At 62.2% G+C, this 57217-nt stretch carries 57 protein-coding genes (2 of these 57 cut by a window edge); 23 read left to right on the top strand and 34 right to left on the bottom strand.

The window, feature by feature from the left end; genetic code table 11:
• The 3 genes from BJD99_RS19055 to BJD99_RS19045 form a co-directional block, all read right to left on the bottom strand.
• A protein-coding gene (locus tag BJD99_RS19055; RefSeq protein WP_256895917.1) for a sensor domain-containing protein crosses the window boundary here: on the bottom strand, nucleotides 1-249 show its 5' portion. 396 nt of this gene lie to the left of the window's left edge; the window shows 249 of its 645 coding nt (coding positions 1-249); its start codon is at nucleotides 247-249; its stop codon lies off the left edge, out of view.
• Nucleotides 250-495: 246 nt separating this feature from the next.
• Nucleotides 496-1128, bottom strand: coding sequence for an MBL fold metallo-hydrolase (locus BJD99_RS19050; RefSeq protein ID WP_084348721.1), 633 nt, complete (start codon nucleotides 1126-1128; stop codon nucleotides 496-498).
• The gene (locus BJD99_RS19045; RefSeq protein WP_084348720.1) at nucleotides 1125-2210 is read right to left on the bottom strand and encodes an S-(hydroxymethyl)mycothiol dehydrogenase; all 1086 of its coding nucleotides are present in this window, start codon (nucleotides 2208-2210) and stop codon (nucleotides 1125-1127) included. The genes BJD99_RS19050 and BJD99_RS19045 overlap by 4 nt, the downstream gene beginning before the upstream one ends.
• Nucleotides 2211-2447: 237 nt before the next feature.
• On the opposite strand from BJD99_RS19045, the gene BJD99_RS19040 reads away from it, so the two are divergent.
• From BJD99_RS19040 to BJD99_RS19030, 3 genes are all read left to right on the top strand, one after another.
• Nucleotides 2448-3428, top strand: coding sequence for a proteasome assembly chaperone family protein (locus BJD99_RS19040; protein ID WP_084348719.1), 981 nt, complete (start codon nucleotides 2448-2450; stop codon nucleotides 3426-3428).
• Between the two features lie 233 nt (nucleotides 3429-3661).
• Nucleotides 3662-4699 (top strand): alpha/beta fold hydrolase, encoded by a 1038-nt coding sequence (locus BJD99_RS19035; protein ID WP_084348718.1) that lies wholly within the window; start codon nucleotides 3662-3664, stop codon nucleotides 4697-4699.
• A 58-nt stretch (nucleotides 4700-4757) separates the two neighbouring features.
• A complete protein-coding gene (locus BJD99_RS19030; protein WP_084348717.1) occupies nucleotides 4758-7268 on the top strand; it encodes an RNA helicase in 2511 nt (836 codons plus the stop codon).
• A gap of 21 nt (nucleotides 7269-7289) precedes the next feature.
• Here BJD99_RS19030 and BJD99_RS19025 read toward each other — a convergent pair whose 3' ends face one another.
• On the bottom strand, nucleotides 7290-8222 hold the full coding sequence (locus BJD99_RS19025) for a hydrogen peroxide-inducible genes activator (protein ID WP_084348716.1): 933 nt from the start codon (nucleotides 8220-8222) through the stop codon (nucleotides 7290-7292).
• A 205-nt stretch (nucleotides 8223-8427) separates the two neighbouring features.
• On the opposite strand from BJD99_RS19025, the gene BJD99_RS19020 reads away from it, so the two are divergent.
• The gene (locus BJD99_RS19020) at nucleotides 8428-9015 is read left to right on the top strand and encodes a peroxiredoxin (protein WP_084348974.1); all 588 of its coding nucleotides are present in this window, start codon (nucleotides 8428-8430) and stop codon (nucleotides 9013-9015) included.
• 1 nt (nucleotide 9016) lies between these two features.
• Nucleotides 9017-9559, top strand: coding sequence for a carboxymuconolactone decarboxylase family protein (locus BJD99_RS19015; protein ID WP_084348715.1), 543 nt, complete (start codon nucleotides 9017-9019; stop codon nucleotides 9557-9559).
• A 59-nt stretch (nucleotides 9560-9618) separates the two neighbouring features.
• Here the strand turns inward: BJD99_RS19015 and BJD99_RS19010 are convergent, their stop codons facing one another.
• The gene (locus tag BJD99_RS19010; protein WP_084348714.1) at nucleotides 9619-10278 is read right to left on the bottom strand and encodes a hypothetical protein; all 660 of its coding nucleotides are present in this window, start codon (nucleotides 10276-10278) and stop codon (nucleotides 9619-9621) included.
• 97 nt (nucleotides 10279-10375) lie between these two features.
• On the opposite strand from BJD99_RS19010, the gene BJD99_RS19005 reads away from it, so the two are divergent.
• Genes BJD99_RS19005 through BJD99_RS18990 form a run of 4 tightly spaced genes read left to right on the top strand, consistent with a single transcriptional unit; the run spans nucleotide 10376 to nucleotide 12514 of the window.
• Nucleotides 10376-10765: a helix-turn-helix transcriptional regulator gene (locus BJD99_RS19005; protein WP_084348713.1), complete on the top strand. Its 390-nt coding sequence runs from the start codon at nucleotides 10376-10378 to the stop codon at nucleotides 10763-10765.
• A complete protein-coding gene (gene arsB / locus BJD99_RS19000; protein ID WP_084348712.1) occupies nucleotides 10762-11856 on the top strand; it encodes an ACR3 family arsenite efflux transporter in 1095 nt (364 codons plus the stop codon). The genes BJD99_RS19005 and arsB overlap by 4 nt, the downstream gene beginning before the upstream one ends.
• Nucleotides 11856-12293 (top strand): arsenate reductase ArsC, encoded by a 438-nt coding sequence (locus BJD99_RS18995; RefSeq protein WP_373270563.1) that lies wholly within the window; start codon nucleotides 11856-11858, stop codon nucleotides 12291-12293. The genes arsB and BJD99_RS18995 overlap by 1 nt, the downstream gene beginning before the upstream one ends.
• The gene (locus BJD99_RS18990) at nucleotides 12290-12514 is read left to right on the top strand and encodes a hypothetical protein (RefSeq protein WP_084348710.1); all 225 of its coding nucleotides are present in this window, start codon (nucleotides 12290-12292) and stop codon (nucleotides 12512-12514) included. Before BJD99_RS18995 ends, BJD99_RS18990 begins: the two co-directional genes overlap by 4 nt.
• On the opposite strand, the gene BJD99_RS18985 is transcribed toward BJD99_RS18990, so the two are convergent.
• Complete coding sequence (locus tag BJD99_RS18985; protein WP_084348709.1) at nucleotides 12498-13757, bottom strand: aspartate aminotransferase family protein; 1260 nt, start codon at nucleotides 13755-13757, stop codon at nucleotides 12498-12500. The genes BJD99_RS18990 and BJD99_RS18985 overlap by 17 nt on opposite strands.
• Before the next feature lie 14 nt (nucleotides 13758-13771).
• Nucleotides 13772-14434, bottom strand: coding sequence for a Pr6Pr family membrane protein (locus tag BJD99_RS18980; protein ID WP_084348708.1), 663 nt, complete (start codon nucleotides 14432-14434; stop codon nucleotides 13772-13774).
• 93 nt (nucleotides 14435-14527) lie between these two features.
• Between BJD99_RS18980 and hrpA the strand changes: the two genes are divergently transcribed.
• Nucleotides 14528-18433: an ATP-dependent RNA helicase HrpA gene (gene hrpA, locus BJD99_RS18975; protein WP_084348707.1), complete on the top strand. Its 3906-nt coding sequence runs from the start codon at nucleotides 14528-14530 to the stop codon at nucleotides 18431-18433.
• Between the two features lie 44 nt (nucleotides 18434-18477).
• Here hrpA and nrdR read toward each other — a convergent pair whose 3' ends face one another.
• Both nrdR and BJD99_RS18965 read right to left on the bottom strand, forming a co-directional pair.
• A complete protein-coding gene (gene nrdR, locus BJD99_RS18970) occupies nucleotides 18478-18945 on the bottom strand; it encodes a transcriptional regulator NrdR (protein WP_084348706.1) in 468 nt (155 codons plus the stop codon).
• A 139-nt stretch (nucleotides 18946-19084) separates the two neighbouring features.
• The gene (locus tag BJD99_RS18965) at nucleotides 19085-19531 is read right to left on the bottom strand and encodes a hypothetical protein (RefSeq protein ID WP_143542233.1); all 447 of its coding nucleotides are present in this window, start codon (nucleotides 19529-19531) and stop codon (nucleotides 19085-19087) included.
• Nucleotides 19532-19979: 448 nt separating this feature from the next.
• Between BJD99_RS18965 and lexA the strand changes: the two genes are divergently transcribed.
• The gene (gene lexA, locus BJD99_RS18960) at nucleotides 19980-20678 is read left to right on the top strand and encodes a transcriptional repressor LexA (protein ID WP_084348973.1); all 699 of its coding nucleotides are present in this window, start codon (nucleotides 19980-19982) and stop codon (nucleotides 20676-20678) included.
• Between the two features lie 81 nt (nucleotides 20679-20759).
• Here the strand turns inward: lexA and BJD99_RS18955 are convergent, their stop codons facing one another.
• The 3 genes from BJD99_RS18955 to ptsP all read right to left on the bottom strand — a co-directional run bounded on the left by BJD99_RS18955 (nucleotide 20760) and on the right by ptsP (nucleotide 25064).
• On the bottom strand, nucleotides 20760-21902 hold the full coding sequence (locus BJD99_RS18955) for an acyl-CoA dehydrogenase family protein (RefSeq protein WP_084348972.1): 1143 nt from the start codon (nucleotides 21900-21902) through the stop codon (nucleotides 20760-20762).
• A gap of 136 nt (nucleotides 21903-22038) precedes the next feature.
• Nucleotides 22039-23304 carry a uracil-xanthine permease family protein gene (locus tag BJD99_RS18950; protein ID WP_084348971.1) on the bottom strand — a complete coding sequence of 422 codons (1266 nt, stop codon included), beginning with the start codon at nucleotides 23302-23304 and terminating at the stop codon, nucleotides 22039-22041.
• A 29-nt stretch (nucleotides 23305-23333) separates the two neighbouring features.
• A complete protein-coding gene (gene ptsP, locus BJD99_RS18945; RefSeq protein ID WP_084348704.1) occupies nucleotides 23334-25064 on the bottom strand; it encodes a phosphoenolpyruvate--protein phosphotransferase in 1731 nt (576 codons plus the stop codon).
• 144 nt (nucleotides 25065-25208) lie between these two features.
• On the opposite strand from ptsP, the gene BJD99_RS18940 reads away from it, so the two are divergent.
• The 4 genes from BJD99_RS18940 to BJD99_RS18925 are packed head-to-tail and all read left to right on the top strand — an operon-like array spanning nucleotide 25209 to nucleotide 29334.
• A complete protein-coding gene (locus tag BJD99_RS18940; RefSeq protein WP_084348703.1) occupies nucleotides 25209-25976 on the top strand; it encodes a DeoR/GlpR family DNA-binding transcription regulator in 768 nt (255 codons plus the stop codon).
• Nucleotides 25973-26995: a 1-phosphofructokinase family hexose kinase gene (locus BJD99_RS18935; RefSeq protein ID WP_084348702.1), complete on the top strand. Its 1023-nt coding sequence runs from the start codon at nucleotides 25973-25975 to the stop codon at nucleotides 26993-26995. The genes BJD99_RS18940 and BJD99_RS18935 overlap by 4 nt, the downstream gene beginning before the upstream one ends.
• A gap of 10 nt (nucleotides 26996-27005) precedes the next feature.
• Entirely contained in the window at nucleotides 27006-29039 is a 2034-nt protein-coding gene (locus tag BJD99_RS18930; protein WP_084348701.1) for a fructose-specific PTS transporter subunit EIIC, read from the top strand.
• 37 nt (nucleotides 29040-29076) lie between these two features.
• The gene (locus tag BJD99_RS18925) at nucleotides 29077-29334 is read left to right on the top strand and encodes an HPr family phosphocarrier protein (RefSeq protein WP_084348700.1); all 258 of its coding nucleotides are present in this window, start codon (nucleotides 29077-29079) and stop codon (nucleotides 29332-29334) included.
• Nucleotides 29335-29346: 12 nt separating this feature from the next.
• Here the strand turns inward: BJD99_RS18925 and BJD99_RS18920 are convergent, their stop codons facing one another.
• From BJD99_RS18920 to BJD99_RS18900, 5 genes are all read right to left on the bottom strand, one after another.
• Nucleotides 29347-30390: a hypothetical protein gene (locus BJD99_RS18920; protein ID WP_084348699.1), complete on the bottom strand. Its 1044-nt coding sequence runs from the start codon at nucleotides 30388-30390 to the stop codon at nucleotides 29347-29349.
• A 4-nt stretch (nucleotides 30391-30394) separates the two neighbouring features.
• A complete protein-coding gene (gene hflX / locus BJD99_RS18915; protein ID WP_084348698.1) occupies nucleotides 30395-31933 on the bottom strand; it encodes a GTPase HflX in 1539 nt (512 codons plus the stop codon).
• Nucleotides 31934-32128: 195 nt separating this feature from the next.
• Entirely contained in the window at nucleotides 32129-32998 is an 870-nt protein-coding gene (gene dapF, locus BJD99_RS18910) for a diaminopimelate epimerase (RefSeq protein ID WP_084348697.1), read from the bottom strand.
• A gap of 39 nt (nucleotides 32999-33037) precedes the next feature.
• Nucleotides 33038-33940 carry a tRNA (adenosine(37)-N6)-dimethylallyltransferase MiaA gene (gene miaA / locus BJD99_RS18905; RefSeq protein WP_084348696.1) on the bottom strand — a complete coding sequence of 301 codons (903 nt, stop codon included), beginning with the start codon at nucleotides 33938-33940 and terminating at the stop codon, nucleotides 33038-33040.
• Entirely contained in the window at nucleotides 33937-34674 is a 738-nt protein-coding gene (locus BJD99_RS18900) for a class III extradiol dioxygenase subunit B-like domain-containing protein (RefSeq protein WP_179142415.1), read from the bottom strand. The genes miaA and BJD99_RS18900 overlap by 4 nt, the downstream gene beginning before the upstream one ends.
• A 223-nt stretch (nucleotides 34675-34897) precedes the next feature.
• Here BJD99_RS18900 and BJD99_RS18895 point away from each other — a divergent pair, with 223 nt between their 5' ends.
• A complete protein-coding gene (locus BJD99_RS18895) occupies nucleotides 34898-36367 on the top strand; it encodes a DUF349 domain-containing protein (protein WP_084348695.1) in 1470 nt (489 codons plus the stop codon).
• A 7-nt stretch (nucleotides 36368-36374) separates the two neighbouring features.
• Here BJD99_RS18895 and BJD99_RS18890 read toward each other — a convergent pair whose 3' ends face one another.
• Together BJD99_RS18890 and miaB are read right to left on the bottom strand one after the other, a co-directional pair.
• On the bottom strand, nucleotides 36375-36980 hold the full coding sequence (locus tag BJD99_RS18890; RefSeq protein ID WP_143542232.1) for a hypothetical protein: 606 nt from the start codon (nucleotides 36978-36980) through the stop codon (nucleotides 36375-36377).
• Nucleotides 36968-38485 (bottom strand): tRNA (N6-isopentenyl adenosine(37)-C2)-methylthiotransferase MiaB, encoded by a 1518-nt coding sequence (miaB, locus tag BJD99_RS18885; protein ID WP_179142414.1) that lies wholly within the window; start codon nucleotides 38483-38485, stop codon nucleotides 36968-36970. Before miaB ends, BJD99_RS18890 begins: the two co-directional genes overlap by 13 nt.
• Before the next feature lie 221 nt (nucleotides 38486-38706).
• Between miaB and BJD99_RS18880 the strand changes: the two genes are divergently transcribed.
• The 4 genes from BJD99_RS18880 to BJD99_RS18865 all read left to right on the top strand — a co-directional run bounded on the left by BJD99_RS18880 (nucleotide 38707) and on the right by BJD99_RS18865 (nucleotide 41995).
• Complete coding sequence (locus tag BJD99_RS18880; RefSeq protein ID WP_179142442.1) at nucleotides 38707-39435, top strand: amino acid ABC transporter ATP-binding protein; 729 nt, start codon at nucleotides 38707-38709, stop codon at nucleotides 39433-39435.
• A gap of 73 nt (nucleotides 39436-39508) precedes the next feature.
• Nucleotides 39509-40342 (top strand): glutamate ABC transporter substrate-binding protein, encoded by an 834-nt coding sequence (locus tag BJD99_RS18875; protein WP_084348692.1) that lies wholly within the window; start codon nucleotides 39509-39511, stop codon nucleotides 40340-40342.
• 94 nt (nucleotides 40343-40436) lie between these two features.
• A complete protein-coding gene (locus BJD99_RS18870) occupies nucleotides 40437-41114 on the top strand; it encodes an amino acid ABC transporter permease (protein ID WP_084348691.1) in 678 nt (225 codons plus the stop codon).
• On the top strand, nucleotides 41114-41995 hold the full coding sequence (locus BJD99_RS18865; RefSeq protein ID WP_084348690.1) for an amino acid ABC transporter permease: 882 nt from the start codon (nucleotides 41114-41116) through the stop codon (nucleotides 41993-41995). The genes BJD99_RS18870 and BJD99_RS18865 overlap by 1 nt, the downstream gene beginning before the upstream one ends.
• A 134-nt stretch (nucleotides 41996-42129) precedes the next feature.
• Here the strand turns inward: BJD99_RS18865 and BJD99_RS18860 are convergent, their stop codons facing one another.
• From BJD99_RS18860 to pgsA, 11 genes are all read right to left on the bottom strand, one after another.
• Entirely contained in the window at nucleotides 42130-42717 is a 588-nt protein-coding gene (locus tag BJD99_RS18860; RefSeq protein ID WP_084348689.1) for a regulatory protein RecX, read from the bottom strand.
• Between the two features lie 15 nt (nucleotides 42718-42732).
• Nucleotides 42733-43773 carry a recombinase RecA gene (recA, locus tag BJD99_RS18855; RefSeq protein ID WP_084348688.1) on the bottom strand — a complete coding sequence of 347 codons (1041 nt, stop codon included), beginning with the start codon at nucleotides 43771-43773 and terminating at the stop codon, nucleotides 42733-42735.
• Between the two features lie 174 nt (nucleotides 43774-43947).
• On the bottom strand, nucleotides 43948-44142 hold the full coding sequence (locus tag BJD99_RS18850) for a DUF3046 domain-containing protein (RefSeq protein ID WP_084348687.1): 195 nt from the start codon (nucleotides 44140-44142) through the stop codon (nucleotides 43948-43950).
• A gap of 24 nt (nucleotides 44143-44166) precedes the next feature.
• Nucleotides 44167-45315 (bottom strand): glycosyltransferase, encoded by a 1149-nt coding sequence (locus BJD99_RS18845; RefSeq protein ID WP_179142413.1) that lies wholly within the window; start codon nucleotides 45313-45315, stop codon nucleotides 44167-44169.
• A 70-nt stretch (nucleotides 45316-45385) separates the two neighbouring features.
• Entirely contained in the window at nucleotides 45386-46000 is a 615-nt protein-coding gene (locus tag BJD99_RS18840) for a TetR/AcrR family transcriptional regulator (RefSeq protein WP_084348967.1), read from the bottom strand.
• A gap of 149 nt (nucleotides 46001-46149) precedes the next feature.
• Nucleotides 46150-46323 (bottom strand): hypothetical protein, encoded by a 174-nt coding sequence (locus BJD99_RS21065; RefSeq protein ID WP_179142412.1) that lies wholly within the window; start codon nucleotides 46321-46323, stop codon nucleotides 46150-46152.
• 150 nt (nucleotides 46324-46473) lie between these two features.
• Nucleotides 46474-47265 (bottom strand): hypothetical protein, encoded by a 792-nt coding sequence (locus tag BJD99_RS18835; protein ID WP_084348686.1) that lies wholly within the window; start codon nucleotides 47263-47265, stop codon nucleotides 46474-46476.
• Between the two features lie 69 nt (nucleotides 47266-47334).
• Complete coding sequence (locus tag BJD99_RS18830; RefSeq protein ID WP_084348685.1) at nucleotides 47335-48150, bottom strand: PspA/IM30 family protein; 816 nt, start codon at nucleotides 48148-48150, stop codon at nucleotides 47335-47337.
• Nucleotides 48151-48244: 94 nt separating this feature from the next.
• Nucleotides 48245-48622 (bottom strand): helix-turn-helix domain-containing protein, encoded by a 378-nt coding sequence (locus tag BJD99_RS18825; RefSeq protein ID WP_084348684.1) that lies wholly within the window; start codon nucleotides 48620-48622, stop codon nucleotides 48245-48247.
• A 112-nt stretch (nucleotides 48623-48734) separates the two neighbouring features.
• Nucleotides 48735-48887, bottom strand: a complete 153-nt coding sequence (locus BJD99_RS21555; RefSeq protein ID WP_373270562.1) for a hypothetical protein — start codon at nucleotides 48885-48887, stop codon at nucleotides 48735-48737.
• 36 nt (nucleotides 48888-48923) lie between these two features.
• Complete coding sequence (pgsA, locus tag BJD99_RS18820) at nucleotides 48924-49544, bottom strand: CDP-diacylglycerol--glycerol-3-phosphate 3-phosphatidyltransferase (RefSeq protein WP_084348966.1); 621 nt, start codon at nucleotides 49542-49544, stop codon at nucleotides 48924-48926.
• Nucleotides 49545-49660: 116 nt separating this feature from the next.
• Between pgsA and BJD99_RS18815 the strand changes: the two genes are divergently transcribed.
• Both BJD99_RS18815 and BJD99_RS18810 read left to right on the top strand, forming a co-directional pair.
• Complete coding sequence (locus BJD99_RS18815) at nucleotides 49661-50269, top strand: amino-acid N-acetyltransferase (protein WP_084348965.1); 609 nt, start codon at nucleotides 49661-49663, stop codon at nucleotides 50267-50269.
• Nucleotides 50270-50371: 102 nt separating this feature from the next.
• Complete coding sequence (locus BJD99_RS18810; protein ID WP_084348964.1) at nucleotides 50372-50653, top strand: YciI family protein; 282 nt, start codon at nucleotides 50372-50374, stop codon at nucleotides 50651-50653.
• Here the strand turns inward: BJD99_RS18810 and BJD99_RS18805 are convergent.
• Nucleotides 50650-53325 carry a DNA translocase FtsK gene (locus BJD99_RS18805; protein WP_179142411.1) on the bottom strand — a complete coding sequence of 892 codons (2676 nt, stop codon included), beginning with the start codon at nucleotides 53323-53325 and terminating at the stop codon, nucleotides 50650-50652. The genes BJD99_RS18810 and BJD99_RS18805 overlap by 4 nt on opposite strands.
• A 58-nt stretch (nucleotides 53326-53383) precedes the next feature.
• The gene (locus tag BJD99_RS18795; protein WP_084348962.1) at nucleotides 53384-54007 is read right to left on the bottom strand and encodes a TIGR03085 family metal-binding protein; all 624 of its coding nucleotides are present in this window, start codon (nucleotides 54005-54007) and stop codon (nucleotides 53384-53386) included.
• A gap of 69 nt (nucleotides 54008-54076) precedes the next feature.
• On the opposite strand from BJD99_RS18795, the gene BJD99_RS18790 reads away from it, so the two are divergent.
• Entirely contained in the window at nucleotides 54077-54859 is a 783-nt protein-coding gene (locus BJD99_RS18790) for a sulfite exporter TauE/SafE family protein (protein WP_084348961.1), read from the top strand.
• Nucleotides 54860-54964: 105 nt separating this feature from the next.
• Here the strand turns inward: BJD99_RS18790 and BJD99_RS18785 are convergent, their stop codons facing one another.
• Entirely contained in the window at nucleotides 54965-56785 is a 1821-nt protein-coding gene (locus tag BJD99_RS18785) for a ribonuclease J (RefSeq protein WP_256895916.1), read from the bottom strand.
• Nucleotides 56782-57217, bottom strand: the final stretch of a protein-coding gene (gene dapA, locus BJD99_RS18780) for a 4-hydroxy-tetrahydrodipicolinate synthase (protein WP_084348960.1). The gene runs 473 nt beyond the window's last position; the window shows 436 of its 909 coding nt (coding positions 474-909); its start codon lies off the right edge, out of view; the stop codon is at nucleotides 56782-56784. Before dapA ends, BJD99_RS18785 begins: the two co-directional genes overlap by 4 nt.

Genomic DNA, 57217 nt, shown 5'->3' with positions numbered 1-57217 from the left:
CGCCGAACTTGGTTCCGTGGGCTTGCAGCCTGCTGGGGATACCTCGGCGCCAGCAGGAATTCCGGTGAGATCCGGGGACGCCTGTGCAATCGCTTGTGGAGGGAGGACTATGGCCTCGTACGGGGCTGGGAACTGGGATGGATCGATCAGAAGCGCGCCGAGATCCTGTCCGTCTCCAGGTGTATTCGACCCGTCTCGAGATGAAATCGACGTCGACCCCTGGCCGCCGGCTTCAGCGGTGCCGGTCACCGCGGATCCACATCCGGCGAGCGATAGGAAAGCTGTCGCCCCGACCGCGATCAGAAGCGGGCGAGATCTCGATACGGAACGGCACAGCACGGAAGGTCCTCCAGTATTCGCAGACGAATCTGTCTTGGGCATCGCGTCGGCGCCTGCGGATAACCGGCTCCCGCCCGGTTCTACCTTCTCATTCGAGTGGTGAACAAGGCGGGAGACAGGCCGAGCTCTACCGTGATTGCCGGTGATCCGGGCGACTCACGACCCGCGCTTGATCCATTCCTCCAGATGCGGAGACTCGTCGCCGATGCTGGTGCCGTCACCATGACCGGTCTTGACGCGCGTCTCGGCTGGAAGGGCGAACAGCTTGTCCCGGATGGAACCGATGATCGTCGGGAAGTCCGAATACGAACGCCCTGTCGCTCCGGGTCCACCGGAGAACAAGGTGTCTCCGCTGAACAACTCTCCAGCTTCGGGTACGTACAGGCAGGTGGAGCCTGGTGAATGGCCGGGCGTGTGGATAGCGACGATGTCGGTTCCCGCTATCGAGATCCGGTCACCGTCCTCGACGGCCCGATGCGTGACACCCGGATGAGTCTGCTCCCACAGCATGTCGTCCGCTGGGTGAAGCAGTACCGGGGCATCGAGAGCCTGCGAAAGCTGCGGGGCGACCGTCACGTGGTCGTTGTGGCCGTGCGTGCAGATGATGGCCTTGACGGTTCGGTTACCGACCGCGTCCAGGATCGGTTGCTGCTGGTGCGCTGCATCGACGATCACCACCTCGGTGTCGTCACCGATCAACCAGATGTTGTTCTCGACGTCCCAGGTACCCCCGTCGAGACTGAACGTCCCAGACGTCACCACCCTCTGTATGCGCAGCTTTCCGCTCATAGGATGACCACCGAACGCAGCACCTTGCCGTCGTGCATCGCAGTGAACGCCGCTTCCACGTCGTCGATTCCGATTCGTTCGGTAACGAACTTCTCCAGTGGCAATCGACCCTGCTCGTAGAGGTCGACGAGCATCGGGAAGTCCCGCTCCGGGAGACAATCGCCGTACCAAGAAGACTTGAGCGAGCCACCTCGGGAGAAGAAATCGACCAAAGGCATCTCGAGTGTCATCTCCGGCGTCGGCACACCCACCAGAACAACTGTGCCGGCCAGATCGCGAGCGTAGAACGCCTGCTTCCACGTCTCCGGTCGACCGACAGCATCGATCACCACGTCAGCGCCGAACCCACCGGTCAATTCCTGGATGGCTTCGACTGGGTCGACCGCTGACGCGTCCACCGTATGGGTAGCGCCCAAGTCCTTCGCCCACTCGAGCTTTCCCTTGTCCCGATCGACAGCGATGATCTTCGTCGCGCCTGCCAGCTTTGCTCCGGCGATGGCCGCGTCGCCGACACCACCGCAGCCGATGACTGCAACCGAGTCACCGCGCGAGACGTTGCCGGTGTTCATCGCGGCGCCGATACCTGCCATGACACCGCAGCCGATCAGCCCGACGACCGCCGGGTCCGAGCCCGGCGCAACCTTGGTGCACTGCCGCTCGTGAACGAGAGTCTTGTCTGCGAACGCGCCGATACCGAGCGCAGGCGTGAGTTCCGTGCCATCTGCGAGCGTCATCTTTTGCGAGGCATTGTGCGTATCGAAGCAGTACCAGGGTGTGCCCTTCTTGCATGCCCGACACTCGCCACATACTGCGCGCCAGTTCAGCACCACGAAGTCGCCGACCTCGACGTGCGTCACCGCGTCGCCGACAGTTTCCACAGTTCCTGCCGCCTCGTGCCCGAGCATGAAGGGGTACTCGTCATTGATTCCGCCGTCGCGGTAAGCCAGATCCGTGTGGCAGACGCCGCACGCGTCGATCTTGACTACGACGTCGTTGGGGCCCGGATCCGGAATCGTGATCGTCTCGATCGACACCGCTTCGCCCTTGGCCTTGGCGACGACGGCACGCACCTGCTGCGGCATAAGTACTCCTTCGACGTTCAACTTGTGATCTCTGTAGACCAGACTCCCACAACGTGTGCAGGACCAGCGACGCCTGCGGGAATGAACTCGGTGTTTCTCGGCGTTCTCCCTAGGTAGTAGCCGTACTCACGGCAGCGCGATCGCCACGCCGAACCGACGGGTATTCTCCACGCGAGGTCGGTTACGGCCGTGGTGCTGGCCCCGAGTGGGCACGAAGAAACGGAAAGGGGTTCGGCCATGGACGAACAATCGAATATGTACGAGCTGGAATTTCCGGCGCCGCAAACGATGTCCGGTGACGGTGTCGGTCCGGTGTTGGTACATGGACTCGAAGGCTTCTCCGATGCAGGTCACGCAGTAAAACTCGCCACCAAGCACCTTCGTGACACGCTCGAGACGGAACTTGTCGCTTCGTTCGATGTCGACGAGCTGATCGACTACCGCTCACGTCGGCCGACGATGACGTTCAAAACCGATCACTTCTCGGATTACGACGCGCCAGAGCTCAATCTGTATGCAGTCAAGGACAACGCCGGCACGCCGTTCCTGCTTCTTGCCGGAATGGAACCGGACCTTCGGTGGGAGAAGTTCTCCACTGCAGTTCGTCTGCTGGCCGAGCAACTGGGAGTGCGTCGGACCATCGGACTCGGGTCGATCCCGATGGCGATCCCTCACACTCGTCCACTGGGCGTCACCGCGCATTCCTCGGACAAGTCGTTGATCTCCGAGGAGCACAGCTGGTCGGGTGACATCCAGGTCCCTGGTAGTGCGTCCTCACTTCTCGAACTACGGATGGCCCAGCACGGCCACGTGTCGATGGGATTCTCGGTCCACGTTCCGCACTACCTCGCTCAAACGGACTATCCGAGTGCCGCGCAGACCTTGCTCGAACACGTCGGTGAGGCGGGGGGTCTGGAGCTGTCGTTGGTCGCACTGGGCACTGCCGCAGCTCGAGTGCAAGAGCAGGTCGACGAGCACATCACCGGCAACGAGGAAGTGCAGTCGGTCGTACACGCCCTCGAACGCCAGTACGACACCTACGTCGCAGCACAGGAACAGCAGTCGACGCTTCTCGCCAGCGACGAGAGCCTTCCGAGCGGTGATGAGCTGGGTGCGGAGTTCGAGAAGTTCCTCGCCGAGCAGGGCGGGTTCGAGGCCGAGCCGGAAGATCTGGATACGACAGGTACCGACACGGACGGCACCGATACCGGGCACTGACCGGTACATAGTTCGACCATTGGATGGGTGATTGTGTGAACGTTCACACGATCACCCATCCGAGTTTGTCCAGATTGCGTCCCTGTGGGATAACGAAACATACATGTAACCAGAATTCCTCTCGATGTCGTATCGAGCGTCTTTACTCGTGCGAGAGTCTTCGAGGAGAGAGCTGTCGAGGATGTACAGCAGTGTCAAGGAAGTACAGAAGTTGAGGAATCAGGAGGTGCGCCATGAGCAGTCCTCGCACGCGCAAGCTCCGCCCGGTTCCCGATGCAGAGCCGAAATTGATCTTCCGCACCATTCATGGTTATCGGCGAGCGTTCCGGATGGCGGGCGAAGGCCCAGCTCTGTTGTTGATTCACGGAATCGGTGACAACTCCGAAACGTGGAACGCAATAATTCCGCATCTTGCCCAGAACCACACGGTCATTGCACCCGATCTGTTGGGACACGGGCAATCCGACAAACCCCGCGCCGACTACTCGGTGGCTGCGTACGCCAACGGCATGCGCGACCTGTTGTCCGTCCTGGGAATCGACCATGTGACGGTTATCGGCCACTCGCTCGGCGGCGGTGTCGCGATGCAGTTCTCCTACCAATTTCCGCACGTGGTGGACCGACTCGTTCTCGTGTCCTCCGGTGGAGTCACCAAAGATGTCCATCCACTTCTTCGATTGGCTTCGGTGCCGTTGGCAAGCGAAGCAGTCAAGCTTTTGCGTCTCCCCGGAGCCATGTCGGTCGTCAGGTTGGCCGGCAACCTCATCGGAAAACTGAATACGACGCGGCTGCGGCCGGGTGCCTTGCTCCACGACACACCAGATCTCGTGCGCGTCCTGGCGGGCCTGCCGGATCCCACTGCACACGAGGCATACCTCCGCACCCTGCGCGCTGTCGTCGATTGGCGTGGCCAGGTTGTGACGATGCTCGACAGGTGTTATCTCACCGAGAATCTCCCGGTGTTGCTCGTATGGGGAGATCGGGACGTGGTGATACCGGTCAGTCATGCGCACCTCGCGCATTCCGCGATGCCCGGATCCCGACTCTCGGTGTTTCGAGGGGCCGGGCACTTCCCGTTCCGCGACGATCCGATGCATTTCCTGCACGTGCTCGAGGAATTCTTGGCCTCGACGCCGTGCCTGGAATTCGACGAGACTCGATGGCGGAACTTCCTCGTCACCGGAGTCGGTGAAGACATGATCACCGGGAACGCCAGCACCAGGCGCGCGGTACTGGGTGCCATGGGAGCGGACGAACGCAGCGCGACCTGACACGCCCTGCGCACGGGCCGCTGATGGCGACGCGGCCAGCGCACCATAGCCTGTTACGGTGCTCCTCTCCGAACTCGTACCTGCCCCCACGACCAGCGAGGCACAGGATCCGGACACGTTGTTCGACATTTTCACCACGTGGACCAGCGATCGAGGGCTGAATCTGTACCCGGCCCAGGAAGACGCCTTGATCGAGCTGGTGTCGGGGTCCAATGTCATCCTCGCGACACCGACCGGCTCGGGAAAGTCGATGGTTGCTGTCGGCGCGCACTTCGCTGCGATGGCAGCCGGCAAGCGGACCTTCTACACCGCACCCATCAAAGCTCTGGTCAGCGAGAAGTTCTTCGCACTGTGCGAGATCTTCGGCGCAAAAAATGTCGGCATGATGACGGGCGATGCCGCGGTCAACGCGGGCGCCCCGATCATCTGCGCGACCGCGGAAATCGTCGCGAATCTAGCTCTCCGCGAGGGAGCGAATTCCGATATCGGACAGGTGGTGATGGACGAGTTCCATTACTACTCCGAACCCGACCGAGGATGGGCCTGGCAGGTTCCCATCATCGAGTTGCCGAACGCTCAATTTTTGCTGATGTCGGCGACTCTGGGCGACGTGTCTTTCTTTCGCGACGATCTCACCCGCCGCACCGGACGACCCACCACCGTGGTGTCGGGCTCCGAACGGCCTGTGCCCTTGATGTTCTCCTACGTGAGCACACCGATCGGCGAGACCATCGAGGAGTTGGTCTCGACGCATCTTGCACCCGTGTACGTCGTGCACTTCACCCAGGCGTCCGCCCTCGAACGAGCGCAGGCGCTCACGAGCGTGAACGTGGCATCCAAGTCCGAAAAGCAGCAGATCGCCGATGCGATCGGCCAATTCCGCTTCACGACGGGTTTCGGCAAGACACTCTCGCGACTGGTGCGGCACGGAATCGGCGTGCACCACGCGGGCATGCTCCCGAAGTATCGACGCCTCGTGGAGAAACTTGCCCAGGACGGTCTGCTCAAGGTCATCTGCGGCACCGACACCCTCGGTGTGGGCATCAATGTTCCGATCCGAACCGTGTTGTTCACCGGACTGACCAAATACGACGGTATTCGCACCCGCAAACTACGCGCTCGAGAGTTTCACCAGATCGCCGGACGCGCAGGACGCGCCGGATACGACACGCTCGGAACCGTCGTCGTCGAGGCGCCGGAACACGACATCGAGAATGCACGGCTCGTCGCGAAGGCTGGTGACGATCCGAAGAAGCTCAAGAGGGTTCAACGCAAAAAGGCGCCCGATGGCTTCGTCTCGTGGGGTGAGCCGACGTTCGACCGGATCATCACAGCGAGTCCCGAGGCGCTGGTCTCGAGGTTCTCGGTCAGTAATGCAATGTTGCTCAATGTCATTGCGCGACCGGGCAATTGCTTCACTGCAATGCGACATCTACTCGAGGACAACCACGAGACCCGACCTGCCCAGCGCAAGCATATTCTCCGAGCACTCTCGCTCTATCGCGGTCTCGTCTCGGCGGGCATCGTCGAACAGCTCGCGGAGCCGGATGCCGAAGGACGACACTCCCGTCTCACGGTCGACCTACAGCCCAACTTCGCACTGAACCAACCACTGTCACCGTTCGCACTCGCCTCGTTCGATCTGCTCGATATCGAATCCGATACGCATGCACTCGATGTGGTGTCGATCATCGAGTCGACACTCGACGATCCCCGCCAGATCCTCATGGCCCAGCAGCACGCGGCTCGCGGAGAAGCAGTCGCGCAGATGAAGTCGGACGGTATCGAGTACGAGGAGCGAATGGAACTGCTCGAGGAGGTGACGTGGCCGAAGCCCCTCGCCGAGCTTCTCGTGCCGGCCTTCGAGATCTACCGCGGTGGGCATCCGTGGCTGACGGAAGTCGCGCTCTCCCCCAAGTCCGTTGTCCGCGACATGGTCGAGCGGTCGATGACCTTCACGGAGCTGATCAGTCACTACGGTCTCAGCCGTTCGGAAGGACTTGTTCTTCGATACCTCGCCGACGCGTATCGCGCCCTACGCCAGACGGTGCCGCCGGAAGCCCGGACCGAGGAAGTGCAGGACATCACCGAGTGGCTCGGGGAACTCGTTCGCCAGGTCGACTCGAGTCTGCTGGACGAATGGGAAAACCTCACCGACCCGGGCGAGGAAGCCGAGACCAAGCCCGAACCCTATGGCGGTGACACGCCGAAGCCGATTTCTGCGAATGCACGCGCGTTCCGTGTGATGGTCCGCAACGCCATCTTCAAACGAGTGGACTTCGCGGCGGCGGGTTGGTGGAACGCGCTCGACGCGTTGGACGACGGCCCTGATTGGGAAGCAGAACTCGAGCCCTTCTTCGAGGAGTACGGCGAGATCGGTACCGGCCCGTCCGCGCGTGGTCCGGCACTGTTCGAACTCACGGTTGGCAGCGACCGGACGACGGTCAGGCAGGTACTGGAAGATCCCGACGGCGATCACGGGTGGTCGTTCGACGCGGTCGTCGATGTCGAGGAGTCCGATGCTCTCGGTGAGATCGTGTTCGACGAGATCACTATCACCGCCGGCTGAGTTCGCTACCTCGACAGCCGGCTACTGGGCAACTACTGGGCTTACGGCCGATCCGATCCGCGAGACCAGTGCACTCAGTGCCCGATACTCTTCGGCGCGCCCGCTCGACGCACGGTGTACCAGGCCCATGCGCCGACCGGGCTTCGGGTCCGCGAACTCTGCCCGACCCAGCGCGCCCTTGCCCATCTCCACGGCAACAGCCGATCTCGGGACGAGTGTGACGCCGAGACCGCCTGCGACACATTGAACTACCGTGGCAAGCGAGGTTGCTCTCGTGTCCCCGGCCGCAGGGACCGCGTCGACCGACCGGCAGAGGTCCAGTGTCTGATCTCGCAGACAGTGACCGTCGTCCAGCAACAGAATCGGCAGGTCGACGAGTACGGACAGGGTCAGATCACGGCGTCCGTCGAGTTCGTGACCGACGGGGACGACGAGCACGAAATCTTCTGCATACAGCGGTATTTCGACGATGCCGGATTCTTCGGTGGGAAGCGCGACCACTGCTGCGTCGATCGCTCCCGACCGTAACGAGGCCAGCAGTCGGTCCGTCTGATCCTCGACGATGTGCGCGTTCACGTCCGGAAATTCGGCTCGCAGCGCCGGGAGCAAGGCGGGTAGCACGTACGGCGCTACTGTGGGTATGAGTCCGAGACGAAGTGGACCCGACAGTCGACCTCCCATGCCGGATGCTTCGGAAACGAATCCGTCGGCTGCATCGAGGGTTGCCCGTGCATGTTCGAGCAAATGCGTACCGGCAGTGGTCATCAGAACTCGCCGTGTACTTCGCTCGACAAGCTGAACGCCCAGTCCCTGTTCCAGTGAGGCGAGGGCCTGCGAGAGCGTCGGCTGACTGATGTGCAGTCGCGCCGCGGCACTTCCGAAATGACGTTGCTCGGCAACCGCGACGAAAGCACGCAGCTGTGAGAGCGTCGGTTGATAACTTCTATCAGTCATGCCTATCAGTCTAGTGCTACTAATCACCTTTACCTTTCGCATATTTTTTGGCACACTCGTACATGTCGGAGTTCGACCGTAGGAAGCACCGAATACACCCGGCGGCGCTCCACACACGACTCCACCCATACGCGACACCGTGCATGTACGAATCCGACGCGCACCACGAGCGCGACGCATGCGCACCACTACAGAGGAGGACCATATGGCCCTGTTGACAATCGGCGATCAGTTCCCCGCATACAATCTCACCGGCGTTATCGGCGGAGACCTGTCGAAGGTGAACGCCCAGCAGCCCGACGACTACTTCACCACCGTCACCAGCGATGACTATGCAGGCAAGTGGCGCATCGTCTTCTTCTGGCCGAAAGACTTCACCTTCGTATGCCCGACCGAGATTGCCGCATTCGGAAAGCTGAACGAAGAGTTCGCCGACCGTGACGCACAGGTACTCGGAGCGTCCGTCGACAACGAGTTCGTGCACTTCCAGTGGCGTGCACAGCACGAGGACCTGAAGACCCTTCCGTTCCCCATCCTCTCCGACCTCAAGCGTGAGCTCGCAACCGCTGCAGGTGTTCTCAACTCCGATGGTGTCGCCGACCGCGCGACATTCATCGTCGATCCGAACAACGAGATCCAGTTCGTCTCGGTCACCGCAGGTTCCGTCGGCCGCAACGTCGACGAGGTTCTGCGTGTTCTCGACGCACTGCAGTCCGACGAGCTGTGCGCATGCAACTGGAAGAAGGGCGACCCCACCATCGACGCGGGCGAACTGCTGACGGCGAGCGTCTGACATGAGCGTAGAGAATCTGAAGAATGCTCTCCCGGAGTACGCCAAGGATCTCAAGCTCAACCTGAGTTCCATTGCGCGATCGACGGTTCTGAGTGAGCAGCAGCTCTGGGGCACGCTTCTCGCCACTGCTGCCGCCACCAAGTCCGCGACGACGCTGAAGGAGATCGCCGAGGAGGCTGCGGACACGTTGTCCGCCGATGCCTACAACGCCGCTCTGGGTGCAGCGTCCATCATGGGGATGAACAACGTCTTCTACCGCACCAAGGGCTACCTCGACGGCAAGTACGACGACCTTCGCGCAGGTCTGCGGATGAATATCATCGGCAATCCCGGCGTCGACAAGGCAGATTTCGAACTGTTCTCGCTGGCGGTCTCGGCCGTCAACGGGTGCAACCACTGCGTCGAGGCACACGAGAAGACCCTTCGCGACGAAGGCGTCGACCGTGAGGTCATCTTCGAGTCGATCCGCGCAGCTTCGATCGTCGCGGGCGTCGGCCAGGCCATCGAGGCCAGCCGCACGCTCGACGGAGCGACTGTCCGATAGCGACATACACAGCGAAAGGGGCCCGCACACAAGGTGTGCGGGCCCCTTTTTCTGTCAGTTCACTCGGTGATGGCCGGCCGGCTCTCGGGTACATCGACGGCGATCTCGTCGCCGAGGTGGACGCCTTCAGCGAGGGGTAACCGGTCACCGCTCCAGAATTTTCCGGGATCGAACCAATTCGCCTTCTTGTTACCGTTCAGCAGACCCATCGATTCGTAGGTCATGGCGACTACTTCTGCGCAGTACGCTGTTTCCAGAGCGGCGCCATGCTGCTCACTCTTACGGAAGCTCGGCACGCGCCCCTTGAACCACCGCCCCGCCAGCTTCGCGGTAGTCGGGAACGCCGTTCCGTCCATTCGAGCTATGGTCCGCAGCAATGCATCTTCCTGCTCTCGTGTGACTGCACTGTCGAGTTGCCTGAGCCAGCAACGCTGCTCGTACTTGTGCGACCACTGCATCACTGCCGCATGGAGATCATGCAGCTGTACGCCGCGCTGAAAATTGCCGGTCCACATGTCCTGCAGCGATTTTCCCAACTCGGCGTGCCACATGAGCGGAGGAAGGTCGTCGACCACGACTGCCATGCCGACGTGGTTGACCGGACTGTTGGTCAACGTCTGTATCGCACGATCCGTGGCAGAATGGCCGCGGAAGATCCAGATGTCTCCGGTACGAGTCGCATCAACTGCTGTGTTCAAATCGATCCGCGACGCAGTCATGTCGCTCAGCCTAGATCGTCCCGAAACCTCGAACTCCCCCACCAGGTATGCGCTGGAGGCGTTTGACGTTTGATTCGAAATTGATCAATATAGACATATGTCGAATCAGCCTCTCTCCGTCGACGACCTCAGCAGCGGCGTGTGCTGCTCACCGCTGATTGCCGAGCCATTGTCCGCCGACTGGGCAGGCGGTCTCGCCCGAATGTTCAAAGCACTCGGCGATCCGGCCCGGCTTCGACTTCTGAGCCTGATCGCAAGTCACGCCGGTGGTGAAGCGTGCGTGTGTGACATCTCCGATTCGTTCGACCTGTCTCAGCCGACGATCTCCCATCATCTCAAAGTGTTGCGTGAAGCTGGTTTGCTCGACTGCGAACGCCGGGGCACCTGGGTCTACTACTGGGTTATACCTACTGCGCTGCAACAATTGTCGTCGGTCTTGGCTGCCGCCGACCCGACCACCGACGATGGTGCGCTGGTGATGGCATGAGTAGCCAGGCGAACACCTCCGATCACCCGGCCGTCGTCGGTAAGCTCTCCACTCTCGACCGGTTCCTGCCGGTTTGGATCGGCGTCGCGATGGTCATCGGCTTGGCGTTGGGTCGGCTGATTCCGGGCATGAACGACGCCCTCTCGACCATTTCGATCGACGGCGTCTCACTACCTATCGCAATCGGTCTGCTGGTCATGATGTATCCGGTCCTGGCGAAGGTCCGATACGACCGACTGGATACCGTCACCGGAGACAAGCGCCTGCTGGGCGGATCGTTGGTACTCAACTGGGTCCTCGGCCCGGCGCTGATGTTTGCTCTCGCCTGGCTCTTCCTCCCCGACCTGCCCGAGTACCGCACCGGCCTGATCATCGTCGGTCTCGCCCGCTGCATCGCGATGGTCATCATCTGGAACGACCTCGCGTGCGGCGACCGGGAAGCCGCCGCCGTCCTGGTCGCCATCAACTCGGTCTTCCAGGTATTCATGTTCGCAGTCCTCGGATGGTTCTATCTTTCCGTCCTACCGGGCTGGCTCGGCCTAGAGCAGACCACCATCGAGGCTTCCCCCTGGCAGATAGCGAAGTCGGTGCTGATCTTCCTCGGCATACCGCTGATCGCGGGGTTCGCCTCGCGCTACTTGGGCGAACGCACCAAGGGCAGGGGGTGGTACGAGTCGAAGTTCATCCCTAAGATCGGGCCGTGGGCTCTCTACGGCCTGCTGTTCACCATCGTCATTCTCTTTGCGCTGCAGGGTGATCGGATCACTTCCCAACCGTTGGACGTCATTCGTATCGCACTGCCACTGTTGGTCTACTTCGCGGTGATGTGGGGCGGCGGTTATGCCCTCGGGGCCGCAATGGGCCTGGGCTACGCACGCACCACTACGCTCGCCTTCACCGCGGCAGGCAACAACTTCGAACTCGCCATCGCCGTCGCCATCGCCACCTACGGCGCAACATCGGGGCAGGCACTGGCCGGGGTCGTCGGCCCGCTCATCGAAGTCCCAGTCCTCGTCGGGCTCGTCTACGTCTCACTCGCACTACGTAAACGCTTCATTTCGGCCTCGCCGGCAGCGACAAAGGAGTCTTGATGTCCAGCATCCCCAGTGTGTTGTTCGTCTGCGTCCACAACGCAGGACGGTCGCAGATGGCCGCCGGTTTTCTGAGCGATCTTGCCGATGGGGCCGTCGAGGTTCGCTCTGCCGGCAGCACACCGGCAGAAAGCATCAATTCAGCCGCCGTCCAGGCGATGGCCGAGCTCGGTATCGACATCTCGGCGCAATCACCAAAGATCCTCACCCCCGACGCCGTCGAAACCTCCGACGTCGTCATCACCATGGGCTGTGGCGACGCATGCCCGGTTTTCCCCGGGGTCCAGTACCGCGACTGGGCGTTGCCCGACCCCGCAGGCAAGGGCATCGACGCCGTCCGTCCGATCCGCGACAAGATCAAGATCCTCGTAGAAGACCTCGTCGCCGAACTCCGCGATCGCTCACCCGCCCGCGATCACAGTACGGTGAAGCGATGAAGCTGTGGAAGATCCTCGGGATGGCAGGCGTCGTCGGTGTTGCCGCGACAGGCGCCCTCGTCGTGAAGTCGGAACGCAAGCGGCAGGCGTATGCCCCCGACGAGGTCCGCGATCAATTGCACAAGCGTTTCGCCGAGGCAGCCGAAACCCCAATGCTCGACGCTGCACCCGATCGAACCCGAGTGCAGCGCCTGAAGGACCGGTTCAGCCGAGCGCGCTGAGGATCCGAGCAGCGAGTTCTTCCACCTCGTTGTCCGTCATCACGAACGACGGCGAGATCTGCATCGCGCCCTGCCCTGCAGCGCGCCCGGAGACACCGTGTTTGCGGAGCGTCGCGACGAAGGGGAGCGCCTCGGCCGGATCGACCAGCTGCACTGCTGCTACTGCACCGAGTCCGCTGCGAACCTCCTGCACGCGAGGATGTTCGGCGAGTGGGGCCAGATGGGTGTGCAGCGACGTCTCGAGTCGAGCGGACTCTTGCAGCAGGTTCTCGCGTTCCATGATGTCCAGTGTTGCCATCGCCGCGGCCGCTGCCCCTGCGTGTCCACCGTAGGTGTAGCCGTGGCGCCACCAGACGCCACCGGAGTAGAACGGCTCGGCGATGTGCGGGGCGACGAACACCGCACCCATCGGGACGTACCCCGAGGTAAGCCCCTTCGCAGTGGTCATCAGGTCGGGCTGAAGGTCGAAACGAGTCGACGCGAACCACGAACCGCCGATTCGGCCGAAGCCGGTCACTACCTCGTCCGTGACGAACAGGACGTCGTTGTCACGACAGATTTGGCGTACCTCCTGCAGATACCCCTTCGGCGGCAGGTAGACCCCACCGGCACCGATGATGGGCTCGCAGAAGAAGGCGGCGATCTTGTCGGCCCCGACTTCCTCGATGAGCGCCAGCAAGCTCTTCGCATCGTCCCAAGCGACAGTGCGCGCGTCCGGCATCAACTCGCCGTAGTTCTCCCGGTTCACCGCAATGCCTGCCAGTGCAGTACCTGCGACATGCATTCCGTGGTAAGCCTTCTCACGACCGACAATGAGCTTTTTCCCAGGCTTGCCCATCTCGTGCCAGTAACGCCTGGCCAATTTCGCCGCTGTGTCGATCGAGTCGGAGCCACCCGAGGTGAAGAACACCTTGCTACCCGCGACGGGCGCGATCTTCCCGAGCCGCTCCGCGAGAGCCAGCGTCGTCTCCGGGACGAAATCACCGAAGTTGGAGTAGTGCGCCAGCGATCCGAGCTGGGCGGCGACGGCGTCGGCAATCTCGGTCCGTCCGTGACCGACGTTCGTGAACCACAGCCCGGCAGTTGCATCGAGATATTTGTTGCCGTCCCGGTCCCAGATGTGAGCTCCCTCGCCACGTGAGACGACGAAGGGGCCTGTTCTGGTCACAGCACCCATATCGGCGAAACCGTGCCATAGGGCGGACGAGGTGGACTCAGGGGAAGTATCGGCCACAGAAGACATGGCTCCGAGCTTAGTCAACGAGCTGCCTCCGATTGTGCCCCGTACCGCCATCGGCATCCGAGCCGGCCGACAGCGTTCACCGCAAGTGCCATCAACACGAAGGCGACGGTGAGTACGAGCAGACCGATCACCAACGCAACGTATCCCTGGCCGCGCGGATCGAGGAACGGATACGGATACCAGTCGACGATCGGACCGCGAATCAGACTGTAGATCCCGTAGACGAAGGGAAAGACCAGCCAGATCAGCGACTGTGCGTCGGAAATCTTCTTGCGCGGCGGCATCACGATCCAGTCGATCAGAAGCACCACCGGCATGATTCGATGAACCACATTGTTGGTCCACGGATCAGCGACGCCGACGTCGATCCCGGCGAGAAGAACGGCGTAGATGATCCCGGTGATGACCATGTACAACGTCACACCCCCGCGGAACAACTGCCACCGCTCTCCCTGCGGGTCAGCGGCTCCGCCCACCGCAAGCACGAGGACGGTCAGAACATTGCTGAGCACGGTGAAGTAGCTGAAGTAGTTGGCGAGTGAGAAAGAGCTACTGTCCAGGCCTTTTGCGACGATCCACGAGAGCGCGGCGAACGTGAGCGCAGCAAACAGAAGCCGGAAGGCCCTCACGAGCACGTGTGTACCGAGAGCTGCGGGCGCACGCTGCGAGGTCGTCATAGTCTATCTTGGCACGAACCGGCAGTGATTTGCCTGCGTTTGGGTCGGGCAGTCCAGCTCTCGAGCAACCGGGCAGATACCCTGGTGGGCAGCATGTCCACATCAACATCCCCGTCTCCGAGTCTCAGACGCACCCTGACCGCCCGACTTTCGTCGGTCTCCGTGCGCGACGCCCACCGCCTACGACGCAAGCTCGAACGTGCCCGCACCGACGATGCCCTGGCAGCGACCGAACCCGAGATCGTTCGCGCCGAGACTCTGATCGCGAATCGGCGTGCCGCGGTTCCGACGATCGAGTATCCCGAGGCGCTTCCGGTCAGCCGCCGCAAGGACGACATCGCCGCCGCGATCGAGCAACATCAGGTCGTGATCGTCGCCGGGGAAACCGGATCGGGCAAAACGACACAGATTCCCAAGATCTGTCTCGAACTAGGCCGTGGGATCCGAGGATCCATCGGCCACACCCAACCCCGTCGACTCGCTGCCAGAACGGTTGCCGAGCGCATCGCCGAGGAGGTGGGCGAGACCCTCGGACAATCTGTCGGCTACAAGGTCAGATTCACCGATCAATCCTCGGACTCGACCCTGGTCAAGCTGATGACCGATGGAATTCTCTTGGCCGAGATTCAACGAGACCGGATGCTCCGGCAGTACGACACGCTCATCATCGACGAGGCTCACGAACGAAGTCTCAATATCGACTTCATCCTCGGCTACCTCGCTCAGCTACTCCCCCGCCGGCCCGATCTGAAGGTGATCATCACCTCCGCAACGATCGATCCGGAACGATTCGCCCAGCACTTCGCCCGGGACGGTGTACCGGCCCCCATCATCGAAGTGTCCGGACGCACGTTCCCCGTGGAGATGCGGTACCGCCCGCTGACGGTCGACGCAGGCGAGACGACTGTCGACCGAGATCCCGTCGACGCAACATGCGATGCCGTCGACGAACTCATGGCCGAAGGTGAAGGCGACATTCTCGTCTTCCTCTCCGGTGAACGCGAGATCCGCGATACGGCCGATGCATTGCGCGATCGGCAGCTACGCAACACCGAGGTCGTACCCCTGTATGCGCGCCTGTCCGCCGATGAGCAGCACCGCGTGTTCTCCTCACACACCGGCCGTCGCGTCGTTCTCTCGACCAACGTCGCCGAGACGTCACTGACGGTCCCCGGGATCAGATACGTCGTCGACCCCGGTACCGCGCGCATCTCGCGGTACTCGTTGCGCACCAAAGTCCAGCGACTCCCTATCGAGCCGATTTCGCAAGCATCGGCCCGACAGCGGGCAGGTAGATGTGGCCGTGTGGCCGACGGAATCTGCATCCGTCTGTACTCCGAAGACGACTTCGAGGCACGGCCACCGTTCACCGAACCGGAGATCCTCCGCACCAACCTCGCTTCGGTAATCCTGCAAATGACTTCCCTCGGCCTGGGCAAGATCGACGCATTCCCCTTTGTCGAGCCGCCCGATCCGCGCAGCATTCGCGACGGAATCGGTTTGCTCGAAGAGTTGGGGGCTTTGAAGCCGTCCTCGAATACCGGCGAGTCCGAACTCACGCCGATCGGGCGCGAGCTGGCTCAACTTCCAGTCGATCCGCGCATGGCCCGCATGCTCGTAGAAGCGAACAAGACGGGCGCGCTCGCCGACGCTCTCGTCGTCGTCTCGGCCATGTCCATCCAAGACGTTCGCGAACGTCCAGCAGAACACCAGCAAGCAGCCGATGAGCAGCATGCAAGATTCACGGCTCCGAACTCGGACTTCCTGTCGTACACAGCACTGTGGGAATACCTTCGCGACCAACGAAACGACCTGTCGTCGAACCAGTTTCGAAGAATGTGCCGAAACGAATTCCTGCACTACCTCCGTGTGCGCGAATGGCAGGACCTGCACGGTCAACTACGTCAGATCACCAGGGGTCTCGGCTGGACTGTGCCCGACGCGCCGAGCTCGCACGATTCGTTGCATCAGGCGCTCCTGGCCGGCCTCCTTTCGCATATCGGAGTCAAAGAAGGTGACAAACGCGAGTTCCTGGGTGCCCGCGGAACCCACTTTGCGATATTCCCCGGCTCCGGGCTGTTCAAGAAGCCTCCACGCTGGGTGATGGCGGCCGAACTGGTCGAGACCGGACGTCTGTGGGGCCGCATGGCGGCCCGAATCGAACCCGAGTGGGCCGAACGACTCGCCCCACATCTAGTCAAACGCACCTATTCCGAGCCACATTGGTCCACCAAACGCCAATCGGCCATGGCATACGAGCGCGTCACCCTGTACGGGCTTCCCCTCGTAACCGGCCGACCTGTCGGATACCACAGCATCGACGCCGAAGTCTCGCGCGAGCTGTTCATCAGACATGCACTGGTGCAGGGCGAGTGGACGACGCAGCATCCGTTCTTTCACAAGAACCGCGCACTGCTCGACGACGTCGGCGAGCTCGAGAATCGGGCCCGCCGTCGCGACATCGTGGTCGACGACGATGCACTCTTCGAGTTCTACGACTCCAGAATCGGTGCGGAAGCCGTTTCCGCTCGCCACTTCGACACGTGGTGGAAGAAGACGAGGCGCACGACGCCGGATCTCCTCGACTTCACAGCATCGACCGTCGTCAATCCCGACGCTGCATCCGTACTGGGTGGGGAGTATCCCGATGCGTGGCGCCAAGGCGAGGTCCAGTTTCCGCTGACCTATCAGTTCGAGCCAGGTTCCGCCGCCGACGGAGTCAGCGCCCGCATCCCGATCGCCCTGCTCGCGCAGGTTCAACCGGTCGGATTCGACTGGCTGGTCCCGGGCATGCGAGCGGAACTCATCAGCACACTGATCAAACTGCTGCCCAAGACTTTACGACGCAACGTGGTGCCCGCTCCCGACTTTGCCGCCGCCGCACTGACGGCGATGAAGCCGAGATCGGAACCCGTTCTCACCGCGCTGGCCCGTGAGCTCTCACGGTTGGGTTCATGCCGGATCGATCCGGCAGACTTTCAGGTTTCCGAGCTCCCCGACCATCTCCGGATGACGTTTGTCGCAGTGGATATCAACGGAGACGTACTCGGGTCGAACAAGAACCTGACTGCCCTCCGACAGACCCTGTCACCGCGAGTGAACCGCGAAGTCGCCAGTGCCGTCGGTCAAGCCGAGCGAGCGGCAACGCTGGCATGGACGTCCTCGACTCTGGGAACTCTCGAGGAGACCGTCTCACGTTCTGTCGGTGGCCAACGAGTCACCGGATATCCCGCACTCGTTCCGGAAAGCGGTGGCGTCGCGGTCCGGGTACTGAGCACACTCGCCCAGCAGCGTGCCGCAATGCGCAACGGAACCAGGGCTCTGTTGAGCGAGCGTGCACCGCGCGGCACAAAGGCACTCATCGCTGGAATTCCGACAAAGGAAAGAATCGCACTCGGGCAGAATCCGTACGGCAGCATCGAAGCACTACTCGAGGACTGCCGCACGACGGCGATCGACGAGTCGATGAGTGCGCACGGCGGTCCCGTCCGCTCGCCGCAAGAATTCGAAGCTCTGGTCAAGTCGGTGAATGCCGAGGTAACCGAACGCACGTCTCGGGTCCTTGCACTGATTCGACCGATTCTGACTGCGGCCGTGGAGCTTCGAGCCGCACTCGAACGAGCAGGCGGCGAAACCGCCGATGACGTTCGCGAGCAACTAGCCGGTCTGGTCTTCAATGGCTTCGTATTCGAATTCGGCTCTGCCAGGCTCGCTGAAATTCCCCGGTACCTCACGGCCGCTACTCGGCGACTCGGCTCACTACCCAGCAGCGCGAACCGGGACGAAACCGGAATGAACGCACTCGATCGAGTCTACGAGGCATACGACCGACTGCTGAAGTCGCTTCCTGAAGCCCGACAGCAGAGCAAACCAGTGCAGGAGATCTTCTGGATGATCGAGGAGTTACGAATTCAACTTTTCGCGCAAGGAATTCGCACGGCGTACCCGATATCGGAAAAGAGGATTACGAAAGCAATCCAGGCCGTAAGCCAACAGTGAGGCCTCGCGTCGACCGATTCACGCCCGTCGAGCGCACGCGTTCTTCAGTCGACAGTGACAGCTGACTGTCGCTGCTGGCGAAGGTCCTGAATTTCTTTCTCGAAGTCCTCGGCCGAACTGAAGGACTTGTACACCGACGCGAACCGTAGATACGCAACCTCGTCGAGATCGCGAAGCGGACCGAGAATAGCCAATCCGACCTCGTTGCTTGGGATCTCGGCCGATCCGGATGCACGAACTGCATCCTCGACCTGCTGAGCCAACAGATTCAGTGCGTCGTTGTCGACATCGCGGCCCTGGCAGGCACGACGGACGCCTCGTACTACTTTCTCCCGACTGAAGGGCTCGGTGACTCCGCTGCGCTTCACGACAGCCAGAACAGCGGTCTCCACTGTGGTGAAGCGGCGTCCACACTCCGGGCATGAGCGACGACGACGGATCGCCTGACCTTCGTCCGCCTCGCGGGAGTCGACCACTCGGGAGTCGGGGTGCTTGCAGAACGGGCAATGCATGTTGGAGCCTCCGTCGTAGCCGTCACACCATCTCGTTGGTAGCGCAAGAGGTGCAGGTACCGAGGATACTCGGAGTCCTATCGAGCCCAGTGCCGCGTACCTGGCTCGATCACCGAGGAGCACTTGAGGCATCGCTGCATCACTGGCCCGAGTCGGTGGCCGTGAAGACATCCTGACCCGCAGTACCGACGAATCCACCGTGCTCCACGACCGTGACAGCACCCGCTGAACCGCCGTCGAGATATCCGGCGCGTAGATTCGCAAGCCCTACCAAGCCCAGAAGAACAATGGCTGTGATCAGCACACCCGCGACCGTGGCGGTCCACGACAGTGTCTGACGCGGCGCCTCGTCGTCGAAGCTGTGATCGGCGGAGCTGTGATCGATGACCCGGTTGCCGCGGTCCTGTTGCGCGAGAGCGTGAAGGTAGCGTCGACGGTCGAGTGACGCGCAAGACGTGCGCGGGCGAGAAGTGCGGACGGACGAGGCCGAGCGCGTTGTGCGATCGAGGGTATCGCGACCGTCTGTACCCCGACTTGCTACTGCGCGACTGGTGAGAGCACTGCGGCGCTCTGTAGTGATGCTCATCGGAACCTCCACTGCGGTGTACAGATCGACCGTGGTGATGCTCGCGACCGACGCGATTTTCACCATTATTCGATCAGGCGTTCGATGAACGCTTGTTCGAAGTTCTATCACGCGAGTCGGACAATGTCAGCAGAAGTTGCGACACGGATCGAACAGATGTTTGATCGAACAGGGTTTTCGGGCTAGATTCGTGTCAGAAACCACACGTCACATCCACACCACGCGTTCGGGCCACTCGATCACACGAGATGCCCGGCAGGGGAAGGCGATGCAGGAGGATGCACGAATGAAAGAAGAGACCTCGTCAGGGTCACCGAAAGCCACGGGCAAGGCGAGCGGGAAGACGAAGGCTACGTCAGTGAGCGCAAAGACGCGCGGAAGTGCCACCGGTGGAAAGGTCACAGCGCAGGCTGCCAAGACTACCGCCACAACCGCCAAGGCGCCCTCGGTGCCGACGGCGAAGGCATTCGAAGGTGAGGGCACCGACATCAATGCAGGCCTGACCGAACGTCAACGCAAGGTTCTCGAGGTCATCAGAGCTTCGGTGACCGAGCGTGGCTATCCGCCGAGCATCCGGGAGATCGGGGATGCGGTCGGGTTGACGTCGACCTCGTCGGTCGCTCATCAACTTCGCACGCTTGAGCGCAAAGGCTTCCTCCGACGTGATCCGAACCGCCCACGCGCAGTGGATGTCCGCGGACTCGACGAGGTTCAGGCAGACCACGCAGCAGCCGTAGCCGACGGCTCGGCGCCTGCGGAGGATCAGCTGCCGACTCCGACGTTCGTTCCGGTACTGGGACGAATCGCTGCCGGCGGTCCGATTCTTGCCGAGCAGGCGGTCGAAGACGTTTTCCCTCTCCCCCGCGAACTGGTCGGCCAGGGTTCCCTGTTCCTGTTGAGAGTGGTCGGCGAGTCGATGATCGAAGCAGCGATCTGCGATGGCGACTGGGTGGTGGTTCGGCAGCAGAGTGTCGCCGACAACGGCGACATCGTTGCGGCCATGATCGATGGCGAAGCCACGGTGAAGACATTCAAGCGCACCAAGGGTGAGGTGTGGCTCTTGCCGCACAACCCGTTGTTCGAACCGATCCCGGGCAATGACGCAGCTATCCTCGGCAAGGTTGTCACGGTCATGCGCAAGCTCTGATCAGCGAGTTCGTAGAGCGAAGGGCCGCAACTTCAGGTTTCGAGGTTGCGGCCCTTCGCTGTATCGATCGAGAGGTAAGTACTAGAGATTCAGTCCCCGCCCGATGATTTCCTTCATGATCTCGGTCGTTCCGCCGTAGATTGTCTGCACCCGAGAGTCCATGTAGGCCTTGGCGATCGGGTATTCCTTCATGTATCCGTATCCGCCATGCAGTTGCAGGCAGCGGTCGATGAGACGCACCTGGTTCTCGGTGGTCCACCACTTGGCCATAGCGGCTTCCTGAACTGTCAGCTTGCCGTCGTTGAGCAGTTCGATGAATTTGTCGACCATGATCCGTGAGGCCGTCGTCTCGGTTGCCAACTCCGCCAGCACGAATCGTGTGTTCTGGAATTTGCCGATGGACTTACCGAAGGCCTTGCGATCACGGCAGTACTGAATTGTCATGTCGAGCGCCGACTCCATGGCGGCTGCTGCGACGACCGCAATGGACAGTCGTTCCTGAGGCAGGTTCTGCATCAGGTAGATGAAGCCCATCCCCTCCTCACCCAGAAGGTTCGCGGCGGGCACGCGGACGTCGGTGAAGCTGAGTTCGGCTGTGTCCTGCGCCTTCATCCCGATCTTGTCGAGATTGCGTCCGCGTTCGAAACCGGGCATGTCGCGCTCGACGACGAGCAAGCTGAATCCCTGCGCACCCTTGTCGGGGTCGGTGCAGGCTACGACGATGACGAGGTCGGCATTGATTCCGTTGGTGATGAAGGTCTTGGACCCGTTGAGGACCCATTCGTCACCATCGCGAACGGCCTTGGTCTTGATTCCCTGCAGATCGCTACCGGTACCGGGTTCGGTCATCGCGATCGCGGTGATCAACTCACCGGAACTGAATCCGGGTAACCAACGCTGCTTCTGTTCTTCGTTCGTCAGATTGATGAGGTATGGCGCGACGACGTCGTTGTGCAGCGTGAATCCGATTCCGCTGTAACCGCCGCGGGTGGTTTCCTCGGTGACGATGGCGTTGTAGCGGAAGTCCTTGACACCGCCGCCGCCGTACTCCTCCGGCACGTCGGTGCCGAGGAATCCTTGCTTTCCAGCTTCTACCCACACCCAACGATCGACGAGATTCTGCTCTTCCCACTTGGAGTGGTTCGGCGCAACGTGTTGGTCGAGGAACTTGCGGTACGACTCGCGAAACATGTCGTGCTCGGAATCGAATATCGTGCGTTCCACTTCGGTCTCCTTCGAATTGCCAACCGGCGGCACAATGGGTCACCGCCGGTGAACTGACGTGATTCGAGCCTACGGCCGAATTGGTCACACAGTCGATGACCGAGCCGCGCGGAATCGGTGACCGAAGGTAGTGCCGCTATCGGCGCTGTGTGCGAGAAAGGGCGCGCAGCACGGGATAGCCGACCAAGATTCCGACCGATCCCCAGGCGATACCGCCGAGTTCCACCGACCCAACCGTCAGCGTCAGATCGCCGATGCCGGCAACGATGGCAGCAGCAACGACAACGAGGTTGACGGGATCTGTGAAGTCGACTTTGCTGTCCGACCAGATCCGCACACCCAGCAGCCCGATCAGTCCGTACAGAACCAGTGTCGCGCCACCGATGACTCCGTCCGGGACCGTGAATACCAACGCGCCGAATTTCGGCGAGAACGCGAGCACGACTGCCGTCACCGCGGCCACCCAGTAGGCCGCGGTCGAGTACACGCGGGTCGCCGCCATCACGCCGATGTTCTCGGCGTAGGTCGTCGTGCCCGAGCCACCCGCAGCACCTGCCAGCGTCGTCGCCAATCCATCTGCGATGAGTGCGTCTCCGGCGAGGTCGTCGAGTTTCTTACCCGTCATTGCCGACACTGCTTTGACGTGGCCGACGTTCTCGGCCACGAGAACGATGACGACGGGTAGTGCGATGAGTACGACGGACAATTCGAACGTCGGTCCACGGAATTCGGGAATACCGATCCACTCCGCAGCGCGCATCGCGTCGAGTTTGACGTCCGAGATCTGCCCTGACACAGCAGCGAAAACCCATCCGACGATGACTCCGACAAGGATTCCGAGGCGTCCGAGCAGTCCCGGGCCTGCGACGGTCACCAGGAGGATCGCCGCGAGAGTCACCGCGGCCACGAGTGGCTGCGCCTCGAACGACGACGTCGCTGCGGGAGCGAGGTTGAGTCCGATGAGAACGACGACCGCACCTGTGACGACGGGAGGCATCACCGCTTCGATGAGTCGTCCGCCCGCGAACTTGACGACCAATCCGACGAGTGTCAGCACGACGCCCACGGACATGACGGCGCCGAGTTGCGCGGCGGGGCCGCTCGCCTGTGCCGCACTGAGTGGTGCGATGAAAGCGAACGAGGATCCGAGATAGCTGGGGATGCGCCCCCGCGTGATCACGAGGAACAACGCGGTACCGATGCCCGAGAACAACAGGGTCGTGGTGACGGGAAATCCGGTTACCGTCGGAACGAGCAACGTGGCGCCGAACATGGCGATGACGTGCTGCATACCGATACCCACGGTTCGCGGCCACGACAGGCGCTGGTCCGGTGCCACAACTGCCCCTGCCTCGACGTTCTTGCCGTTGCCGTGCAGGGTCCATCCGAATTGTCTTCTCACGGGTTCGAATCCTAGGGCCTGCCGCTTCGTCACTCGTTCAGGATCGACGCTGCCGCCTCGCGTGCCGCCGTGGCACTGTCGGTCTTCGACGCGACCGCGGCCGCGCGCTGGCACTGCTCGAGCGTGACCGTGGACAATTTCGCCCCTACGTGTGCGACTGCGGCAGACGCAGCGGACAGTGACGTGACACCCAGGCCCACCAGGACGCACGCCAACAGTGGGTCGGCGGCGGCCTCGCCGCATACTCCAACCGGCTTGCCCACGGCCATACCGGCCTTCGCGGTGTGAGCGACCAGCGCGATGACCGCCGGCTGCCACGGATCGGTCAGCGATGCGAGTTGGGAGGACATCCGATCGGCGGCCATTGTGTACTGCGCCAGATCGTTCGTTCCGATCGACAGAAACTCCACATGCTCGAGAATGTGCTCGGCGAGCAACGCCGCGGCCGGGACCTCGATCATGACGCCCGGAGTCAGGCCCCTCTCGCGGACGTCGGCGGCGAATGCAGCCGCTTCGGCCGCGGTGGCAATCATGGGGGCCATCACCCAAGGACTCGAATTGGTGGCCGCAGCGGCCGCAGCGATCCCGTCGAGCTGACGATAGAGAATTCCTCTGTCCTGCTCAGCGATTCGGATGCCACGAATACCCAGTGCAGGGTTGGCCTCGTCCGGATGATTGGCGAAGCGCAAGGGCTTGTCCGATCCGGCGTCGAGGGTACGAACGACAACCTTGTGTCCGGCGAACGCATCGAGCACTTGACCGTAGATTTCGGCCTGCTCATCGACGGTAGGTTCCGAGTCGCGGTCCAGGAAGCACAATTCGGTGCGAAAGAGTCCGATCCCGTCGGCGGCCGTCTTCCTCGCTGCGCGAGCTCCCGCGCCGTCCTGAACGTTGGCAAGGATGTCGACTCGGTGGCCGTCGGCTGTGACTCCGGGCCCTGTCCATTGGGACACCCGATCCAATTCGTCTCGAGCCGAGTCCACCGAGGCTCTCGCGAGGGTCGCATCGGGCTCGAGCACGATATCGCCGGTTATTCCGTTCACCAGAGCGCGAGCACCTTCGGTAACGTCGTCGAGCCCCGTGACCGCCACGACGCACGGGATACCGAGCTGGCGCGCAATGATCGCGGTGTGACTTGTCGGTCCACCGAGCGATGTTGCCAGTGCGAGAACCAGACCCGCATCGAGTCCCGCCGTGTCGGCAGGCGCCAAATCGTCGGCGAAGAGCACAGAGGGCGTCTCGGGAGTCGGAACCCCAGGCTCGGAAATCCCCAGTATCTCGGCGATAACGCGGTCGCGGATGTCACGCAGGTCGGTCACCCGCTCGGCCATCAGTCCGCCGAGCTTGGTGAACATGGCGATGAACTGCTCGGTTGCGGCGACTGTTGCCGAAGTTGCGAGAGCGCCCTTCGCGATGAGTTTCTCGGCGGCGCCAATCCAGCCTCGATCCTGGGCCATCGCCGCATTTGCCGAGAGCACTTCCGACGCTGCTCCGGTGGCCAGTTCCGCACGGGCACGCAGTCTCGCCGAAACATTCGCCGCGCTCGAACGGAAACGTTCGAGTTCGGTTCCTCGCTCCGCCTCGTCGACGACAGTTGTGTCGACGGGGACGTCAGGACGCTTGCCCGGGCGGATGACCGGGCCGTATCCGACACCCGGGACTACCGGTGTTCCATGCAGAACCGACGAGCCCGACAGCGTCAGGGCTTCTCCTGCAGCCGTGGCACCTTCTCGTGTATCGGCTCGAAGCGATCCCGCCATGCGTCCTCCTCGGTTTCTGGAACAAGTGTGGTCTAGCTCGTAGATCTACTACTGATGTGACTGAGATTACTCTTTGCTCTTGACATGTCAACACATACGGGCGTAAAACAACATAAACCAACAATAGTTCGGAGGGAGGCGCAGGTGTACGCAGAAGAGCGCCAGCAAGCAATCGCCGAGGTGATCAGCAACCGCGGTCGAGTCTCCGTTTCAGATCTGTCGACCACATACGGCGTGACGACCGAGACCGTTCGACGCGACCTTGCCGTCCTCGACCGCCTCGGGGTTGTCCGAAGGGTCCACGGTGGAGCAGTACCGGCATCGGCCTTGACCGCCACCGAACCGGGCGTCGGCGAGCGTGAGTACACGCGGGCCGAGCAGAAGGACGCAATAGCGGTCGCAGCTCTTGCCTACCTCCCGCTCAACGGGGGTAGCGCCGTGTTCGATGCAGGAACCACCACCGGTCGACTCGCCGCCCTTCTCAGCAACGACCGCGAGCTGACACTCATCACCAATTCGGTTCCCATTGCTGCTCGGGTCGCACCACTGTCGGGGGTGAGTCTTCGCGTTCTCGGCGGTCGAGTCCGCGGTACGACACAGGCCGCCGTGGGCGAGGAAGCGTTGTCGGCGTTGGAATGGCTGCGCGTCGATGTGGCATTCATCGGGACCAACGCACTCAGTGTGGGGCACGGGTTGTCCACGCCCGACAGTGACGAGGCCGCCGTGAAACGAGCGATGGTGCGCACCGCCAACCATGTCGTCGTGCTGTCGGATTCATCCAAGATCGGCCGCGAGCACCTCGTCAGCTTCGGTCGCCTGGACAACATCGACGTTCTGATAACCGACGACGAGATCGACGAAACGGATCGTAAAAGTTTGACCGACAACGGAATCGAGGTCGTGATCGCATGATCGTCACACTGACAGCCAATCCGAGCATCGACCGGACAGTCGTGCTGGACTCCGAACTCGTCCGCGGCGGGGTGTATCGAGCGCGGGCATCGGTCAGCGATCCGGGCGGAAAGGGGGTCAACGTGGCCCGGGTCCTGACCTCGTCCGGTGTGCAGGCGATGGCCGTCCTACCTGCAGCGCCGACGGATCCGCTCCTCGCTGCGTTGGAGGCGAAAGACGTCCGTTACTGCGCTGTACCGACGAGCGGACCGGCTCGAACCAACATCACCATCAGCGAACCTGGTGGAACAACGACCAAGATCAACGAACCTGGGGCAACCCTGACCGTAAACACTCGGCAGGAATTGTTCGATGCCGTTCTCGATCTGGGCCGGGACGCCGCATGGGTCGTACTGTCCGGATCGCTTCCGCCCGGCATCCCCACCGACTGGTACGCAAGCATCGTGCGGGCGCTGCGCAATACACAGTCGAAGGTAGCGGTCGATACTTCCGACGCGCCGCTCCTCGCGCTCGCTGCTTCGTTCCCCGGTTCGGCTCCGGACGTGGTGAAGCCGAACTCCGAGGAGCTGGCTCAACTCACCGGAGCGAATGCCGAAGAATTGGAACGCGCTGCGGCGGCGGGCGATCCGACGGCCACGGTCACCGCCTGCCGGATACTCCTTGATCGTGGAGTCGGTGCGGTACTCGCGACGCTCGGTAGCGCGGGAGCGGTACTCGTCTCCGCCGAGGGCGCATGGTTCGCGACCCCACCTCGGATCGAGGCCCTCAGCACCGTGGGGGCGGGCGATTCATCGCTTGCCGGCTACATTTTGGCCGATATCGAACGATGCTCGGGTGCGGACAAACTCCGCCGAGCCGTTGCCTACGGCACAGCAGCTACCGCTCTGCCCGGCACGACGTTGCCGACACCGGAACAAGCTCGCCCTGAATCGGTGACAGTGCGGGCGCTCGATTCACCGCCCACCAGCTCGACTATCCCCCCGACCTCATCCCCCACCCGTTCGTCGACACACTCCTAGGAGCGAAGTCATGTCCACACCAACCAGTGATCCCGCGATCATCGCGGAGGAGCTCATCCTCCTCGATGCCGATCTCGGCGCCTCCAAAGATGCTGTCATCGAACGACTCTCGGAGCTACTCGCCACAGCCGGTCGTGCGACCGACGCGGCCCCGCTCCGCGAAGCGGCCCTGGCTCGCGAGGCTCAGTCCGCTACCGGCTTACCAGGCGGGATCGCCATCCCACACTGCCGTTCAGAGGCAGTCACCTCGGCATCCCTCGGTTTCGCACGGCTCGATCCCAAGGTCGACTTCGGAGCACCCGACGGTCCTGCAGACCTGGTGTTTCTGATCGCCGCCCCCGCGGGTGCCGGCTCAGCCCATATGAAGCTGCTCTCCAGTCTGGCTCGCGCCCTGGTCAAGCCAGAGTTCGTCACCGCGCTTCGGGACGCACCTTCGCCGGCCGACATCGTCGCACTGGTAGACGGCGTCATCAACCCGGCGGCAAAGACCCCTGCGAAGGCTGCGGCAACTTCCGTTCCAGAAGCGTCGACCCCGGCGGCCACCCCTAGTGCCGCCAAGCACATCGTGGCGGTGACGGCATGTCCTACCGGGATTGCCCACACTTATATGGCTGCTGACTCTCTCGTCGCCGCCGGTGAGCGCGCTGGGGTCACCGTGCATGTGGAGACGCAGGGATCGAGCGGTAGCACTCCCCTCGATCCGGCTTTGATCGAGAGCGCCGAGGCCGTCATCTTCGCCACCGATGTCGGCGTCAAGGGCAAAGAACGATTCGCGGGCAAGCCCGTCGTATCCTCGGGTGTCAAGCGCGCGATCAACGAACCCGACGTCATGGTGACCGAGGCATTACGTGCCGCCGAAGATCCCGATGCCGCACGAGTTTCCGGAACTGCGGCAGCAGCGGGATCGGCCAGCACCGGCGCAGGTGAATTGGGCTGGGGCACACGCATCCGGCAGATCCTGTTGACCGGCGTCAGCTACATGATTCCGTTCGTCGCAGCGGGTGGTCTGCTGATCGCTCTCGGCTTCCTGCTGGGTGGATACGAGATCAAGGATGTCGCCGAGGACATCGTCGTCAACAACTCCCTCACCTCGCTTCCCACCGGCGGGCTGACCGCGTATCTCGGCGCAGTACTGTTCCAGATCGGCGCGTTGTCGTTCAGCTTCCTGGTGCCTGCACTCGCCGGCTACATCTCGTATGCCATCGCCGACAGACCCGGTCTTGCGCCGGGCTTCACGGCAGGCGCTGTCGCCGTGCTCGTCGGTGCGGGCTTCATCGGTGGTCTCGTCGGCGGTCTGATCGCAGGCTTCGTCGCACTGTCGATCAGTAGGTGGAAGATCCCGACGGTTCTCCGCGGTCTCATGCCTGTCGTCATCATTCCACTGTTCGCCACGTTGATCGTCGGCGCCATCATGTTCCTCGTGCTCGGCAAGCCGCTTGCCGCCATCACCAGCGGACTGACCAACTGGCTCAACGGTCTGACCGGCAGCTCGATCATCATCCTCGGCATCATCCTCGGCCTCATGATGTGCTTCGACCTAGGCGGACCGGTCAACAAAGCTGCTTACGCGTTCGCCACCGCAGGTCTTTCCGTCACCGACACCGCGTCGCTTCGCATCATGGCCGCAGTGATGGCGGCAGGAATGGTTCCCCCTCTTGCTCTTGCCCTGGCGTCGGCCGTCCGCCCCAAGATCTTCACCGAGGCAGAACGCGAAAACGGCAAGGCTGCATGGTTCCTCGGTGCTGCATTCATCTCCGAGGGCGCCATTCCGTTTGCCGCAGCAGACCCGCTGCGCGTCATCCCGTCGATGATGGCAGGTGGAGCGGTCACAGGCGCTTTGGTCATGGCGATGGACGTGACACTCAGTGCGCCACACGGCGGAATCTTCGTATTCTTCGCCGTCGGCGGCATCCTGTGGTTCCTGGTCGCCCTGGCGGCAGGCACGATCGTCTCGGCAGTGCTGGTCATCGCAGCGAAGCAGTTCGTCAAGGGCAAGAACTCGCCCACCGAGGCAGAGCTCGACCCCGATCTCGTCACCGCCTGATCGACCACCCCCGCTACACACAACCAAGGAGCACTCCATGCCCAGCACCACAGTCACCGTCGGATCGTCCATCGGCCTGCACGCGCGCCCCGCAGCCCTCATCGCGGACGCCGTTGCCGAAGCAGGCGTCGACGTCACCCTCGCGGTGGAAGACCAGGAGCCGGTCGACGCCGGATCCGCACTGATGATCATGACCCTCGGCGCCACCAAGGGGACCGACGTAGTCGTCGAGAGCGAGGATCAGGCAACACTCGACAAGATCGTGGCGCTGGTCGCCGCCGATCTGGACGCCTGACGTCCCTCCGCGTCACCGGCGGCGTGCAGCCCTGACGCCGTAGGCGACAGACAACATAACGAGAACACCCGCGACGGCCATCGCACCGAGTACCCATCGGTTCTTCGATTCGGCCTCGGTGCCGGCCGTCGCGAGTTGTGTATCGGTACGTTCGGCGGTCACCAGATCGGTTGCACCACGAAGCATCTGTATAGGGGGTAGCGGCCCGGCCGCTGCATCCGACGAGACTGCCTCTGACGCGACGAGTAGGTTTCCATCGGAATCGAAGGCAAGCGCCTCACCCTGGGGCTGCTGGGGCGCCGCGACAACGACGGGGTCGCTCCCGAGGGCCTCCACAATATTGCCGCCGTGGACGCCGAACAGGTAGAGATCGTTGTACGTTCGGATCGCGACAACGGTACCGTCAGCACTGGTCGCCCCACCGGTGGCCAAAATCGAACCAGCAACGAAGGGCGGACCACCGGGAGTTGCGGTGCGCTCGAAGGCCAACTCGCCCACCTTCCGCAGTGGCGTCGGACCTGGTGAAGACAACTGATCGACGGTCGTGTCACCGACAGGGACGTAGATCCCACTGACTCCGGAAAGCTCCTTGGTCACCACGACCGGCCGTCCCGACGGCTCTATCAGCAGCGTCTCCGCGTCGTGCGGTCCGTCCGGATACGTCAAACGATGCAGTTCACCCGCACCGGTCGAGGGATCCATACCGGTGATCGCGATGGTGTCGCGGCGCGCACGGTTGTCCCCGGTATCGGAAAGCCACAGGCGTCCACCGTGAGAGGCAAGATCTTCGACATCGTAGGGATCGACAGGAACGTCGAGCCAACGCACGACTACACATTGTTCATCGAGGACAGCCAACCGATGATCGGTACCGCTGTCGCCGATCGCATAGAGCACACCGTCGATCGAAGTCAGACCGGAAAGCTCTTCGAGGCCCGGATCCACGGGGCTGCAATATGTTTCGAATTGCGCGCTGCGAACCTCGGGTGCCGCACCCGCTGGTGCGGCCCCGAGGAGTACACACGAGAGCGCCCCCGCAATCACAATCGACCGCATCGACTCAGGCAGGAGCCACTGCAGCGTCGACGGCGAACTCGGCGAGCACCGAGGCGAGCGCTGTAGGCACCCGAGCCTCGACGCGTGTGCCGTCGGCCTCGTGCGAGGAATGCGTGATTCGGCCTTCGGTGTGGATCCGAGCGACGAGATCGCCGCGCGTGTACGGCACCAGAACGTCAACCTGCGCTTCCGGCCAGGCAAGGACTTCACCGAGATGATCGCGCAGCTCTTCGATTCCCTCGCCCGTCCGTGCAGAAACGAAGCGCGCTCCCGGGAACAAACCACGGAGTTGAGTCAACTGCACCGGATCTGCGGCATCGATCTTGTTGACCACGATCAGTTCCGGCGGCATCTTGGACTCGCGTTCCTTGACGACGTCCATGATCACCTCGCGAACTGCGGTGATCTGATCCACGGGAAGCGGATCGGAACCGTCGACGACGTGCAGCAACAGGTCGGCGTCCGTCACTTCCTCCAACGTCGAACGGAAGGCTTCCACCAGCTGGGTAGGCAGATGCCGCACGAATCCGACCGTGTCGGTAAGCACGATCGCGCGGCCGTCTTCGAGCGTCGACCTGCGAGAGGTCGGGTCGAGGGTGGCGAACAGTGCGTTCTGTACCAGCACGCCCGAACCGGTGAGCGCATTGAGCACACTCGACTTGCCTGCGTTCGTGTACCCGACGATCGCGATGGACGGCACGGTGCTCTCGAGGCGACGCTCACGCTTGGTGTCGCGGGCCTGCTTCATGCCCTTGATCTCACGGCGAAGTTTGGCCATACGCTCACGAATGCGTCGCCGGTCGGTTTCGATCTTCGTTTCACCGGGACCACGAAGTCCTACCCCGCCATTGCTTCCCGCCCGGCCACCTGCCTGACGAGACATGGACTCGCCCCAGCCGCGAAGCCGAGGGAGCATGTACTCCATCTGTGCGAACGCCACCTGCGCCTTGCCCTCGCGCGAGGTCGCGTGTTGAGCGAAGATATCGAGGATCAACGCCGTCCGGTCGATGACCTTGACCTTGACGACCTTCTCCAGTGCATTGAGCTGAGCCGGGGTCAGTTCACCGTCACACACCACGGTATCGGCGCCTGTCGCCACGACGACATCGCGGACCTCTTTGGCCTTACCGGAACCGATGTAGGTCGCCGCATCAGGCTTGTCGCGTCGCTGAACGAGCGCTTCCAGTACTTCCGATCCTGCAGTTTCGGCCAACGCAGCCAGCTCGGCCATACTGGACTCCGCTTGGGCTGCGGTGCCGCTGGTCCACACGCCGACCAAGACGACTCGTTCGAGCCGCAACTGCCGGTACTCGACCTCGGTGACGTCCTCGAGCTCGGTGGACAAACCTGCCACACGACGCAAGGCAGTACGTTCTTCGAGCTGCATGTCACCAGCGGATGGCGAAGACTCGTCGTCAGCGGGGAGCGGTGATCGGGCGAGTCGACGCGACCAGGCATCGGACTCCTGCCGAGTCCACGACGAACTTTGCTCAGCTCCACCGTCCTGCGCGGCGGCAGGCTCAGCGGAGTCGCGCTCAGCCATGTCCGGCCCAGAAGGGTGCTGCTCAGAAGGGTGCTGCTCAGTGAGGGATTGCTCAGTGAGGTTCTGCTTCACTGAATCCTGCTGTTCTGAATCCGTTATTTCGTCATTCCTCGAGTCGGAATCGCTATCGATTCGATGTGTGTTGGTCCTACACCGTCAATGATCCACTAAATCCCCAGCGCATGCACGTGAGATTCACGCACGCTCGCGCCACCACTGGTCATCGATGGTGCCGTTCGCCAACAGCACCGACGGCCCGCGAAGCGATGCCCCCTCGTCGTCGATCGACACCGTCACTTCGCCGCCTGGCACACCTACCACCACTCGACCGGAATCGAGACCCTCGTACGACAACGCTGCCGCTGCTGCTGCAACCGTGCCGGTCCCGCATGAACGCGTCTCCCCTACGCCGCGCTCGTAAACGCGCATGTCGACGCGACCGGATTGCAGTCGGGTAAGGATTTCGACGTTGGCCCCCGCGGTGAAGAAACCGCCGTCCAGTTCCGGAGGTATTGCCAGATCGAGCAAACGTAGTGAAGTGATGTCGGCGGCCGGGTCCACGCACGCAAGATGGGGATTTCCGACGTCGATTCCGATTCCGTCGTATCGGCGTCCACCGAGGGTCGTACTGCTGGCACCCATCAAGTGGACTTCGCCCATGCCGACGGTGACGTCCGCGGTGGTGTCATCGAAAGCGTGCACCGTGACCGGTCTCGCGCCGGCCCTGGAACCGACCACGAAACAGTCGCTCGATTCGAGGCCGTTCGCACGCAGGTAGTGCGCAAATACCCGAACGCCGTTGCCGCACATCTCGGCGATGCTGCCGTCACCGTTTCGGTAGTCCATGAACCAGTCCGTGGGTCCGACGCCCGAGGGCAAGCGGTCGAGGACCCCTGCATCGCGAAGACGCCCAGCGCGTGAGACCCGCAGTACTCCGTCTGCTCCGAGGCCCTGTCTGCGATCACACAGTGCCGCTACGCGGATACGAAGTAGCTCGATCTCGACATCCGGATCGTGCAGCACGAGAAAATCGTTCTGCGTTCCGTGCCCCTTGGCGAAATGCATAGCGCGAAGTCTACGGGTGTGCTGCTTTCAACCTCCGACCTAACCTCCGACTATGGCCAGTGCGGAGTCGCGCAGAGCTGGATCGGCGCCGTCGAGCCAGTCGATGCGCGGATCCCGACGGAACCACGATCGCTGACGACGGACATAACGACGAGTTCCGATGAAAGTCCGCTCGCGCGCGAAATCCAGATCGCACTCCCCAGCGAGATACTCGAGCACCTGGGCGTACCCGATCGCGCGCGGAGCAGTGACCCCCTCACGCAGTCCGACGCCGACGAGGTGTTCGACCTCCCCGACCAGGCCGGCTGAAAACATCAGGTCCGTCCGGGCAGCGATGCGCTCGTCCAATTCGGTCGTGTCCCGGTCGACCCCGAGAAGTTTCGTCCCCCAGCGCGGCTTCCCGATCTTCGGCGCGGACGCGGCAAAAGGCTTACCGGTGATCTCGACTACTTCCAACGCACGGACGAGCCTGCGGCCGTCGGTGGCCAGGATCGATGCGGCGGCTTCCGGGTCTCGCTCTTGGAGCGCTCGATACACCGCATCGGTTCCGCCGTCCGCCAGTATCTGCTCCCATTTCACCCGGACCTGCGGATCGGTGGCCGGGAACGTCCACTCGTCCAGCAAGGATTGGACGTACATCATCGAACCTCCGACGATGATGGGAACGCGGCCGCGCGACAGGATGGCGTCCACCTCCCTGGCAGCGGCATCCTGATATCTCGCGACTGTGGCTGTCTCGGTCACATCGAGGACATCGAGCAGATGGTGCGCGATGCCGCGCCGCTCGTCCAACGGCAGTTTTGCAGTACCGATGTCCATTCCGCGGTACTGCTGCATGGCGTCGATGTTGACGATCTCACCGTCCAATACCTCGGCCAGCTCGAGGCCCAGATCGGACTTCCCCGTCGCGGTTGGGCCGATCACGGCAATCGGCACCCTCACAACGACTCCCCAGACAACGACTCCCAAGTACCGACGAAATAACCGACGCCGAAAGGAGCGCCTCGGTAGAGTGTTCTCGGCCGCACCTCGCTCTCACCCACGATCCCTGCCAGGGTCTGCCACGCAGCAGTGCCTTCCACGCCGACGCCTGCACACAACTGTCGATCGAGCCCGGTAAGCGCATCGATATCGGCGTGTGCCAGCGCATCATCGATCTGTTTCTGTACCTCTTCCGCGCGTGGGTCGAAGGATCCGGGGGCCTTCGCCGTCAGCATCGTCGACCCGTCTGCCACCACCAGTAATCCCCACGGCTCCGTGCTGTCATCGATCGACTTTCGGAGTGCGCGGCCGATGCTCACACAGCTCTCGCGTGGCGTGTCTCGCCCTACCAGCTGCACATCGACAACCGCGTCCGGGGCACTGTGGTCCCGAATCCACCCCGCTACCAGCGCAGCCAAGGGAATGGTCGAATCGACCTCCGCCGTGGCGCCAGCAGGTGAGAACGCAACTCTCACATCGACCCCGTAAGCGGCGAAGCTTCCACGTGAGACCGAAGGAACGGTACGGGTTTCATCGTGCACACCCAGCGCAATCCAGCGGTCCGCGAGCGCACCCAGTACGACACCGGCCTCGAGCGTCGCGGTTCGAACCGCGAGCGCTTCCGAGACAGAGCGTCCGGTCAACTCGGGAACCAGGATTGGGGGCGACGGCACGATGGCTACTGCAGACAACACGGCGCCAACGCTAGTCGCTCGTATCCAGGTACCACCGACACGGCGGCGAAATGCCCGACGGCGACGCGTAGAAGCGTCTGACCTGTTTGAATGGTGAGCACGGTAGGCATCGAGTGTCGATGGTGTCCACTGCGTCGACGGTGGCACCGGATAGTCGGAGTGTGTCCACCGTGACTTTCAGCGCGATAGAGGCAGCCGTGACGCGCGGCAGAGATGAGGAACAATGTCCGATCTTGGCGACACCACCAGCGGAACCACCGAGCAGCCCGCCCAGACACCTGGAGCGAGCACCCCGACGGCCCCAACACCGACCAACCCAGCACCGACTGCCGCAACACCGAGTGCCCCGAAGCCAGGAGCACCCAAGCCTGGGGGCCCGAAACCGGGAGCACCCAAACCAAGGATCGACGGCGGGGTTGCCAAACCTCATCCGGTGTCTTCCCACGTCTCGTCGGTCGTCCCGACGATCGCACCGCCGAGCGATCCCAGCAAGTTCGGCCGAGTGGACGACGACGGCACTGCCTGGGTGAAGACCGCGGACGGCGAACGACAGATCGGATCGTGGCAGGCAGGAGACGCCGCCGAAGGTCTCGCACACTTCGGACGGCGCTACGACGACCTTTCCACCGAGGTCGCTTTGCTCGAAGCCAGGCTCACCGCGGGTTCCGGAGATGCGAAGAAGACGAAGGCAGCAGCCTTGGCCTTGCTCGAAACGCTTCCCACAGCCGCAGTGATCGGCGACATCGCAGGCTTGCACGACCGCCTGGAAATCGTCGTCGAGCACTCCGAGGCCGCTGCAGCCGTCGCGAAGCAGGAGAAGGATATCGAGCGCGCCGCGCACACTTCCCGCAAGGAAGAGTTGGCAACCGAGGCCGAGCAGATCGGTAGCGAATCCACGCAATGGAAAAATGCCGGCGACCGTCTCCGAGAAATTCTCGACGAGTGGAAGACGATCCGCGGAGTGGACCGCAAGGTCGACGATGCTCTGTGGAAGCGTTACTCGAAAGCCCGTGAAAACTTCAATCGCCGTAGAGGCGCTCACTTCGCCGACCTCGATCGCGAGCGGGGTGCCGCGAAAACTCGCAAGGAAGAACTGGTCGAGCAGGCTCGGGCCCTCTCGTCGTCGACCGATTGGGGTCCCACGGCCGCCGCCTTCCGCGATCTGCTCGTGGACTGGAAAGCTGCGGGCCGCGCGCCTCGCGACGCCGACGATGCACTGTGGAAGGACTTCAAAGCCGCCCAGGATGTGTTCTTCGCTGCGCGCAATTCTGCGGCGTCCGAGCGTGACGCGGAATTCGAATCGAATGCGACCGCGAAAGAAGAACTGCTCGCGAAGTACGGCAGCATGAATCCCAGTAGCGACCTCGATGGGGCGCGCGCGGCTCTGCGTGACCTTCAAGAGAAGTGGGACGCTCTGGGCAAAGTTCCGCGGGACAAGATGACGGAACTCGAAGGCCGCTTACGCGCCCTGGAAAAGTCGGTTCGGGACGCGGTCGACGCACAGTGGCGACGCACCGATCCGGAGGCGTTGGCCCGTGCCGCTCAGTTCCGCGAGCGCGTCGCTCAGTTCGAAGAGCAGGCCGCCAAAGCTCGAGCGGCAGGCAAGGACAAGGACGCCAAGCGTGCGCTCGAGCAAGCGCAGCAATGGCGCGAGTGGGCCGAAGCGGCAGAAGGCGCCGTCGGCGAGATGTAAGACGAAGTCAGAGCTTGCGGTCGGTCGGACGCCCGAGAATGGGTCCGCCCCACCGTGAGTTCTGCTCGTTCTCGGCCGCCGCGACGCGTCGACGTTCTTGTGCGGCCAACTGCGCGTTGGTTTTGTTCCACACGGCCTTCAGCCACTGGAACGTCAGGACGACCACCGCGATCCACGCGATGATGAGACCGATTCCGGGCCCGCCGCCCGTAGAGTCGGTCGGCAGTGTCTGCCTCGACCAGATCGACAGCATTCCGAAAACCGACGCTATTGCGCAGCCGCTGAGCGCTATCCACGCGAGTGCCCACACCCTGGTGACGAGGGCGAGGACCGAGAGCACCACGCCGAACACTGCAACGAACCCGACGAAGATTCGGGACGGCAACGCGATGGATTCACCGAGCCCCTTGTCACTGCCGGACAGGACGTCGAATCCGGTAGCAGATCCAGCATGCGGCAACACGAAAGTGACCAGCAACACGAGAACCAGTACAGCGACCACCACCGCACGCGCTCCTGGGTCGAGCACCGAATCGATCTTCCGCTCCGCGGTGTCGTAATCGGGTGCGCTGCCGTCTTCGCTGCTGGGCCTCGACTTGGTCATGCGCTGCATCCTGTCACTACGGGCGCTGGTGCCGGGACGCCGACAGCCGGCAAGCCCAACCCGACGCCGATGGGGGCCGTCTTCGGGAGTATTCCGCGTTCGTACGCATCACCGGCAGTGGTGCGACGGTGCGAGACAACGCCGGTGTCGGCGATGAGATGGTAAGGAGCGGCTGCGGTGATCGTCGTGGTGACGACGTCACCGGGCCTTATCTCGGCAACCTGGTGGTCCTCGGCTCGAAAGTGAACGAGTCGCCCGTCCCTGGCACGACCACTTTTGCGATGAGTGGCAGCATTCTTGCGGCCCTCGCCGGTCGCGACGAGCAGTTCTACTTCGGTGCCGATGAGCTCGCGGTTGGATTCGAGGACGATCTCCTCCTGCAAGGCGATGAGCCGTAGATAGCGCTCCTGCACAATCGCCTTGGGGATCTGATCCTCCATGTCAGCGGCCGGTGTACCGGGGCGCTTGGAGTACTGGAAGGTGTACGCGTTCGCGAACTTCGCTCGGCGCATGACCTCGAGAGTCTGCTCGAAGTCCTCCTCCGTCTCACCGGGGAATCCGACGATGATGTCGGTAGTGATCGCGGCGTGCGGCATCACTTCGCGCACCTTGTCGATGATCCCGAGAAATTTGCTCTGACGATAGGACCGTCGCATCGCTTTGAGAACTCGGTCCGAACCCGACTGCAACGGCATGTGCAACGTCGGGCAGATGTTCGGCGTGGTGGCCATCGCTTCGATCACGTCGTCGGTGAACTCGGCCGGATGCGGCGAGGTGAAGCGCACCCGCTCTAGACCGTCGATCTCACCACACGCCTTCAACAGTGCTGCGAACGCGCCGCGGTCACGTGGAAGTGCCGGGTCCGCGAACGAAGCCCCATAGGCATTGACATTTTGACCGAGCAGGGTCACCTCGAGAACGCCTTGGTCGACGAGTGCCTGCACCTCCGCAAGAATGTCTGCGGGTGAGCGGTCGATCTCCTTGCCGCGTAGCGCGGGGACGATGCAGAAAGTGCAGGTGTTGTTGCAGCCCACCGAAATCGATACCCATCCCGCGTACGGGGACTCACGCTTCGCCGGCAGAGTCGACGGAAAAGCCTCCAGAGATTCGAGAATCTCGACCTGAGCTTCGTTGTTGTGACGAGCCCGCTCGAGCAGGACCGGAAGCGAGCCGATGTTGTGGGTACCGAACACCACGTCCACCCACGGGGCCTTCTTGACGACCGTGTCGCGGTCCTTCTGGGCCAAGCAGCCGCCGACCGCAATCTGCATACGCGGATTGCGCGTCTTGGCGGGCCGAAGCATGCCAAGATTTCCGTACAGTTTGTTGTCCGCGTTCTCTCGAACAGCGCAGGTGTTGAAGACCACGAGATCGGCATCGGAACCTGTGTCGGCCGGCACATAGCCCGCCTCTTCGAGCAGACCTGCCAGTCTCTCCGAGTCATGCACGTTCATCTGGCACCCGTGCGTGCGAACCTCGTAGCTCCTCTGGGTCATCTGGTCACTCGTTTCCACACTCCCAGGGTACGGCCCGACGCGACCGTCCGGCGCCGGGGATACGCGAGATTCTCGATCCATCTCCTCGGGCTGAGTGCACCGACAGTAAAGTTTCCATTACATAATCGAAGAATGTCGCGTTAACGGCGTTGTCGACGACCAAACTACGAATAAGGTTCTGCCCTATGACGCATGCCACCGACGCGCCGGCTTCCGGTGCAGTTGCCGACCGGCCCTCCATGATCTCCCTGAAATCGGTAGACAAGCATTTCGGTGATCTGCACGTCCTCAAGGACATCAACCTCGAGGTCCCTACCGGCCAGGTCGTCATCGTGGTCGGACCGTCCGGGTCCGGGAAATCGACGTTGTGCCGAACGATCAACCGACTCGAACCCATCGACTCCGGTTCCATCGAGGTCGACGGCTCGGTCCTTCCTGCCGAAGGCAAAGCGCTCGCTGCGCTTCGCGCCGACGTCGGGATGGTCTTCCAGTCGTTCAACCTATTCGCACACAAGACCATCCTCGAGAACGTCATGCTCGCGCCACTCAAAGTACGCAAGCTCAAGAAGGACGAGGCGCGCAAGGCCGCCCAGGCACTGCTCGAACGTGTCGGCATTGCAAATCAGGCCGACAAGTATCCAGCTCAGCTCTCCGGCGGACAACAGCAGCGGGTGGCGATTGCTCGCTCACTGGCCATGAACCCCAAAGTGATGTTGTTCGACGAGCCGACGTCCGCTCTCGATCCCGAAATGGTCACCGAAGTTCTCGACGTGATGACGTCATTGGCCAAGGAGGGCATGACGATGCTCGTCGTCACGCACGAGATGGGATTCGCGCGCAAGGCCGGTGACCGTGTCATCTTCATGGCCGATGGCGCCGTCGTCGAGGACACCGACCCCGACAGCTTCTTCACCGCACCGAAATCCGAACGCGCCAAGGACTTCCTGGGCAAGATTCTCGGACACTGACCGAAACTCGCTCTTTCTCGCCACACTCTCGTCGCACGTAACAACACGTGAAATCAACATGGAGGATTAACCAGTGATAATTACTCGCTCGATCCGTCTAGGGGTCGGCATCGCCGCACTCGCCGTCGTCGCTACCGCCTGTGGCGGGGGCGAAGAAGCGCGCAACGTCAGCAGCAGCGCAGAGAACGGCAACCTGATCGTCGGCATCAAGTTCGATCAGCCCGGCCTCGGCCTCCGCAACCCGGATGGTTCCTTCAGCGGCTTCGATGTCGAGGTGGCCAAGTACGTCGCGGGCCAGCTCGGAGTGTCGGAAGACAACATCGAGTTCAAGGAATCTCCGTCCGCTCAGCGCGAGACGCTCATCCAGAACGGGGAGGTCGACTACATCGTCGCTACCTACTCGATCACCGATACGCGCAAGGAGAAGGTCGGGTTCGCCGGACCGTACTTCGTCGCCGGCCAGTCTCTGCTGGTTGCCAACGGCAACACCGACATCACCGGCCCCGATTCACTCAGCGGCGGCAAGAAGCTGTGCTCGGTCACCGGGTCCACACCTGCACAGAACATCGCCGACGAATACCCAGGCGTTCAGCTCCAGCCGTTCGACACCTACTCGGCATGCGTCGAAGCACTACGCAACGGCGCAGTCGACGCAGTGACGACCGACGACATCATCCTCGCCGGTTACGCCGCTCAGTACCCGGGCGAATTGAAGGTCGTCGGCGAGCCTTTCACCACGGAGAACTACGGAATCGGCTTGTCCAAGGACGACACCGAAGGACGTAACAAGATCAACGACGCCATCGAGGAGATGGTGTCCAGCGGGGCATGGAAGACTGCGTTCGAGGAGACCGTAGGACCTTCCGGTTACCCGCTTCCGGCACCGCCGACCGTCGACCGCTACTGACGCTCGCCGACGTCGGGGCCCGGGCAACTGCAGTTCGAGTAGCCCGCCGCCCCGACGCCGGTCGAACCGCCCACGCCGATAGGACATTCCTCCATTGAACTTATTGAGCAAGTACGGCGATCAACTCGTCGACGCGTTCATCATGACGATCAAGCTGACGGTTCTGTCCGCCGTGGGTGCCCTGATCCTCGGCACGATCATCGCGGCGATGCGCGTTTCGCCTATCCCTGTCGCACGCGGCATCGCAGTTGCTTACGTCACGATCTTTCGTAACACTCCGCTGACGCTGATCATCCTGTTCACCTCGTTCGGCTTGTATCAGACGATGGGTGTCAGTCTTGCTCCGGAGAATTCGCCGACATTTCTGGTGGACAACAACATCAGGCTCGCGGTTCTCGGCCTGAGCGTCTACACCGCGTCGTTCGTCGCGGAGTCGTTGAGGTCCGGCATCAACACCGTGCCCGTCGGCCAGGCAGAAGCGGGCCGTTCTCTAGGCATGACGTTCACTCAGAACATCACGATCGTCGTTCTCCCCCAGGCATTCCGCGCTGTCATCGCACCGCTGGGCAGTGTGTTGATCGCATTGACCAAGAATACGACCATCGCATCGGTGATCGGTGTCGCGGAAGCATCTCTGCTCATGAAGACGATGATCGAGAACGAAGCCGCGATCTTCGTCGTCGGTGGAATCTTTGCGCTCGGCTTCGTCGTCCTGACGCTTCCGACCGGACTCCTGTTCGGGTACCTCAGCAAGCGATTGGCGGTGAAGTGATGAGTGATGCTGTAGCTGTTCTCTACGACGTCCCGGGGCCGAAGGCGAAACTGAGGTACCGGATCCTCTCCGGTGTTGTTCTGCTTGTCTCTCTGGGCATCGCATATCTCATCTACTTGGCGCTCGATTCCAAAGGTCAGCTGACCGCTGACAAGTGGGATCCGTTCGTCACTGCCAGCACGTGGACCACGTATCTGCTTCCCGGTATCAAGGGAACTCTGATCGCAGCTGCGCTCTCGATCGTGTTCGCGTTGATCCTCGGCGCCGTTCTCGGTATCGGCAGATTGTCCGACCATCGAGCTATCCGCGTCGTGAGCGGTGTGCTTGTCGAACTGTTCCGCGCAGTTCCGGTGCTGATTCTGATGATCTTCTTGTACGCGGTCTATGCCGAGTATCAAGTCTTCAAGGTCAGTTACCTCGCTCTGGCTGCAGTGGTGACCGGTCTTACTCTCTACAACGGCTCTGTCATCGCCGAAATCGTTCGGGCCGGTGTCAATTCGCTACCGAAGGGGCAGGCCGAAGCGGCCGACGCTTTGGGTATGCGCAAGAACCAGGTCATGCGGATCATCTTGCTGCCTCAGGCGATCACAGCGATGCTGCCGGCGATCATCTCGCAGATGGTGGTTGCACTGAAGGATTCGGCGTTGGGCTACATCATCGGCTATGTCGAAGTGGTGCGAGCCGGTCAGCAAGTCGGTGCGTTCTATGGCAACTACCTGCCCTCGCTCGTCATCGTTGCGGTCATCATGATCGTAATCAACTCGCTGCTCACCAAGCTGGCGACGGTTGTCGAGCGTCGATTACGTCAGAAGAAGCGAAAAACAGGTGGGACCGTTCTCGCAGCGTCGGACTTCGGCGGGGGCCCCGAAGGCGCAGCCTGAATTGTTGGACCGCGCTGGTCACTGGACAGGCCGGTCACTGGACAGGCTGGTCCAGTACCGAGAGCAGAAGCCCGCAACACATTTCGGTGTTGCGGGCTTCTTCGGTATCGATGGCGCCCGATCCGGGTGGACGATCACCCGAACTCGTCACCGTCGAAATCCTGGGTATCGAGATGGTCCGAGTCCTCGGTCCCGATCCGCGCGAGCTCGGCTTTCACGATTGCGTATGCCATTCCAGCCGAGTAGCCACGCCTAGCGAGCATTCCGACTAGTTTTCGCGCAATCTTGTCTCGTTCGGCACGGACATCGGCTCCGGTTCCTGCAGGCACCGTCAGGTTGCGGCAGCGCTTGCGGACAAGTTCCGTTGCCCGTGCGCGCTCGTCCTCGGCGTCTATTTGATCGAGAGCGTTGAGGGCATCCTCTTTGCTGACACCTTTGGTACGCAGTTCGACGCTCAAGGCCCGCTTGCCTTTGCCCGAGTAGGTATGGCGTGAATGCACCCATTGCTCCGCAAAGGCCTGGTCATCCACTAGGTTCGCGGCTTCCAACCTCGTCAGGACTGCATCCGCGACTTCTGGACTGAAACCCTTTGTGCTCAGTCGAGTCTCGAGTTCGTATCGGCTCCGTGCACGATCGGTGAGGAGCCGAAGGCAGACATCTTTCGCCTGCGCTTCGGTGCCGCCGCCGTCATTTCCTTGTTCTTGTTCGGATCGCTGTTTCACAGCGGGTCACCCGAGTCAGAACTCGACCGGAGCAGCCTTCTCGTCATCGGCTGCCGTGACGTCGGCACCGATCTGCAGCTTCTCCATGATCTTCTTCTCGATCTCGTCACGGATATCGGGATTCTCGAGCATGAACTTGCGGGCATTCTCCTTGCCCTGACCCAGCTGATCCCCGTCGTAGGTGAACCAAGATCCCGACTTACGGATAAATCCGTGCTCGACCCCCATGTCGATGAGCGAGCCTTCACGGCTGATGCCCTTGCCGTAAATGATGTCGAACTCCGCCTGCTTGAACGGCGGCGCAACCTTGTTCTTGACGACCTTGACGCGGGTGCGGTTACCGATTGCTTCGGTGCCGTCCTTGAGCGTCTCGATGCGCCGGATGTCGAGGCGAACGGAGGCGTAGAACTTGAGCGCCTTACCGCCGGTAGTGGTCTCGGGTGAGCCGAACATGACGCCGATTTTTTCACGCAACTGGTTGATGAAGATCACCGTGGTGCCGGAGTTGCTCATGGCACCGGTCATCTTGCGCAGCGCCTGGCTCATCAGGCGGGCCTGAAGACCGACGTGGCTGTCACCCATTTCGCCCTCGATCTCGGCGCGAGGCACGAGAGCGGCCACCGAGTCGATTACCACGATGTCGAGAGCGCCCGAACGGATCAACATATCGGCAATTTCGAGCGCCTGCTCACCGGTATCCGGCTGCGAGACGAGCAGTGCGTCCGTATCGACGCCGAGTTTCTGTGCGTAGTCAGGATCGAGTGCGTGCTCGGCGTCGATGAACGCAGCGATTCCGCCTGCGCGCTGCGCGCTGGCCACAGCATGAAGAGCAACGGTCGTCTTACCCGAGGACTCCGGGCCGTAGACCTCGACGACACGGCCACGCGGCAGCCCACCGATACCGAGGGCGACGTCCAGAGCAATGGAACCGGTGGGGATGACAGCGATAGGTTGGCGGACCTCGTCACCGAGGCGCATCACCGATCCCTTACCGAAATTCTTGTCGATCTGCGCAAGTGCGAGATCGAGTGCTTTGTCGCGATCGTATGCAGCCATCGTGATCTCCTCAGTGTGGTCTGTGACAGCGTGGTCTCGCTGAGCGTGTTGTCGGTAACGGTAGAGCTGGGTACCGACAAGAACTGCCCGAGACCGCTGTGTAACCGAATGACACCAGCATAGGGGAACACCTGTTCGATTGCATCAGGTGGCTCCCGGACACGCCGGAGAGAATCACCACCGGGATTTGGGCACGTCGAATTCACTACACAGAGCACGCCATACATCGCGGGGATCGACACCCGCTTCGATCGCTTCTGCTCCCGTCATACCGTTCAGACCAGTGATGACGTGATCGACCAGCATCGAGTCACCACGCATCCGGCCGAACTCCTCGACGAGCAATTCCTGGAACTCGGTCAATCGCACTGGACAACCGTAACCGAGGGCGCGTCACCGCAGAACGTCGCGGCACACCTCTACGGGATCCTCCACCTCGGCGGCACTCGCCGACGCCGAGCGTGCAGCATTGGTGAAACTTTCGTCCCCGAGGACACGGAGGACGGCATCCGCGATTGCTCCGGGGGTCGGCGGACGAACAATGACCGCGCTCCCCTGCCGTGCCGCGCGATTGGCCAGTTCCCATTGATCTCCGCCACCGGGGATCGCGACGACAGGGACTCCGTGGATCAGTGCTTTCGCCAACAACCCGTGCCCGGACCCACATACGACGACGTCTGCGTGGTCGAGAAGATGGTCCTGTCGGCCGAGTCCCGCTGTAGCCCAGTTCGGTAGTTCGGCCGGGGGCTCGTCGAGCATCGAGGCGACCAAGCGCACTCCGCTCCCCTCGAGACCTTCCAAGGTTGCCTCGAGCATTCCTTGGGCACCGGTGAACGCCGTCGACGGAGCCACCATGACCACAGGACCATCGCCAGGCGGAATCGGCAGGGCTTCTGTTGTCGGCTCCCACAGCAGCGGTCCGATGACGTGCGCCTCGATCGGCCAGTCCGGCCTCGGAACCTCCAGTGCTGGGATGGTGGCGATCAGGCGCGCAGCGGGCCCCGGATCTTCGGCGGGCAGGCCGACACCGACACGCGCGGCTCCGCGCTGGGACTTTCCCTGAGCTATGGATCTGCCGGTTGCGGCACGCATCAACGTGTCCCGTAGTCGACCTCGAACACCTGTCCCCGGGGCAAGACCGCTTCCGATCGGAGGCAATCCCTTCGACGGTGCGTACAACGGGTGCGGTGACAATTCAACCCACGGTATACCGAGCCGTTCGGCGGCCAAACCGCCTCCGGCGGTGAGGATGTCGGATACAACCAGATCAACGTCGGCATTCTTCAGATCAGGCAACAGTTCGGTGGAGATGAAAGCTGCCCGCGAATGAATCCGCTGGCCTGCATCCATGTCGTCGTCCTCGGGCCGTGGTGTCAGCCCTTTGAGCAACCGGGTGTCGACCCCCACCGCGGTGGCCGCATCGATCCACCTCGAACCGGTGAACAGTATCGGCACATCACCTGCGGAGGCGAACAAGTGACACAGCGCAATAGCGGGAAAGGCATGCCCTGGGTCGGGGCCGGCTACCACAGCTACTCGCACGCCGCTCAGAGTGCCATACCCACGTGGTCGCCGAGTACCTGCCTGCTCGAAGCCGAGTCGAAGTCGGGCATCACCGATCGAGCGGACGCAGGTACGAGTCCACGGCGTAGGCGAACTCGGCGACCAGATCGTCACCCGGGATCCGACCCGACACCATCTCTGCCGACTGCACAGCGGACTGGACCATCAACAGCAACACGGTCGCCATATGACTCGGCACGCCATCTCGGATAGACGAATCTCGTTGGCCACCTTCGATGATGGGCACCAAGCCGTCGATGATCAGCGATTGGCTCCTACCGAGGCGGTGCAGGATGTAGGTGGCGAGGATTTCGGGATCGGAACGGAGGATTTTGACGAACAATGGATGGATACGTATACCGTCGGCTACCGCCGACACCGAGGACGTGATCTGCCGACGGGCCGAGGTATCGGGATCGAACGTCGGAATCACGGCGCCGATCTCACGGGTCAGCAGACTGGAGACCACCGCTCGGGTGTCGGACCAACGCCGGTAGACGGTCGGACGGCTGACTTTCGCCCGACGGGCGATCTCGGCGAGAGTGGTCCGGCGGACCCCGTATTCGAGAATGCACGAGCGTGCGGCGTCGAGCACCTGATTTTCGACCGAGGAAATGGAGATGTCGTCGGCGGAGGTCTCGCCCAGTTCGGTCTGCTGGCTCACTCCTGCACCCCGTTCATCTCCGCGATTCGTTTGCTGATCCAACGCGTTCACCGAACTATTCCCGCACCCGGTTGCACACACCATCGATGTGCAAAATTGTAGTTCATGACCGACTGCCCGACCGTCGAGCTACCCAGCTGATCGCCGATCTAGAGCTTGATCAAGTCTCGATTCTCCTCACCGGCGACTGCCTTGACCAACCAGTACAACCCGAAGACGATGGCGCCCGCGACGGCTATCACGAACAGTCCCTTGATTACGGCTCCGAAGACGGCGAACGCGAGCCATACCAAAGCGATGATGCCGAGGATTTTCCAGAACATTTTTCATCTCCCTTTTCTCGTGTCGACACCGATCCTGACATGCCGGTTACACGAAATCGCCGGGTCCGCAACGAGATCAGGGAAAGATGGGTGATAACCCTGACGTGATCCTGTTCAGACGTGGTCCTTTTCAGACGTGGTCCATCCCATTCAGGGGTGACGGCGACGGATCTCGGCTAGTTCATCGAGCGCGAACGCCCAGCCCTGGAGTCTGTCCGTAGCGGACGAAAGCTCTTCGCGCCGGGCAGCGACCGCACTCGACGGCATTCCGGTGGGAGAGGTAAGCCGCGCGGCCGCTTCTACGAGTTCCTCGTATTGATCCACACCGGCTTCGAGTTCGGCGGCAGCTCCACTGATCGAGTTGGTCAGATGGGCTCCGGCTCGTATGTTGGACTCCGCTGCACGCTCCATCGCAACTATGTCGGTTGACATGTCGGTCAGCGCGGCGGCCGCGGCGTAGGCCACCTCGGTGGTCTCCAGAATGTCCTCGGAGGCTATCGATTCGGACCTCAGCAGAACTCCGGTCAGCTCGTACAGGCTCCGTTGCGCACCTGCCAGGCGGTTCATCGACGTAAATGCCGACGAGTGCCGTGCAGGAAGCATGCTCTTCCCCGGCTTTCGAGCCGGCAGTGGCTCGGAATTCAACTGCTTGTATCGGGTGATCGCGAAAACAGTGGGTACGGCGAGGAGTGCGGCGCCGCCGCCGGTTGCGATCATCGTCCATTCCGGCGCAGACGCCACGGCAAGCCCGGCCGTCGACAGCGCGGAAGCGCCGGTGGCGCCGCCGAACCACGATCTACGACGGCGTGCTCGCCGAACTCGCCGAATCTGCTTCTGACGAGGATCGTTCCATCTACCTGCAGCCTCGATGACGGATTCGCCGATTCGGCGGGCCGAGTCGGCAGCATCCTTGGCGGCCGAGATCGTGCTGGAAACAGACATGGCCGACCACGTAGGTGGTCGGCCATGGTGTTGTTTCGTCATACTGACAGGATCCAAGTCGTCTATGCGTCAGTGCTGCGCAGGTGGTTCCGGAGTCGCACTGGGTGACTTGGCAATCGACGGCTTGGATGTTCCCGTCGCGTTACCGGACGGGAGTGCGTCACCTGCCATCGAAGCGCGAATCTGCTCGAGACGGCTGTGACCGGCCATCTGAACCGACGCCTGCTGCACCTCCATCATCCGACCCGACACGGTGTTCTGCGCCAATTCGGCCGAGCCGAGGGCATCTGCGTAGCGACGTTCGATCTTGTCGCGAACCGCATCGAGGCTCGGGGTATTGCCTGGCGCGGACAGCGTGCTGTCCATCGAACGGAGTGATTCGCTGACCTTTTCCTGCATCTTCGCCTGCTCGAGCTGGCTGAGCAGTTTCGTTCGCTCGGCCACCTTTGCCTGTAGAGCCATGGCGTTCTGCTCCACGGCCTTCTTCGCCTGCGATGCAGCCTGCAAAGACTGGTCGTGTAGGACCTTCAGGTCCTCGACACCCTGCTCAGCGGTAACGAGCTGAGCTGCGAATGCCTCAGCAGCATTGGTGTACTGCGTCGCTTTGTCGACGTCGCCTGCAGAGGACGCCTGGTCGGCAAGTGTGACTGCCTGGCGAGCGTTCGCATTCAGCTTCTCGACCTCGTCGAGCTGACGGCTCAGCTTCATCTCCAGCTGACGCTGGTTGCCGATAACCGAGGCCGCCTGCTGGGACAGCGCCTGGTGCTGCCGCTGCGCATCCTCGATTGCCTGCTGAATCTGAACCTTGGGGTCGGCCTTCTCGTCGATCTTGGAATTGAAGAGCGCCATCATGTACTTCCAGGCTTTGACGAAAGGATTAGCCATGGGTTGATCCTGCCTCCATCTTTGGCGCCGCGTTACACGCGTAGTGGGTGAACATGCACGTGTGGAAAAGGATACTGGTTGCGGCTATACGGTGTCAGGCTGCTGCGAGTGCACGTGCGGGCGCGGGGATGACCACGCGAGTCTCCCCCGCAATACGTGGCGACCCGTTACCGCTCTTCTTGGGTCCGTTGTCGGCGGTAGGCAGCGCGATGCCGTCGGCCGTCGTGGCAGGGCCGGTGGACACGAGCAGCGAGTCACTGACGTCGCTCATCACGTCGGACAACGGAACCGCCAACGCGGTGCAGATGGCGGCGAGCAATTCGCTCGACGCCTCTTTCCTGCCTCGTTCGACTTCCGACAGATATCCGAGGCTGACGCGCGCGGTATTCGAGACCTCGCGCAGTGTGCGACTCTGTGCGACGCGAGTGCGCCGCAGACTGTCGCCGAGTGCTTCACGCAATAGCAGCGCCATCTCGCTCCTCCTCGTTCGAATCCATGTCGTTCGAATCAATGTCTCGTTCGTTTTCAGCTACATCGACCATCTTCAGCTACAACGCTGGGTGGGTCCCGATTGGTTCCCGACCCTATACGTCGCCGCGCCGGCTCACCCGTCGAAACAGCTCCGAGAACGCACTACGGACTCTATCGCGTCGGATTGTCCAACGTTCGACCGACAGTCGGAGTTTCTGCACCTGAGTCCCGTCGGGGCCCGCGACAGCGACGAAGACCGTCCTCACCTCGTGTCCGTCCTGACCCCTCGACGAGCGGATCGGTCACGACTTCACCCGCCGGCGCAGGCGAATGGCCTGGACCACGTAGTCGAGTCCGGTGTAGACCGTCAAGAACACCGCCAGGCCCATCAGAGCGACGGATACCCCTCGCACCTGGTCAGGCAAGGGCAGCAGATACATCCCGATCGCAAAACTCTGCACCAAGGTCTTCAGCTTGCCACCGCGTCCCGCCGGGATCACGCCGTGCCGGATCACCGCGAATCTGACGAGTGTGATGCCCACTTCACGTGCCGCGATCACCACGGTCACCCACCAGGGCAGGTCGCCGAGGATCGACAGTCCGACGAGTGCCGCACCGATCAACGCCTTGTCTGCGATCGGATCAGCGATCTTTCCGAAATCGGTGACCAACCCGTATTTGCGGGCGAGCTGCCCGTCGATCCGGTCGGTGATCGCCGCGACCGCAAAAACCACCGTCGCGGCTATCCGCCATCCACTGTCGTGCCCGTCTCCGACGAAGAGCACTGCGAGAAATACCGGAACAAGAGCAATTCGAAGCATCGTCAAAATATTGGCAATATTGACGATCGGTGCAGGTTCGACGTTCCCGGTGCTCGAGTTGCTGTGCGGCAGATTCGGGCCGGGAGCCAGGGGTTCGCTCATACCGCCGAGTCCCTGATGCCGATACGCCGACAAAGGTGTCCAGATTCATTTCGGACCAGTTCGGTTACGGACACACGGAAAGAATATCCGTTGCAACGTTGACTACTGTTCACCACATGACTTCTGGGCCGAACCGGGCGAGTCGACACCATGTCGACGGAACGTCCGACAACGCACTCGACACAGCATTCGATGCAGCACTCGAACGCCGCGAGACCTCTCGTCCCGGTGACGACGTGGTCGTCCGCCGTGCTCGCACGTCCGACATTCCGGAGATCAAGCGACTGATCGACATCTACGCCGGGAAGATCCTCCTCGAGAAAAACCTGGTCACGCTGTACGAAGCGGTTCAGGAGTTCTGGGTCGCCGAACGAGGGGACACCGTCATCGGCTGTGGTGCGCTCCACGTCTTGTGGGCCGACCTCGGTGAAGTACGTACGGTCGCGGTGGATCCGGCGGCCAAGGGCCTCGGTGCCGGCCGTCTCATCGTCGACACTTTGATTCGAGTGGCCCGCGACCTGGCTCTTCAGAAGCTGTTCGTGCTCACCTTCGAGGTGGACTTCTTCACACGCCACGGCTTTCTCGAGATCGAGGGAACACCCGTCACAGCCGAGGTCTACGCCGAAATGTGCAGGTCGTACGACACTGGCGTCGCAGAATTCCTCGACCTCAGTTACGTGAAGCCGAACACCCTGGGCAACACCCGAATGCTGCTCCCCCTCTGAGTCGATCCAACTCCCTGCAGTAGTCCAAACCCCTGCAGTAATCGAAACCCCTGAATCAATCCGGTGCGAACTCGATTCGCTTACTCCGAAGGACGAAACATCATGGCATTGTTCGCCGTTGTCTACACCTACTCCCGCAGTACGATCGCCGGGCGAGACACTCATCGCGCCAACCATCGTGCTTGGCTTGCCGACCTGCTGGAGAAGAAGACCCTCATCTCCAGCGGCCCTTACACCGATGGAAGCGGCGCTTTGATCATCGTCGACGGAACCGACGTCGACTCGGTGAAGACCTTGTTCGCGCAAGATCCGTTCGCCACCGAAAACCTGATCGAGACGTCGGTCGTCACCGAGTGGAAACCGGTCATGGGTGCGTTTGCCTAGTCATCGTCGGAGGGCGCCTCGTCCGGGTCGCCACCTCGAATCGACCACAGCAACCCGTCGAGTTCGTCGGGCTTGATCAGAACCTCGCGAGCCTTCGAGCCCTCACTGGGCCCGACGACTCCTCGGTTCTCCATCAGGTCGATCAATCGCCCGGCTTTGGCGAACCCGACGCGCAACTTTCGCTGCAACATCGACGTCGAACCGAACTGGCTGGTGACCACAAGTTCGACGGCTTGGAGCAGGACATCGAGATCATCGCCGATGTCGGGATCGACGTCCTTCTTCTCCGATGCCTTGGCCGCGGTGACTGTCTCGTTGTACTCCGGCTCTGCCTGGTTCTTGGCGAAGTCGACTACTGCCGAGATCTCTTCGTCGGTGATGAAGGCGCCCTGCAGGCGAGTCGGTTTACCTGCACCCATCGGTAGGAAGAGCGCATCGCCCATACCGATGAGCTTCTCGGCGCCGGGCTGATCGAGGATGACGCGAGAGTCGGTGAGCGAGGACGTCGCGAACGCAAGACGGGACGGCACATTGGTCTTGATCAGACCGGTAACGACGTCGACAGAGGGTCTCTGCGTGGCAAGGACGAGGTGGATTCCTGCCGCGCGGGCCTTCTGGGTGATGCGGACGATGGCATCTTCGACGTCACGCGGGGCGGTCATCATCAGGTCCGCGAGCTCGTCGACGATAGCGAGAATGTACGGATACGGCCGGTAGACACGTTCGCTTCCGAGGGGCGCGGTGATCTCACCGGATCGCACCTTCTTGTTGAAGTCGTCGATGTGCCGGACCTTGTTGATCTGCATGTCCTGGTACCGCTGTTCCATCTCCTCGACCAGCCATGCCAATGCTGCCGCTGCCTTCTTCGGCTGCGTGATGATCGGGGTGATCAGGTGCGGAATACCTTCGTACGGCGTCAGCTCGACCATTTTCGGGTCGATCAGGATCATGCGAACCTCGTCCGGCGTCGCGCGTGCGAGTAGCGAGACGAGCATCGAGTTCACGAAGCTGGACTTACCGGATCCGGTGGAACCGGCAACGAGAAGGTGCGGCATCTTCGCCAGGTTGGCGCTCTGGAAGTTACCTTCGATGTCCTTGCCGAGTCCGATCACCAGCGGATGATGATCCTTACGGGTCGATGTCGCGGTGAGCACATCGGCGAGTCGAACCATCTCGCGGTCCGAGTTCGGCACCTCGATGCCGACTGCCGATTTTCCTGGGATCGGTGCAAGTAGGCGCACGTTGTCCGTTGCGACCGCGTACGCGATGTTGCGCGCGAGCGCGGTGATCTTCTCGACCTTGACACCGGGTCCGAGCTCGACCTCGTACCGAGTGACGGTCGGTCCACGGGTGAACCCCGTTACTGCCGCATCGATCTTGAATTGGTCGAGGACCTCGGAGATGGCCTCGATCATCGTGTCGTTGGCCTGGCTGCGTGTCTTGGGCGGATCGCCTTCGATCAACAGTGACAGCGGCGGCAGCGTGTAGTCCCCGTCGACGACGCGGTCGACGACGATTTTGTCTTCCTCGGCTTCGGGCTTGGGCTCCGCGGCCTTGACGATCGGCTTGGGCTTGGGGCGAACCGGAGGTGCGGTCGGCGCCTGCGTTGCAGGTTCCATGACCTCGGTGGGCTCGTCGACCACGGGCGCTGCTTTTCGTGTACGAGGCTTCTTGACCGGAACATATTCTTCGGTCGGGTAGTTGCCGTACGGGTCCGCGTTCGGTCCGTCGACGGGGTATCCGTCGGCGTCGAATCCGGAGCTCTCGTGGTCGCCGTAGTCGTCGCTGAAGTCGGCCCCGAAATCTGCTGGGTCGTAGTCTCCGTATTCATCGCCTCGACTGTCCGTGCCGAACAACGAACGCAGACGATCCGGGATGTCGCGCACCGTGGTGCCGGTCAGCAGAAGCACACCGAACAGACCTGCCAGCAGGAGGAGCGGTACAGCGAGCCAGACGGTCAGACCGTCGGTGATCGGGCCTCCCGCGACGTACCCGACAAAACCGCCGCCCTCGGAGCGGCCGGCCGAGTCGGACGGTGAACCCGCAGCCAGATGCCACAGTCCCAGGATCGGAAGCGCGAGCAGGATCGACCCGAGAACCAGTCGCGGGCGGATGTCCGGATTCGATTCCGAGCGCATCAGGATGACCGCGATCGCGACTCCGAGTGCCGGCACGATGTATCCGGCTCCACCGATGACGGCGCGGACTGCGATCTCGATACCCTCCCCAACGGGCCCGCCAGCGCTGAACCACACCGCTGCCGCAACCACGACGCACAGAGCGATCAGACCCAGCGCGATGCCGTCGCGTCGGTGGCCGTGATCGATATCCTTGGCCTTGCTGACGGTTCGAGTCGTCGCGCCGACGCCTTTGGCCGCCATCGACCACGTCGAGGAAATCCCGCGTCCGACGGCAGAGACCACACCACCGGTGTTCTTCTTGGCCGGTCGACGAGCACCCCCACGAGAACCGGCGCCGCTACGCGCCGGCGCCGCCTTGCGTGCTGCTGGTGACGTACGTGCCGCAGGTGACGTGCGTGGAGCTGTGGGTTTACGTGGTGTGCTGACGGTGCGCCCCCCGGAAGACTTGCGTGATCCCCCCGAAGCCCGCGACGTCGACGAGGCACCGGTGCCGCCGGTACCCGAACTTCGAGTGCTGGTCTTTCCTGCCATACACCTAGGTTAGTCGCAAGGGCACCTTCGAAACCATCCGCAACACGAGCAACAGGGCTCAGAAGCTCCGATCGAGCGCGTCGAGCGCCTCCACATCGCGAGGATCACCCTCTTTCTCGAGCCGCACAGCGCTCCGACCGAATGCATGCAGCAACAGTTCCGAAGGTGGTCCGATCAGGGTCACCTGACCGCGTGAACTCTTCTTGACGGTCACGGACCGTCCATCGGTCGTGCGCAGCTCCACACCGACCGGAGCTCGGCGATAGGACTTGCGCCCGATCAACCCCACGGTCGAGAACAATTTGTCTTCCATCGCTTGCGGCAAAGTTCGCGGTGACCACTCGGGCTGCGCACGACGCAGGTCTTCGTGATGAACGAACATTTCGCCGACGTTGATCAACGGATCGAGGATTTTGAACGGTGACCATATGGGCGGTCCTGTCCGAATGTCCTCGACCAGTTCGTCGAAAGGCTTGGCAGCTACCTGGCTCTGGACCTTCTCGGTGTATCCGGCGAGGAAGGGAATCAGAATTCCAGGTGCGGCATCCAAGCGACGCTCCCGAACGACGAGGTGCGCGGCCAGATCACGGCCCGTCCACCCACCGCACAGCGTCGGTGTGTCCTCCCCCAACATTTCCAATGTACGTACTAGGGCTGCGCGTTCATCCTGTGCAAGGCTCACATCGAACCACCGTACGTGCGTACGTCCCCCGTGCACAGTCTTCGGCGCCGCGTCCGTAACCTCGGTTCAGTGCCTGTATCGGAAATTCTCGTCATTCTCGTAGCGGGCTTCGGTGCTGGAGCCATCAATGCCGTCGTCGGTTCCGGAACTCTGATCACCTTTCCGACCCTCGTCGCCTTCGGGTATCCCCCGCAGATTGCGACGATGTCGAATGCGATCGGATTGGTCGCCGGTAGCGCCTCCGGCACGTGGGGATATCGACGAGAACTCGCAGGACAGTGGCACCGGCTGCGCTGGCAGATACCCGCATCGTTCTTCGGTGCGCTGCTCGGTGCGTGGCTGCTGCTGCACCTGCCGCCGTCCGTCTTCATTGCGGTGGTTCCCGTACTTCTCATCGCCGCCTTGGTTCTCGTGGTCCTTCAGCCCCGCATCCAGGCGTGGGCGAGGCGCCGCTCGGAGGCGGCCGGTGAAGCTGCCGACCATGTCAGCCGGGCAAAGCTGATACTGCTGACCATCGGGACATTCGTTGTCGGAATCTACGGCGGCTATTTCACTGCAGCGCAGGGGATCCTCCTGATCGGCGTCATGGGGGTGCTGCTTCCCGAGTCGATACAGCGAATGAACGCGGCCAAGAACTTGCTCTCGCTCATCGTCAACGTCGTCGCGGCGCTCGCTTACACAATTTTCGCGTTCGACCAAATCAGCTGGGCTGCAGCAGGTTTGATAGCCGTCGGATCGGTCCTAGGCGGGTCGGTGGGTGCGCGATACGGACGAAGGCTCTCACCATGGGCACTGCGGAGCGCAATCGTCGTCCTCGGCCTCATCGGACTGTGGCGGCTGATCTTCGCCTAGTCTCTTCGCCTATTCCTGGTCCTTACTCGGAAGCGAAAGCAGACGACTCCGCCCCGCAGCTCTCGAGCTTCTGCGGGGCGGAGTCGGTCGGAGACGAAGAAACTGTCAGTTCACTGCCATGACTGTCGGAACGATCATCGGCTTACGGCGGTACTTGTCTGCAACCCACCGGCCGACCACGCGTCGCACGGCCTGCGCGATGCGATGAGTGTCGGTGACTCCATCGGTCGCGAGGCGCTGCAGCTCCGCCTCCACGAGTTGAACGGTGGCTTTGAGAGCAGTCGGATCGTCGGAGAATCCGCGACCGGACACTTCCGGGGTCGTAACCGCCCGCCCTGTCGTCGAATCGATGGCGACGGTGATGGCGATGAAACCGCCTTCGCCGAGAACGAGTCGATCCGAGAGTGTCGAATCACCCACGTCGCCCACGGACAAGCCGTCGACGTACACGTGTCCGACCGGGACCTGACCGACGATGCGAGCCAAACCGTCGACCATGTCGACGACGACGCCGTCTTCGGCGAGCACGACACGGTCCTCGGCAACGCCGGTGGCCTTGGCGAGTGCTGCATTCGCGCGGAGGTGACGCCACTCGCCGTGCACGGGCATGACGTTCGTGGGACGGACCGCGTTGTACAGGTAAAGCAGTTCACCCGCAGACGCGTGACCCGACACATGGACCTTCGCGTTCTGCTGGGTCACGACCGTAGCTCCGCGCTTGGCCAGACCGTTGACGACGGCGAAGACGGAGTTCTCGTTGCCGGGGATCAACGACGATGCCAGCACGACGAGGTCGTTGGCCTTGACGTTGATCTGCCGGTGTTCGCCGCGAGCCATCCGTGACAATGCCGAGAGCGGCTCACCCTGAGAGCCCGTGGAAATCAACACGAGTCGGTCGTCGGGAAGCGTCGCGGCGGTGTCGACGTTGACCTCCAGGCCTTCGGGCACACGGAGGTAACCCAGATCCTGAGCGATCTGCATGTTGCGGACCATCGAACGGCCGACGAAGGCGATTCGACGGTTGTACCGCTCTGCGACGTCGATGACCTGCTGGATTCGATGGACGTGACTTGCGAACGATGCCACGATGACACGCTGCTTGGCCTTGCCGATGACGGTGTCGAGCACACCACCGATCTCGCGCTCGGGTGTGACGAATCCGGGAACCTCCGCGTTGGTGGAGTCCACCAGGAAGAGGTCGACGCCCTCGTCACCGAGACGTGAGAAGCCTGCGAGGTCGGTCAACCGGCCATCGAGCGGCAACTGGTCGAGCTTGATGTCGCCCGTGTGCAGAACGACGCCTGCATCGGTGCGTATCGCGATGGCCAACGCGTCGGGAATCGAGTGGTTGACGGCGAAGTACTCACACTCGAACGGTCCGTGGCTCGTCTTCTGGCCTTCGACGACCTCGACGAGATTCGGCCGCAGACGATGCTCACGGCATTTTGCTGCGACGAGGGCAAGAGTGAACTTCGAACCGATGACAGGGACGTCCGGCCGCAGACGAAGGAGGAACGGAACGGCACCGATGTGGTCCTCGTGGCCGTGGGTGAGAACGACGGCCTCGACGTCGGCCATGCGGTTCTCGATGTGCCGGAAGTCGGGAAGGATCAGGTCGACGCCAGGCTGCTGATCTTCGGGGAAGAGCACGCCGCAGTCGACGATCAGGAGCTTGCCCTGATGCTCGAAGACGGTCATGTTCCGGCCGATTTCACCGATGCCACCCAGGGCAACGATGCGTAGACCCTTGGACGGCGCCTTCGGAGGCAATCCGAGGCGTGCTGTCGGGTCGATCGCTTTACGGGTATCGGGACGTTGCGTCTTCGCGGAGTTCTGCGCCACGGGACGTGACGACTGAGCGGGTCGCTCAGCCGGAGGTCCGGCATTTCGGGTTGCGCGGCCGCGTGATCTGGGTGGTCTACTCATACAAGCACTCCTGCTGCTCGCAGGTCAGCTGCGAGCAATTCGATTTGGTCGATGCTCGGTGGCACCTGGGGAAGTCTGGGTTCGCCGACATCGATTCCGATGAGGCGTAGACCCGCCTTCGCTGCACTGACTCCGCCGAGGCGGGAGACCGAGCGAATGACGGGGATGAGGCTGGCATTGATGGCCTGCGCGCGCGCAATGTCACCAACCATGAATGCGGTGTGCAGTTCGCGGACGCGAGCCGGGACGAGATGGCTGATGACGCTGACGAAGCCGGTAGCTCCGACGGACAGCCACGGGAGATTGAGTGGATCGTCTCCCGAAAAGAACTGCAGACCAGTCGACGCTATCAGTTCGGCACCGGCATTGAGATCGCCCTTCGCATCCTTGACGGCAAGAATTCTGGGATGCTCCGCCAACCGGCGCAGTGTT

It is taken from the genome of Rhodococcus sp. 1163, from assembly GCF_002091985.1.
Taxonomy (GTDB): domain Bacteria; phylum Actinomycetota; class Actinomycetes; order Mycobacteriales; family Mycobacteriaceae; genus Rhodococcoides.
Note: the sequence above shows the minus strand (reverse complement) of the source record. Positions and strands in the feature narration are given on the sequence as shown.

Excerpts from the sequence above, each read along its gene's own strand:
- BJD99_RS18825 (WP_084348684.1), bottom strand. The coding sequence starts at position 48,622 with ATGGCGCTGCTATTGCGTGAAGCACTCGGCGACAGTCTGCGGCGCACT.
- BJD99_RS18830 (WP_084348685.1), bottom strand. The coding sequence starts at position 48,150 with ATGGCTAATCCTTTCGTCAAAGCCTGGAAGTACATGATGGCGCTCTTC.
- BJD99_RS18925 (WP_084348700.1), top strand. The coding sequence starts at position 29,077 with ATGCCCAGCACCACAGTCACCGTCGGATCGTCCATCGGCCTGCACGCG.
- BJD99_RS18965 (WP_143542233.1), bottom strand. The coding sequence starts at position 19,531 with ATGAGCATCACTACAGAGCGCCGCAGTGCTCTCACCAGTCGCGCAGTA.
- BJD99_RS18930 (WP_084348701.1), top strand. The coding sequence starts at position 27,006 with ATGTCCACACCAACCAGTGATCCCGCGATCATCGCGGAGGAGCTCATC.
- BJD99_RS19015 (WP_084348715.1), top strand. The coding sequence starts at position 9,017 with ATGAGCGTAGAGAATCTGAAGAATGCTCTCCCGGAGTACGCCAAGGAT.
- BJD99_RS19035 (WP_084348718.1), top strand. The coding sequence starts at position 3,662 with ATGAGCAGTCCTCGCACGCGCAAGCTCCGCCCGGTTCCCGATGCAGAG.
- BJD99_RS18880 (WP_179142442.1), top strand. The coding sequence starts at position 38,707 with ATGATCTCCCTGAAATCGGTAGACAAGCATTTCGGTGATCTGCACGTC.
- BJD99_RS18815 (WP_084348965.1), top strand. The coding sequence starts at position 49,661 with ATGACTTCTGGGCCGAACCGGGCGAGTCGACACCATGTCGACGGAACG.
- BJD99_RS19020 (WP_084348974.1), top strand. The coding sequence starts at position 8,428 with ATGGCCCTGTTGACAATCGGCGATCAGTTCCCCGCATACAATCTCACC.
- nrdR (WP_084348706.1), bottom strand. The coding sequence starts at position 18,945 with ATGCATTGCCCGTTCTGCAAGCACCCCGACTCCCGAGTGGTCGACTCC.
- BJD99_RS21065 (WP_179142412.1), bottom strand. The coding sequence starts at position 46,323 with ATGTTCTGGAAAATCCTCGGCATCATCGCTTTGGTATGGCTCGCGTTC.
- BJD99_RS18805 (WP_179142411.1), bottom strand. The coding sequence starts at position 53,325 with ATGGCAGGAAAGACCAGCACTCGAAGTTCGGGTACCGGCGGCACCGGT.
- BJD99_RS18785 (WP_256895916.1), bottom strand. The coding sequence starts at position 56,785 with ATGAGTAGACCACCCAGATCACGCGGCCGCGCAACCCGAAATGCCGGA.
- BJD99_RS18980 (WP_084348708.1), bottom strand. The coding sequence starts at position 14,434 with ATGACGACCTCGCAGCGTGCGCCCGCAGCTCTCGGTACACACGTGCTC.
- recA (WP_084348688.1), bottom strand. The coding sequence starts at position 43,773 with ATGGCTGCATACGATCGCGACAAAGCACTCGATCTCGCACTTGCGCAG.
- BJD99_RS19050 (WP_084348721.1), bottom strand. The coding sequence starts at position 1,128 with ATGAGCGGAAAGCTGCGCATACAGAGGGTGGTGACGTCTGGGACGTTC.
- arsB (WP_084348712.1), top strand. The coding sequence starts at position 10,762 with ATGAGTAGCCAGGCGAACACCTCCGATCACCCGGCCGTCGTCGGTAAG.
- BJD99_RS18990 (WP_084348710.1), top strand. The coding sequence starts at position 12,290 with ATGAAGCTGTGGAAGATCCTCGGGATGGCAGGCGTCGTCGGTGTTGCC.
- ptsP (WP_084348704.1), bottom strand. The coding sequence starts at position 25,064 with ATGGCGGGATCGCTTCGAGCCGATACACGAGAAGGTGCCACGGCTGCA.
- dapF (WP_084348697.1), bottom strand. The coding sequence starts at position 32,998 with ATGCATTTCGCCAAGGGGCACGGAACGCAGAACGATTTTCTCGTGCTG.
- BJD99_RS19025 (WP_084348716.1), bottom strand. The coding sequence starts at position 8,222 with ATGACTGATAGAAGTTATCAACCGACGCTCTCACAGCTGCGTGCTTTC.
- BJD99_RS19040 (WP_084348719.1), top strand. The coding sequence starts at position 2,448 with ATGGACGAACAATCGAATATGTACGAGCTGGAATTTCCGGCGCCGCAA.
- hrpA (WP_084348707.1), top strand. The coding sequence starts at position 14,528 with ATGTCCACATCAACATCCCCGTCTCCGAGTCTCAGACGCACCCTGACC.
- BJD99_RS19045 (WP_084348720.1), bottom strand. The coding sequence starts at position 2,210 with ATGCCGCAGCAGGTGCGTGCCGTCGTCGCCAAGGCCAAGGGCGAAGCG.
- BJD99_RS18895 (WP_084348695.1), top strand. The coding sequence starts at position 34,898 with ATGTCCGATCTTGGCGACACCACCAGCGGAACCACCGAGCAGCCCGCC.
- BJD99_RS18810 (WP_084348964.1), top strand. The coding sequence starts at position 50,372 with ATGGCATTGTTCGCCGTTGTCTACACCTACTCCCGCAGTACGATCGCC.
- BJD99_RS18995 (WP_373270563.1), top strand. The coding sequence starts at position 11,856 with ATGTCCAGCATCCCCAGTGTGTTGTTCGTCTGCGTCCACAACGCAGGA.
- BJD99_RS18935 (WP_084348702.1), top strand. The coding sequence starts at position 25,973 with ATGATCGTCACACTGACAGCCAATCCGAGCATCGACCGGACAGTCGTG.
- pgsA (WP_084348966.1), bottom strand. The coding sequence starts at position 49,544 with ATGAGCGAACCCCTGGCTCCCGGCCCGAATCTGCCGCACAGCAACTCG.
- BJD99_RS18865 (WP_084348690.1), top strand. The coding sequence starts at position 41,114 with ATGAGTGATGCTGTAGCTGTTCTCTACGACGTCCCGGGGCCGAAGGCG.
- BJD99_RS19010 (WP_084348714.1), bottom strand. The coding sequence starts at position 10,278 with ATGACTGCGTCGCGGATCGATTTGAACACAGCAGTTGATGCGACTCGT.
- hflX (WP_084348698.1), bottom strand. The coding sequence starts at position 31,933 with ATGGCTGAGCGCGACTCCGCTGAGCCTGCCGCCGCGCAGGACGGTGGA.
- BJD99_RS19005 (WP_084348713.1), top strand. The coding sequence starts at position 10,376 with ATGTCGAATCAGCCTCTCTCCGTCGACGACCTCAGCAGCGGCGTGTGC.
- BJD99_RS18835 (WP_084348686.1), bottom strand. The coding sequence starts at position 47,265 with ATGTCTGTTTCCAGCACGATCTCGGCCGCCAAGGATGCTGCCGACTCG.
- BJD99_RS18985 (WP_084348709.1), bottom strand. The coding sequence starts at position 13,757 with ATGTCTTCTGTGGCCGATACTTCCCCTGAGTCCACCTCGTCCGCCCTA.
- BJD99_RS18920 (WP_084348699.1), bottom strand. The coding sequence starts at position 30,390 with ATGCGGTCGATTGTGATTGCGGGGGCGCTCTCGTGTGTACTCCTCGGG.
- BJD99_RS18890 (WP_143542232.1), bottom strand. The coding sequence starts at position 36,980 with ATGCAGCGCATGACCAAGTCGAGGCCCAGCAGCGAAGACGGCAGCGCA.